Genomic DNA, 57671 nt, shown 5'->3' with positions numbered 1-57671 from the left:
GGCCACCGGAGCGTCCCGGCGGACGATCACCCGGTTCTCCACGTCCACGGTCAGATCGGGATACGCGGCCGCCATCCCGCGCAGCGCGTCCGCCACGACGGTCTCCGGGACGTTGATCAGCATCTTCATGGGTACCTCCTGGTGGGACTAGCACATGGGCCTCTGACAAGAGCAGGGCGTCAGGTATCCCTTGTTGATCGGTGGCGTTGCGGTCGGAACCCTGTTGTCGGCAGTATCGACCTTGCAGCAGTGAAGGTCACGTGGAGCGGAGCAGACGCCTGCGAATGCCGTCTGCCCAAGAACACTGGCCGGGGCGGACGATGCCCCGTGGGAGTGGCCCCCCGAGGAGCGGATGCGACTGCTCGCGTCGTGGGCTGCCGGCGAGTACTACGGGAAGGAGCCCTCCGCGCTTCCGGCCGAGGAGAAGCCGACTGCCCGGTGAGCCTTCGTGGCCCTGCGGACGACACTGAGGGAAGGAGCACGGGCATGGCGCTCGTCCTGGTGACCGGAGCCTCGACAGGACTGGGTCTCGCGACGGCGTCCGCCCTCGCCGACGCGGGACACGACGTAGTCCTCCACGCCCGCCACACCGAGCGCCTCGAGGAGCGCAGCGTTGTCGACCGGATGCGGGAGGTTCTCTTCGGCGACCTCTCGCACCCGGAGGAGACGATTCGGGTCGCAGAGAGTGCCAACGCGATCGGGCGCTTCGACGCGGTCATCCACAACGCAGGTGTTCTCCGCGGCCCGGATGTGCTGGCCGTCAACGTGGTGGCGCCGTACGCCCTCACGGCGACGATGACTCCGCCGAGGCGCTCGATCTATCTGAGCAGTTCGATGCACCTGTCGGGATCGACACGTCTCGAGCCCACGGATCTCCGCGACCGCCGCGGCACCTACGAGGACAGCAAGCTCTACGTCACGACGCTGGCGATGGCCCTCGCCGCGCGGTACCCGCAGGACATGGCGCACGCTGTCGATCCCGGCTGGGTACCGACCCGGATGGGAGGGCCCTCCGCGCCGGATGATCTGGAGGAGGGGCATCGCACCCAGGAGTGGCTCGCGACCGCCGACGAGCAGGAGATCATCCCGCGCTCGGGCGGCTACTGGCATCACGGCCGGACGCGTCGGCCTCACCCCGCGGCACATGACGCCCGGTTCCAGGAGGCACTCATCGGCATGCTCGAAGGGCATACCGGCCTCGTCCTTCCGTCCTGACCCGCCGGATGTACGGCGTCAAGGAGCAGGGCCCGGGCATCCATGCCCACAACCTGGCCCTGCGCGGCTTCGTGGCCCTCGCCTTCGAAACGCGACCCGGCTGCACCTGCTGTGGCTGCCCGACCAGAGAGTTGAACGTCGGCTTCGCGTCCACCTCGACATCCCCACCCACGTTGAGCTTCTCCGCGCCGAACTGGAGCGACTCAGCACCCTCAACGGTATCTCCTGGCTCGTCGCCGCGGATCGCGATGGGTGTGTGGGGACCGTGAGCAGCGGATCACCGAGGCGGACCGCCGGCCGTCGGTACACCCAACGCCCCGGCAGGGACGGGAATCCGGCGTCGGCCAGGCAGAGTGCCGTTCCGCATCGGCCGGGCCGTCCGGGGAACTCGAGTGCCCGGGGACGGAAACCGCCGATGGGCGGAGGAGGTGCCGTTGCCGTGGACGACTGGGAGACATGGGAGACGCACGACGAGGTGCGGCTGTCGCCGCGCGAACGGATCGCGTTGCTGCAGATCGAGAGCTCCCTCAGGCAGGACCGCAGGTTCGCGCGGCGCATGGGCGACACCCATCGGGAGGTGTGGCTGCCGGTCGCGGTGCTGCTGCTGGGCGTCGCCTCGGCGTTCGTGGCCGTCATGGGGGTGCGCACCTCGGATCCGGCACTGCTGTGGTGCTTCGCGCTGTTGTGGCCCATGACCCTCTTCCAGGCATTCCGCCTGCTGTGCCGAACGGTCCCCCGCCATGCCCGCTCCCGTTCGGGAGACGGCGTGCGGCCGTGGCTCTGAGAGTCCGGGGACGGGTCGGCGGCAGCCGACGGCCCTGGCGGCCCGTGGATGAGAGGGGGCGCCGAGGCCCGTCGGCCCGTCCCGGCCCGACCCGGGCGCCCCGTCCCTCAGCTCTCCTTCCCCCGCCCTGACAGTGCGTCGCGCATCCTGTCGACCAGGCCCGCTCCCGGAGCCAGCAGCTTGTTGGCCGGGGGAGTGTCCGGCGCCGAGGGGTGCGGACGGGTGGGAGCCATCTTCTTGGCACGGCGCACCTTGTTGCCGAGGTCCATCAGCGCGTCCGCCGAGCAGGCTGCCTCCAGCTTCGGGAAGAGGTTCTGCTCCTCGTCCAGCACATGGGACCGGATCTCGCTCATCAGCTGTGCCATGAGCGTGTCGAACCGGGAATCGTCCGCCTCCAGGCCCTCCAAGTCCTTCATGATCTGCTCGGCCCTGGCGTGGTCCTGGATCTCCTTGTCGGCCATGGCGTCCCCGCCGGTGATGTGCTCGCGCACCGCCGGGTACAGATAGGACTCCTCCGCGACCGAGTGCCGTACCAGCTCGATCGTCGCCTGGTCGGCGAGGTCCTTGCGGTCCTGGGAACCGGGCGGCAGCGCCGCGATACGGCCGAAGATCTCCTCCACCTCGCGGTGATCGGTCGTCAGCTCCTGGATGACGTTTCCGCCGTGACCCATGTCGTCACCTCCTGCGAGACATCGGCGGCCCATGAGCGGCCTGCCGTCGCCGCGCCGAGTGCCCCGGGTACGCCGCGCTACACCGCGCGTCCGCGCGGTATCAGCGCACCGAGTGCCGGGCCGCCGCCGGCCGGCCCGCCCCGGACAGCGCCCACCGCCACCAGTGGTCCAGCAACTCCTCGGTCAGCGCCCCGGCGTCCACCAGCGCCGGCCTGCCCACTGCCCGGGCCTGGGCGCGCACCTTGGCGCCGCCCGCGACCGGGTCCACGGCGATCACCGGGGTGCCGGTGCGCAGGGCCAGCACCAGGCCGTGCAGCCGGGTGGTGACGACGAGATCGCAGCGGGAGACCAGCGCCAGGAACTGCTCGGCCGTGGCGCACAGCCGCCAGTCGTCCGCGGCCAGGCGGGTGTCGGCCGGGAGGCGTGCGCAGTCCTTGCCGGCCAGCCAGCCGGTGAGCCGCGCGTTGACCTCCTCGTGCCGGCGGCGCGCGCCGTACTCGCCCTGCCCGTGGGAGAGCACCAACCCGGCCACGGGCGGCAGCGGGCCCGCCGGGGCCGTGGCCGCGAGGTCGCGGCGGGCCGGGGCCGCGGTGCCGTCCCGGGCGATGATCTCGTGGAAACCGGTGGCCGCGGGATCCGCCGGATCGACGACCGAGACGCCGGCGGCCAGTCGCCGACAGGTCCCGAACCTGGCATGCAGCGCGGCGACTTGGGGTCCGTGCACCGGGCCGCACACGAAGAGTAGAGTGTCGTACGCCTCCGGCCGGACCGCCTCCAGCGACAGCTCGCCGGGACGGAAGCCCGGGCTCCACGCGGTGTCGTGCCGGATGCCCGCCCGGGTCAGCTCGGCCGACGTGTGCCGCTGGGCGAGCACGTCCCCGGCCGTCGCCTCCCCGTCCCGGAAAACTGAACCAGCCGGTCAGCAGCACGCGCCCGGGAGACCGGCCGGGCTGCCGCAGAGCACCCAGCAGCGCCGCGGTGACCTCGTCGTACATGGCCGTGTCCAGCTCCCTCCGGGTGTCGCCGCCAGTCGTCTCCACCTGCTCCGACGTCGTTGGAGTCGCGCGAGTGCCCGGCCTTCAGGACAATAAGGATGCAACGTGTGAAACCAACTGGCAGGGGGACACAGTGCGAATGCCGTCCAGCAAGTGGCGGCCGACCAGGGCGGTCCTCCGGACCAGCGGGACCGAGCCCTGTCCTTGATCTCCCCAGCACTTTCCTCAGCGGGCCCGCACGTTCGGGCCCGCCGACGCGGTACGCGCCGAACGCCCAGGCAGGAGCGTTCCCGGGGCGCGACGACGTGACGAAGGAACAGCCCTCCATGACTGGTGACACACCGTTTTTCTGGCGGCGCGCCCTCGTGACCGGAGGCGCCGGTTTTCTCGGCTCCCATCTGTGCGAAAGGCTGCTGGATTCGGGGGTCGAAGTCGTCTGCGCCGACAATCTCGCCTGCGGGCGGCGTGCGAACGTCGCCGCTTTCGAGGACCGGCCCGGTTTCCGGTTCGTACAGGTCGACGTCTCGGCGCCGGACTGCGTGGAGCTGCTGCCGGGGCCGTACGACCTGGTGCTGCACTTCGCCTGCCCGGCCTCGCCGGCCGACTATCTGCGCCTGCCCCTGGAGACCCTGGACGTCGGCAGTCTCGGCACCCGCAACGCGCTCGCGATCGCCGAACGCGACGGGGCCCGCCTGCTGCTCGCGTCGACCTCCGAGGTGTACGGCGACCCGCTGGTGCATCCGCAGCACGAGGGCTACTGGGGCAATGTGAACCCCGTCGGCCCGCGCAGCGTGTACGACGAGTCCAAACGGTTCGCCGAGGCACTCGTCACCGCGCACGCCGGGACCAGGCGCACCAACGCCGGGATCGTGCGGCTGTTCAACACCTACGGGCCGCGGATGCGGGCCCACGACGGCCGCGCGGTGCCCACCTTCATCTGCCAGGCACTGGCCGGGGAGCCGGTCACCGTGACCGGCGACGGCAGCCAGACCCGCTCGCTGTGCTACGTGGAGGACACCGTCGACGGCGTCCTGCGGGTGGCCGCGAGCAGGTCCGTGCGGCCGGTGAACATCGGCGGCAGCGACGAGATCACCGTCGCCGACCTGGCCCGCCGGGTGGTCGCCCTGACCGGTTCCCGGTCACCGATCGCGTTCGTCGACCGGCCCGTCGACGACCCCGGCCGGCGCCGTCCCGACACCACCCTCGCGCGCGAACTGCTCGGCTGGTCACCCCAGATCCCCTGGGAGGAGGGGCTGAAGCAGACCATCGCCTACTTCGCCGGCCAGCAGCCGGAGGGCGAGCCGGCCTCAAGGCCCCTGGAGGGAGATTCGGCCTCCAGCCCGGCGGAGGAGCCGGCTTCCCCGCCACCGGTGGGTGAGCCCGTGCCGGAGCCGCCGATCGCTGAGCCTGCGACGGAACCGCCGCTGGGTGAGCCCGCGCCGGAGCCGCCGATCGCGGAGCCGGCAGGGAAGCCGCCGATCGCTGAGCCCGCGTCGAAGCCGTCGGTCGGGGAGCCGCCGCCGGAGCCGCCGGAGTCGCCGGGCGAGGCGTCGGCCCGGTGGCTCCCGGAAGGCACATCCGCGCCGCAGTCCTGACCCCCGACCGCCAGCGTCCTGGAGACAGCGCATGCACGTCCTCGGTATCAACGCACTCTTCCACGACCCCGCGGCCGCCCTGCTCACCGACGGCAGGGTCGTGGCGGCGGCGGAGGAGGAACGGTTCTCGCGCCGCAAACACGGCAAGCGGCCCGTTCCCTTCTCCGCGTGGGAACTGCCTGAGCAGTCCGCCCGCTGGTGCCTGGACCAGGCCGGCCTCACGCCGTCCGACCTGGACGCCGTCGCCTACTCCTACGACCCCTCGCTCGCCCGCCCCGCCGACCGGATGGGCCTCGACGACCCCTGGGACCACCTGCGCCAGGAGTACGCCCGCCAGGCCCCGAACTTCCTCGCCGAGACCCTGCCCGGGCTCGACCCGGCCAAGGTGCGGTTCGTCCCCCATCATGTGGCGCACGCCGCCTCCGCCGGGCCGGTCTCACCGTACCCGGACTGCGCCGTCCTCGTCCTCGACGGCCGCGGTGAGTGCGGCTCCCATCTGGCCGGCCGCTACACCAACCGCGAGCTGACCGTCCTCGGGACCCAGCAACTGCCGGACTCCCTCGGCCTGTTCTACGAGGACCTCACCCAGCACCTCGGCTTCCTGCGCAGCAGCGACGAGTTCAAGGTGATGGCGCTCGCCTCCTACGGCACCCCACGCTTCGCCGGCCGGCTGCGGGAGTACGTGCAGGCCGACGAGCAGGGCGGTTTCCGCGCCCGGCCCGTCCCCTGGGCCGAGCTCGTCGCGGCCCGCCCGGCAGGCGGCACCTGGAGTCAGGACCACGCCGACCTGGCCGCAAGTGCCCAACTCTGCCTCGAGGAGGCCATGCTCGCCCTGGCCCGGTGGCTGCGCGAGCGCACCGGTGAGGACGCGCTGGCCATGGCCGGCGGCGTGGCGCTGAACTGCGTCGCCAACACCCGGTTGTGGCGGGAGAGCGGCTTCGGGCACGTGTGGGTGCAACCCGCCGCCGGTGACGCCGGTACGGCCCTGGGCGCGGCCGCGCACGTCGCGGGCCAGAAGGACACGCTGGAGCCGATGCCGACCGCCGCCCTCGGCCGGGGCTGGAGCGACGCCGAGCTGCGGGAGTGGCTGGAGCGGGCCGCCGTACCGTACGAGAGGCCCGCCGACATCGCCGAGACCGCCGCCGAGGCGCTGGCCGCCGACGGGATCGTGGCCTGGTTCCAGGGCCGCAGCGAGTACGGGCCGCGCGCCCTCGGCCACCGCTCACTGCTCGCCCACCCCGGCAAGGCCGCCAACCTGGAGCGGCTCAACGCGGTCAAGGGCCGCGAGGAGTTCCGGCCGGTCGCGCCCATGGTGCTCGCGGAACGCGCGGCCGACGTCTTCGACGGGCCGCTGCCCAGCCCGCACATGCTCTTCGTGCACGACGTGGCCGCCGACTGGAAGGACCGCATCCCGGCCGTGGTCCACGTCGACGGCACTGCCCGCATCCAGACCGTCGACCGCGCCCAGGAACCCCTGGTCGCCCGGATGATCGACGGGTTCGAGCGGCGCACCGGGCTGCCGGTGGTCGTCAACACCAGCCTGAACACCGCCGGCCGGCCCATGGTCGACGACCCGCGCGACGCGCTGGAGTGCTTCGGCTCCGCACCCGTGGACCTGCTGGTGCTCGGTCCGTTCGCGATCCGCCGCGGGAAGGCGTTCGCATGACCGACGCGCCCGCCTACACCGTCGTCGTCCCGACGATCGGCCGCTCCTGCCTCGCCGAGTGCCTGCGCGCGCTCGGCGAGGCGGAGGGGCACCCGCCGCACGAAGTGATCGTCGTGGACGACCGGCCCGAGTGCGACGGCGACCTGCCGCTGGCGGCGGCAGGGCCGCTGCTCGACCGGATACGGACCCTGCGCACCGGCGGCAAGGGCCCGGCCGCCGCCCGCAACGCCGGCTGGCGCAGCGTCGGGACCCCCTGGACGGTCTTCCTCGACGACGATGTCCAGGTGTTCCCGGACTGGTCCCGGCTGCTCGCCCAGGACCTGCGCGAGGCGGGAGAGGACGTCGGCGGCATCCAGGGACGGCTGCATGTCCCCCTGCCCCTGGACCGCCGGCCCACCGACTGGGAACGAGGCACCAAGGGCCTGGAGAACGCCGCCTGGGCGACCGCCGACATGGCCTACCGCACCGAGGCGCTGGTCCGAGCAGGCGGTTTCGACGAACGCTTTCCGCGCGCCTTCCGCGAGGACGCCGACCTCGCCCTCAGGGTGCAGCGGGCCGGCTGGACGCTGCGGCGGGGCCGGCGGATCACCTGTCACCCGGTCCGTCCGGCCCACTGGTGGGCCTCGCTGCCCGCGCAGCGCGGCAACGCCGACGACGCGCTGATGAACCGGCTGCACGGCCGCGACTGGTGGGCCCGCGCCCAGGCACCGCGCGGCCGCCTGCCCCGCCACCTGGTGGTGACCGGTGCCGCTCTCGCCACGGCCGCCTTCGCCTTGGCCGGCCGCCGGCGCGCCGCGACCGTCTGCGCGGCCCTGTGGACGCTCGGCACGGCCGAGTTCGCCCTCGCCCGCATCCTGCCCGGCCCCCGCACCGCCCGGGAGATCGCCGGGATGCTCGGCACCAGCGTGCTCATCCCGCCCCTCGCCGTCCGGCACTGGCTGCGCGGAGTCGTCCGCCACCGGCACGCCGAACCCCTGGGAGGTGCCGGGTGAGCCCCTTCTCCGCCGTCCTGTTCGACCGCGACGGCACCCTTGTGGCGGACGTGCCCTACAACGGCGACCCCGACCGGGTCCGGCTCCTGCCCGCCGCTGCGGCGGCCGTCGACCTCGCGCGCTCCCACGGCCTGGTCGTCGGGGTGATCAGCAACCAGTCCGGCATCGGGCGCGGACTGCTCACCGCCGACGACGTACGCCGGGTCAACGAGCGCGCCGACGCCCTGCTGGGCGGCCTGGACACCTGGGTGTTCTGCCCGCACGCCCCGGACGCCGGCTGCGACTGCCGCAAGCCGCGCCCCGGTCTGGTCCTCGCCGCCGCCGCGCGGCTCGGTGTCCCGCCCGGCGCATGCCTCGTGATCGGCGACATCGCCGCCGATGTCCAGGCGGCACGGGCGGCGGGCGCCCACGGGGTGCTCGTACCCAACGCGGCCACCGCACCCGAGGAGGTGGCCCGCTTCGCGGCGCAGAGCGCCCCCGACCTGCTCACCGCGGTGCGCACGGCACTTGCGGCCGCAGCCGACCCGGACGGGACGCGCTCGGGCTCGCCGGAGGTTGCGGGAGCGATGTGCTCGGCTTCGCCGGAAGTTGCGGGCGCGGTGTGCTCGGCTTCGCCGCAGGCCACGGCCCCCGGCCGGGTACGGTCGCTGTCGCCGGACGCCAGGGCTGACGGCCGGATGGGGTCGTGTTGGCCGGACGCCAGGGCTGACGGTCGGATGGGGTCGTGTTGGCCGGACGCCAGGGCTGACGGTCGGATGGGGTCGTGTTGGCCGGACGCCAGGGTCGACGGTCGGATGGGGTCGTGTTGGCCGGACGCCAGGGTCGACGGCCGGATGTGGTCGTGTTGGCCGGACGCCAGGGTCGACGGCCGGATGTGGTCGTGTTGGCCGGACGCCAGGGCTGACGGCCGGATGTGGTCGTGTTCGCCGGACGCTACGGCCGCGAGCCGGATGGGGTCCTCCTCACCACAGGCGACGACCCCTGGCCGGATGGGGTCCTCCTCGCCGCAGGCGACGGCCCCTGGCCTGACGGCGTCATCCCCGGCCGACCCCGCAGTTCCCGGCCGGACCCTGTGGTCGTCGTCGCCGGACTCGGCGTCTCCTGCCGGGGAGCGCCCGTCCCGGCAGGGCGCGGCGGCTCCGGACCGGGTGTGGCCGTCCGATGGGGACACGGCGGTTCCGGGAAGGAGGCCGTCGCCATGAAGGCCCTCGTCGTCCGGCTCGACAGCTTCGGGGACGTGCTGCTCGCCGGTCCGGCGGTGCGTGCCGTCGCCGCCCACAGCGCGCACGTCACCATGCTGTGCGGTCCGCGCGGCGCGGACGCCGCCCACTTGCTGCCCGGCGTCGACGAGGTGCTGGTGTGGGAGGCGCCCTGGGAGGGTTTCGACCCGCCCGACGTGAGCCCGGACGATGTCGACACCCTGCTGGACAGGCTGCGCGCCGGGGCCTTCGACGCCGCGCTCGTCCTCACCTCCTTCCACCAGAGCCCCCTGCCCACCGCGCTGCTGCTGCGCCTCGCGGGCATCGGCCGGATCGGTGCCGACAGTGTCGACCACCCCGGACGGCTGCTCGACGTACGGCACCGGCGGCTGCCGGGCCGCCACGAGGTGGAGGCGGCCCTCGACACCGCCGCCGCCATGGGCTTCCGGCCGCCCCCAGGGGACGAGGGCCGGCTGCGCGTCCTGCCGCCCCCGGACACCAGCGGCCTGACCGGCAACGGCCCGTACGTCGTCCTGCACCCCGGTGCCAGCGCCCCCGCCCGCGCCTGGAACCCACGGCGCTGCGCGGACGCGGTGGCCCTGCTCACCGACGCCGGGCACCGGGTGGTCGTGACCGGCGGCCCGCACGAGCGGGTGCTCACCCGGTGCGTGAGCGGGGACGTGGGCGTCGACCTCGGCGGGCGGACCAGCCCGCGCACCCTCGCCGGGGTGCTGCGCATGGCCGACGTCGTCATCAGCGCCAACACCGGGCCCGCCCATCTCGCCGCCGCCGTCGGCACGCCGGTCGTGTCCCTGTTCGCACCGGTGGTCCCGGCCGAGCGCTGGGCACCGTACGGCGTCCCGGTCATCCTGCTCGGCGACCAGTCGGCGCCGTGCGCGAACACCAGGGCGCTGACCTGCCCGGTGTCCGGACACCCCTGCCTGGACGAGGTCACCGGGCAGGACGTGGTGCGCGCGGTGCACAAGCTCATCCAGGAGCGGCACACATGAACATCCTCGTCTGGCATGTGCACGGATCGTGGCTCACCGCCTTCGTGCAGGGCCCGCACACCTACCTGGTCCCGGTCACCGACGACCGCGGACCCGACGGGCTCGGCCGGGCCGTGACGTGGAACTGGCCCGGGACCGTCCAGGAGCGCACCCCGAAGGAGCTGTGGGACTGCGACATCGACCTGATGGTGCTGCAACGGCCGCACGAACTCGGCCTGGCCCTGCGCTGGACCGGCCGCCGGCCCGGCGTGGACGTGCCCGCCGTGTACGTCGAGCACAACAGCCCCGACGATTCCCCCGAGCGCCAACTGCACCCGCTGGCCGCGCAGTCGGCGATCCCCGTCGTGCACGTCACCCACTTCAACCGGCTGATGTGGGACAACGGACAGGCCCCCACCGAGGTCGTCGAGCACGGCATCATCGACCCCGGCCACCGCTGGACCGGCACCGAGCGGCGCGCGGCCGTCGTGGTCAACGACCCTGTGCGCAGGGGCCGTACGACCGGCACCGACCTGCTGCCCCGGTTCGCCCGGTCCGCGCCCCTGGACGTCTTCGGCATGCGCACCGAAGGACTCGCCGACCACCTGGGGCTGCCGCCCGAACGCTGCCGCACCCGAGATCTGCCCCAGCACGAACTGCACCGGGAGATGGCCCGCTGCCGGCTCTACCTCCACCCGGTGCGCTGGACCTCGCTCGGGCTGTCGCTGCTGGAGGCGATGTTCCTGGGCATGCCGGTGGTCGCCCTCGACACCACCGAGGTGCGCGAGGCGATACCCGAGGGCGCCGGGGTGGTCTCGAACCGCCTCGACGTACTGGAGGACGCCGTACGCGCCCTCCTCGCCGATTCCGGGCTCGCCCGCCGCACCGGCGCGGCGGCCCGGGCCGCGGTACAGGCCCGCTACGGAGAGCGGCGCTTCCTGGACGACTGGGAGCGCCTGATCAAGGAGGTCACCCGATGAGCCGCATTCCGCACACGGCCGGGCGCATCGCCATGGTCTCCGAGCATGCCAGCCCGCTGGCCGCGCTCGGCGGACCGGACGCCGGCGGCCAGAACGTGTACGTGGCACAGGTCGCCCGGCAGCTCGCCAGAAAGGGATACCGGGTCACGGTGTACACCCGGCGGGACGCGGCGGGCCTGCCGGACCGGGTGACGCTCATCGACGGGGTACAGGTGGTGCACGTGCCCGCCGGACCGCCCGTGCCCGTCCCCAAGGACGAACTCCTGCCGCACATGACCGAGTTCGGTTCCTTCCTGGCCCGGCAGTGGTCACTGAGCCCACCGGACGTGGTGCACTCCCACTTCTGGATGTCGGGCCTGGCGGCCCTCGCCGGCGCCCGGGAGCTCGGCATCCCGGTCGTGCAGACCTATCACGCGCTGGGCACGGTGAAGAAGCGCTACCAGGGCGCCGCCGACACCAGTCCGCCGCAGCGCCTCGCCATCGAGGAGGCCGTCGGCCACGAGTGCGCCCGTATCATCGCCACCTGCAGCGACGAGGTCGCCGAACTGAAGGCCATGGGCCTGAACGAGGACCGGATCAGCGTCGTGCCCTGCGGCGTCGACCCCGACCAGTTCGCGCCCGCCGCCCGCACCCGCCCGGCCGGCATGCGCAGGCGGCTGGTGTCCGTCGGCCGGCTGGTGCCCCGCAAGGGCTTCGACCGCGCCATCCGTGCCCTGGCCGGCATCCCGGACGCCGAGCTGATCGTCGCGGGCGGCCCCGAGGCCGACCTTCTCGGCAGCGACCCCGAGGCCCAGCGCCTGTGCACCATCGCCGGCGAGTACGGCGTCATCGACCGCGTCACCCTGCTCGGCGGGGTCAGCCCGGCCCGCATGCCCCGGCTGATCGCCGGCGCCGACCTCGTGCTGTCGCTGCCCCGCTACGAGCCGTTCGGCATCGTCCCGCTGGAGGCCATGTCCTGCGCCACGCCGGTCGTCGCCACCGCGGTCGGCGGCCAGCTCGACACGGTCGTGGACGGCACCACGGGCGTCCTGGTCCCGGCCGACGACGACCACGACCTCGGCGCCGTCGTGCGCGCGCTCCTCGACGACCCCGACCGGCTCGCCCGGTACGGAGCCGCCGGCCGGCAGCGGGTGCTGACCCACTACACCTGGGACCGGGTGGCGGACGGCGTGGCGGAGGTGTACGGCGCCGTCGCCTCGGTCCCCCGGCTCTCGGGGGTGGTGCGATGAGGACCGTCAGCGACACCACGCACTGCGACGACCTCGCCAAGGCCCTCGACGCGTTCCGCGACCACGGCTCCCTCATCGCACAGTGGGGCAACGAACTCGCCCGCCGCCTGGGCGCCGGGGCCCGGCTGCTCGTCGCGGGCAACGGCGGCAGCGCCGCCCAGGCGCAGCACCTGACCGCCGAACTCGTCGGCCGCTACCGCGACGACCGGCCGCCGTTCTCCGCGGTCGCCCTGCACGCCGACACGTCCGCCACGACCGCGATCGCCAACGACTACGGCGTCCAGGAGATCTTCGCCCGGCAGACCCTCGCCCACGGCCGTCCCGGAGACGTGCTCATGCTGCTGTCCACCAGCGGCGCGAGCGCCAACCTGCTGACCGCCGCCGACCGCGCCCGCCGCCTGGGCATGACGGTGTGGGCGCTGACCGGCCGGGCCCCCAACCCGCTGCAACTCGGCGCCGACGACGCGCTGTGCGTGGACGCGCCGGTGGCCGCCACCGTGCAGGAACTCCACCTGGTCGCCGTACACATGCTGTGCGAGGCCTTCGACCAGGCCGTCGAACGCGGGGCCGACCGGGCCGGCTGCGACGGGGTGGACGGCAGGCCGGGCGTCGTCGGCCGGCTCGTCAGCCGGGCCCGTACCGTCGGCCGGTCCACGCCCGGCGCGCCCGAGACTCACCGGAAGGGACACGCATGACGAGCGCCCGTACACCCCTGGTCGTCGTGGGCGACGCGCTGCTCGACCACGATCTGTGCGGCCGGGCCGAGCGCCTGGCACCGGACGCGCCCGTGCCGGTGGTGCACGGCACCCGGCGCAGCTCCCGCCCCGGCGGCGCGGCCCTCGCCGCCTGCCTCGCCGCCGCCGACGGGCGTCCGGTCACGCTCGTCACCGCGCTCGGCGACGACCCCGCCAGCGACACCCTGCGCGGGCTGCTGGCCGGCCGCGTGGACCTGATTGAGGTGCCGCTGGAGGGCGCTCTGAGCAGCAAGACCCGGGTCATGGCCGCAGACCGGCCGCTGCTCCGCCTGGACGACGGCGACGGACGCGCCCGCGCGGCGACGGGCGCCGCCGAGGACGCCGTCACCGGTGCCGCCGGCATCCTGGTCGCCGACTACGGCCGGGGCACCGCCGACGTCCTGCGCGACGCCCTCGGCCGGACGGCGGCCCCGCTGGTCTGGGACCCCCACGTACGCGGCCTGCCCCCGGTCCCGGGCGTCCGCCTGGCCACCCCCTCCGCACAGGAGGCTCGCGCCTTCGCCCGGCACCTGGACGCCGACGGCTCCGGCGACGAGGCCGGCCTGCGCACCGCCGCCCGGGACGCCCGCGCTCTCGTCCGGGCCTGGCAGGCGCAGGCCGTCGCCGTGACGCTCGGCGAGCGCGGCGCACTGCTCTCCCACGGCGAGACCCCGCTGCTCGTGCCGACCCCGGCCGCCGTGGCGGGTGACCCCTGCGGTGCCGGCGACCGGTTCGCAGCGGCGGCGGCCGGCGAACTCGCCGACGGCGCGCTCACCGAGGCCGCCGTACAGGCCGCCGTCCACGCCGCGACCCGGTACGTCGCCGAGGGCGGCGCCCGCGCGGTCGCCACCGAGGAGCGGCCGGACACACCCGAGCCCACCCCGGCGGGCGGCGACATCACCGGGGACGCCGTACGCCTGGCCGCCCGGGTCCGGACCGCGGGCGGCACCGTCGTCGCCGCGGGCGGCTGCTTCGACCTGCTGCACGCCGGGCACGTCGCCCTCCTCCAGGCCGCCCGCCGGGCCGGCGACTGCCTGATCGTGTGCGTGAACTCCGACGCCTCCGTGCGCCGCCGCAAGGGCGCCGGCCGCCCCCTGGTGCCGGCGGCCGACCGGGTTCGCGTGCTGCGCGCCCTGGAGTGCGTCGACGCGGTCGCCGTGTTCGACGAGGACACGCCCGAACGCATCCTCGGCGAACTCCGCCCGCACATCTGGGCCAAGGGCGGCGACTACGCCCGCACCGAACTGCCCGAACAGCCCCTGGTGGAGAGCTGGGGCGGCCAGGTCCTCCTGCTGCCCTACCTCGACGGCCGCTCCACCACAGTCCTGGCCCGCCGCGCGGCCCTGGCCCCGGCCTCCACAGGAGGACGCCCGCGGTGATCACCGAGAGCCCCGCCCACCCCGCCCGGCCCAGCACCCCGCGGGCCCGGCCCGCCGTGTTCGGGTGTGCCCCCGCCGACGCGACCCGGCAGCGCGGCCCGGACGCGTCCCTCGCCCGCCGCGTGGTACCCGCCCGCCATGCCGCCGCCGCTCCCGCACCCCTGGAGGACCCGCTCGGTGACCGCTCCGCCCCACCCCCCGACCATCCTGGTGCTGCGCGCGCTCGGCCTCGGTGACCTGCTGGCCGGCGTGCCCGCGCTGCGGGGCATCCGCCAGGCCTTCCCCGGTCACCGGATCCTGCTCGCCCAGCCCCCGGGCCTGACCGAGCCGGCCCTCGCCACCGGCGCGATCGACGCCGTGTTCCCGGCCGAGGCCCCCGGACGGGCCGTGCCGTCCCTCACGCACTGGACCGGCGCGCCGCCCGACCTGGCGATCGACCTGCACGGCAACGGCCCCGAGAGCCGCGACGCCCTCGCCGCCGTACAGCCGCGCCGGCTGCTCGCCCACGCCTGCCCGGACGGACCGCCGTGGCAGGCCCAGGCCCACGAACGGGACCGCTGGTGCGCCTTCCTGCGCGCCTACGGCATCCAGGCCGATCCCCTGGACCTGCGGCTGCCCCGCCCCGGGACCCGGTCCGTCGCGCCGGGCGCCGTGGTCGTGCACCCCGGCGCGGCCTCCGGCGCACGCCGCTGGCCGGGGGAGCGGTTCGCCGCCGTCGTACGGAGCCTGCGCGCGGCCGGACACCATGTGGTGCTCACGGGCGGCCCCGGCGAGGAGGCCCTGGTGCGTTCGGTCGCCGAGCGCAGCGGACAGCGCGCCGACGACATGCTCGTCGGCGGCCTTCCCTACCGGGAGCTGTCCGCGCTGGTGGCCGAGGCGTCCCTGGTGCTCAGCGGCGACACCGGCCTGGCGCATCTCGCGGTCGCCCACGGCACCCGCTCCGTCACTCTGTTCGGCCCCGTCTCCCCGCGCCTGTGGGGACCGCCCCCGAGCCCTGGCCACCTGGCTCTGTGGAAGCCGGGCCCGCCCGGCGATCCGCACGGCCGCACGCCCGACGCCCGGCTGCTGCGCATCCGCTCCACGGAGGTCGCCGCGGCCTGCCTGACACTGCTCCAACCGGCCCGCGGCGCGCGACAGGCCGGACCCGAGGCGGCGCATGTCCACTGAGTCCGCCACCGGCCTCACCCACCGGGACACCGCCGCCCGCGACCCGCGGATCACCGTCGCCGTCATCACCCGCGACCGGCGGGCCAGCCTGCTGCGCACCCTCGCGCTGCTGCGCCGGCTGCCCGAACGCCCCGCGTGATCGTCACCGACAACGCCTCGGCCGACGGCACCGCCGAAGCCGTCGTCCGCGACTTCCCCGAGACGACGTTGCTGGGCCCGTACCGCAACCTGGGAGCCGTCGGCCGCAACCTCGCCGTCCGGCACGTGCGCACGCCCTACGTCGCCTTCTGCGACGACGACACCTGGTGGGAGCCCGGCAGCCTGCGGCGCGCCGCCGGCCTGCTCGACGCCCGGCCCCGGCTCGCCGCCGTCACCGCGCGGAACGTGGTGGAACCGGGCGGCACGGAGGATCCCGTCGTACGGGAGCTGCGCGAGTCCCCGCTCGCCGGACCCGACTGGCTCCCCGGACCGGCCCTCGGCTCCTTCCTCGCCGGTGCCACCGTGCTGCGCACCGAGGCCTTCCGGTCCGGCGGCGGCTTCCACCCCGGCCTGTGGCTCGGCGGCGAGGAGGAGCTGCTCGCCTGCGACCTGCTGCGACAGGGCTGGTGGCTCGCCTACGCCGAGGACCTCACCGTCCACCACCAGGCCTCCCGGCTGCGCGACAGCACGGCCCGCCGTGACCTTGGGATCCGCAACACCCTGTGGTTCACCTGGCTGCGCCGCCCGCTGCTGCCGGCGCTGCGCCGCACCGGGTATCTGATGCGCACCGTGCCCTGGGACTTCGCCTCCGCGCGCGCCTTCGCCCGCCACCGCCGGGCTGCCGTGGGTGCTGCGCCAGCGCGACCCGGTGCCGCCCGACCTGGAACGCCGGCTGGCCGAGCTGGAGCGGGCCCGCCGAACCTCACCCGCCCGGCGGTATGTCGGCTGAACCGCCCCCGGTGCGACACGCCCGTGGAGAATCGTTGCGTCGGGCGTGGGGCGGGGGCACAGTGAACGTCCCGGTCAAGACGCGGCTGGCTGACTCCTTCCCGACCCAGGAAGCCCGATGCCCATGGATAAAGGTCAGCTGTCCCGTGCCCGGGTCCGCCCCGGCGGCCCGGCCCCGCTGCTCCTCCAGACCGTGCACGAACACCGGCCCGAGGCCGGCGCCGTCTGTGTCCTGAAGGCGCGGGGAACCGTGGACGCCACCAACGCCACGGAGTTCTCCGAGACGCTCGCCGAGCACATCGCCCAGGCCGACCGGATCGGCGAACACCCCGTGCTGGACATGACCGAGGTGTACCTCGCCTGCGCGGCCGCGGTGCGGGCCGTGGACCGGGCCACCGGGGTCCTGGCCTTCTCCGGACGCGCCCTGCCCGTCGTACAGCCCCGGCCGCATGTGCGGGAGGCGCTGCGCGCCGCGGGACTGCCGGGCGTCCGGGTGCACGCCACCATGGCGTCCGCCCTGAACTCCCTGGAGGCCCGCAGGCGGGCCGGCCCACGGCCCGGCGGCACCGGTTGGTGAGCGCACCGGCCCGACCCGTCCGGCGCGGTGGGGGCGGGGCCGGCGGCCGGGCCGTCACCGTGCACAGCGGTCAGGAAGAGGCCGCCCGAGTTCGTCGCGCCGTCCTGTCCGGGTGATGCCATGAGTCCCTCTTCCGAACCGTCCGCCGCCCCGGCACCGCTCGTCATCGAGTCGTGTGTCGTCGACGGGCTGCCCGCCGAGGCGGCGCTGCTGCTGCGCATGTCCGGCAGCCTGGACGCCGCGGGCGTCCAGGCCTGGTCGGCGGAGCTGCGCGGCCACCTCGAACAGGCGGACCGCGCGGGGCTGCGGCCCGTCCTGGACATGGCCCATGTGCAGCTCGGCGGCGCCGCCGTGCTGCACACGCTCAGCGAGGCGACCCGGTCGCGCGCCGGACGCCCGGACCTGATCATCGTCCGCGCACGGCCCGGGGTGCGTGAGGCCGTGCACCTCGCCCGCCTCGACGGCGTCCGGCTCTACGCCAGCCTCGACGAGGCGATGCGGGAGCTGGCCCGGGTCGGCTCCCGGGTGGAGGAGCTGCCCGCCTGGCGGTCGCAGATGGCGGATCCGCTGCGCCCGAGCTACGAGGATCTGCGCAAGGAGGTCCGTGCGCTGCGCGCCCGGGTGCGCACCGCCCCGGTCATCGGCATGGCACAGGGCGTGCTCATGGTCCGCTACGGCCTGCCGGACTCCGGTTCCGCCTTCCGGGCGCTGCGCGAGGCCTCGCAGCGGTTCAACGTGCCGTTGCGCGTCCTCGTCTCCGCCGTGGTCGTGGCCCGGCCGCCGGACGGCGAGGTGTGGTTCCCCGGCCGCCGCTCCCTGCCCGTGCCGCAGCTGCGGATCCTGGGCCGCGACGGCCGCGACCCCCGCTACCGGCGGCAGATGATCGACGCCGTGCTGCACGAGGCGCTGGCCATCGGCCGGGCGCCGGCCGGATACGTGCGGTTCGTGGACCCGGCCGTGAACGCGCTGATGCTGGAGACCCACCACGGCTGCGCAGAGACGTTTCTCGACCTGCTCGTGCGCGGCCGGGACGAGGGCACGGCCGACGCGCTCGCCCGGTTGCGCGGACGCCGGGTGAGCGTGCCCGACGTGGCCGGCGACGCCCTGCTCTCCGAGGAGGCCCGGCGCGTCCTGCTGAGCACGGGCACCGGCGCCCTGCAGAGCGTCCCGGTGCTGAACGCGACCGGGTCCTGCATCGGCGTGATCACCCTGCAGTGGCCCGACACCGGGCACCGGCCGACCGCCGCCCGGGCCGAGGCCCTCGGTCTGCTGGCCTCCGACACTGCGGCCTGGCTGAGCTGGTACCACCGCTCGGTGCTGCTCGACGCCCTCGAACACCTCCACCGGACGGTGACCGGCTCCGCCGCGCCCGCCGAGGACGGTGGGGGTGACCCGCGCCGTCCTGGGAACCCGGAGTCGGTAGGCACCACGCACCACCCGGAGGGAGCCCGGCGCATGTCCAATCCGCAGCAGCCCGAACAGCGGCGCAGTGACAAAGGGGGCGGCACGCCGCAGGACAGTGGCCAGATGAAGGCCCGGCAGGCAGCCGAGCGTGCCGCGGGCGGCCGCCCGCACGGCTCGGACAAGGGCGAGAAGGGCGGCGGCGAGGGCGGCGGCGTGCCTCCCGCGCAGCGGCCGGATCATCCCTGAGTTCCCGCGCCCCAAAGGGGCGCGGGCTGTCTGATGTGCGGCCACCGTCGCGCGGGCGCGATGAGCCGCCCGTCCGCGCCCCGGCATCCGGCAGCGCGCCCCGGGCTGTAATCCGCACCCGGCCCCCGCGCCGCAGGTATTACGCTCCAGGGCATGCGGATCTCCGTCTCTTCCGACATGGACGAACCCGTGGCCCGTTCACTCGTCGAAGACCTGCGGCGGCGCGGCCACGACGTGCGGACGCACGGCGCCCTGCGCCCCGGCGCCGACCCGCAGTGGGCGGCCTGCTCGGAGGCCGCCGCCCGGGACGTGGTCGAGGGTGCCGCCGAACAGGCGGTGGTGTGCTGCTGGACCGGCACGGGCGCGTCCATCGCGGCCAACAAGGTGCCCGGCGTGCGCGCGGCGCTGTGCACGGACGCCATCACGGCGGACGGCGCGCGCCGTTGGAACGACGCCAACGTCCTCGCACTGAGCCTGCGCCTGACCTCCGAACCGCTGCTGAAGGAGATCCTCGACGCCTGGTTCGCCGGCGAGCCCAGCCAGGACCCCGAGGACCGGCAGAACGTGGCCCGCGTCGGCCGCCTGGACGCCGCCGGAATGCCTAGGGGCGTACGGCGGACCGGCGCGGGCCGGGCCGGCCGGGTGTCGCGGTGTCAGTGGGCGCCGAGTCCGCCGCCGCCGAAGGAGCCGCTGGAACCCCGGCTCCAGCGCGGGCGCTCCTTCGACGCGCTCGGCTTCGAGTCCTGGTTCCTCAGGTCGTACGGGGTGAGAGGCCGGCCGCCCTTGGGGATCTCGGGGACCTCCTCGTAATCCCTGTTCTCCCGCACCTCGCGCACCGGGCCCTCCGGCGGCAGCTTGGGCTGTTCCTCGGGCCGTGGCCGAGGTGACTCGCGGTACTTGACGCGGGAGGTCATCCAGAAGCCGCCGGCGAGCAGCGCCAGGACGCCCACGGCCACGATGAACAGGACGAGGCTCATCAGGCCGCTCGCTGCGGCCAGCTGCATCGATGCGGTATCCATAGAACAGGCATACCCCGCCCAGAACCGGACGAACCGGACACCGTGTGTGACCGGTGGTGAACGGACGGCGACCTGGCTCCTGCCGGCGGCGCGTCCGGGCGCGCCCGGACGCCATCCGGCCCCGTGCGGTGGTTTGTGGCCCTGCACCCCGGCTACCCGCACGGTGTGACAACACCGACTTCGCAGCAGCTCTACCGGTTCCTGGAGGACCGATTCGCCTGTGCCCAGGCGTGCACCGAGTGCGCCCGGGCCTGTGCGGTGCGCGCGAGCCTGGTCGACCCGGACGGCACCGAGTGCCATGAGCGGGTGCGCAGGCTGGGCATCATGTGCGCCGAGGTGTGCGACGCGACGTGCCACGTACTGTGCGAGGAGAGCCGGCAGGACGAGGGCGAGATCCGGGTCCGGCTGGAGTGGTGCCGCTCGGTCTGCCTGGAGTGCGCCCGCGCCTTCGACAAGCAGCCCGGCGCCGAGGCGGCGGCGGCCACCTGCCGGTCCTGTGCCGACGCCTGCTCGGAGTTCCTGCACAGCCTCGAGTGACCCTCGGCGGAATTCCCCCGGGGCGCATCATTCCCTATTTCTGAAACACGTTCTACGGTGTGCGCCGTCAGGACCGCCCTTGGGGAGCCTGGAGGCGCCGTGCATCTCGACCACACGCCCGAGCAGCAGCGACTGCGCGCCGAGCTGCGCGCCTATTTCGCACAGCTGGTCCCGGACAACGCCTACGCCCGGTACGCCGACCCGGTCGCGCAGAAGCGGTTCTACCGCGACACCATCCGCCGGCTCGGCACCGACGGCCGGCTCGGCGTCGGCTGGCCCGAGGAGTACGGCGGGCGCGGCATGACGGCTATGGAGCAGTTCATCTTCTTCGACGAGGCCGCGCAGGCCGGCGTACCGCTGCCGCTGATGGCGCTGAACACGGTCGGCCCGACGCTCATGCGGTACGGCACCGAGGAGCAGAAGGCGTACTTCCTGCCGCGCATCCTCTCCGGCGAGATCGACTTCGCGATCGGCTACAGCGAACCGGACGCCGGCACCGACCTGGCCGCCCTGAAGACCCGGGCCGTACGGGACGGGGACGAGTACGTGGTCAACGGTCAGAAGATCTGGACGACGAACGGCGACACGGCGGACTGGGTGTGGCTGGCGGTGCGCACCGATCCCGCCGCCCCGCCGCACAAGGGCATCACCATGCTGCTGGTGCCGACCTCCGACCCGGGCTACTCCTGCACCGTCATCAACACGCTCGCCTCGCACGACACCACCGCGAGCTACTACGAGAACATCCGCGTCCCGGTCTCCCGCCGCGTCGGCGAGGAGAACCAGGGCTGGCGGCTGATCACCAACCAGCTCAACCACGAACGCGTCACCCTCGCCGCGCACGGCACCATGGCCATCCGCGCCCTGTACGACGTGCAGCGCTGGGCCATGGAGACCAAGCTCGCCGACGGCCGCCGGGTCGCCGACCTGCCCTGGGTGCGCCGCCTGCTGGCCCGCACCCACACCCGGCTCGACGCGATGAAGCTGCTCAACTGGCAGATGGTGAGCGCCGTCGAGAACGGCACGCTCACCCCGCAGGACGCCTCCGCCGTCAAGGTCTACGGCTCCGAGGCCCGCAGGGACGCCTACGCCTGGCTCCTGGAGATCGTCGCGGCCGTGGGCCCACTGAAGGAGGGCTCGGCGGGCGCCGTCCTGCACGGCGAGCTGGAGCGCGGCTACCGCTCCGCGGTCATCTTCACCTTCGGCGGCGGCAACAACGAGATCCAGCGCGAGATCATCTCCTGGATCGGCCTGGGGATGCCGAGGGTGCGTCGCTAGCCGGTCGGGGGCCATCCGTCGGTGCGGCAAGCTCGGCCAGGTGGTGCAGCGAGTTGGTGAGATGCTCGGGGCCGAACGGCGGGAACCGGATGCCGCGATCCCGGATGAACTGCGGCACCCCCGACCAGTCGTAGGTGAGCGTGACCTCGGTCTCGGACGGACCGAGCGGCGCCAGGTCGTAACGCCAGATCCAGCCGCCGAACTCCAGGTGACCGTCGCCCTTGTCCTGCCCTGTCAGCCAGCCGATGGCGCGCGGCGGGTCGAGCACCTCGACCTTGTTGACCACCTGGTAGTCACCGTCTGGACGGTCGGAGTGGTACATGTCCATCCGGAAAATCTGCCCCACCTCGGTCAGCGGTGCCCGGTCGACGGATTCCCGAACCCAGCCGGTGCCGTCGATCGCAGCATGGGTCGTCGGGTCCGCCAGCACCGCGAACACCCTCGCGGCGGGCACGGCGACCGTGCGGGTGACGCTCACATGCTCCTGGTCCATGGTGTGCACGCTCCTTGTCGTCGGGAGGGGGACGTTCCCGACATGCAGACGATGCGGCGAGGCGGAACTCATCGGTCGTGCGGGCGGTCGGTCCGGTCCTTCGGCGGCCGGACGTCGCCGCCGGCAGCCGGGTGGCCGCGCGAGACCGACGAGTACACTGTCGAGGCAATGATCCACATGGGCGACCCCGGGCTGTTCACGCCGAGCTCCGTGACCTGGCAGATGCACGGCGATCCGATGATGTGGGTTGCCGGAGTCCGCGCGCTCTATCTCCAGGCCCTGCACCCGCGCGCGGTGCGCGGCGTCATGCAGAACTCCGACTTCCGGCGCGACGCCTGGGGCCGGCTGATGCGCACCGCGAACTTCGTCGGTACGACCACCTACGGCACGACCGAGGCCGCCGAACGCGCCGGCGCCCGCGTCCGGAAGATCCACAGCATGCTGACGGCGACCGACCCGGAGACCGGAGAGCGGTACGGCGTCGACGAACCCGAGCTGCTGCTGTGGGTGCACTGCGCGGAGATCGACTCCTATCTGCACGTGCTGCGCCGCTCCGGCTTCCCGCTCACCGACGCCCAGGCCGACCGGTACATAGCCGAACACCGGGTCAGCGCCCGCCTGGTGGGCCTCGACCCGGCGACCGTACCGGCGAGCCGGACCCAACTCGCCGCGTACTTCGAGAAGGTACGGCCGGAGCTGGCGGCGGGACCCGAGGCACGCGAGGTGGACGACTTCCTGCTCCGGCCGCCGACGCATCCCCTTCTCGTCCCGGCGCGCGAGGTGCTGTGGCGGTGCGTGGCCCAACTGGCGTACGCCGCTCTGCCGCCGTACGCCCATGAGCTGTACGGCAGACCGGCCCCCGCACCCGCCGTCGTCACCCGCCGACTGCGGGCCACGGGCGCGCTGCTGCGGTGCGTTCCCGCACGTGTGCGCTGGCAACTGCCGCCCAAACACATCCTGCGGGCCATGGCGCGGCTCGGACCGGGGGCGCGTCCGGCACCGTACAAAGTCGGGCGATAGGCCGCCATACTGGACGGGCAGGGGGGTGTGGCGCGGATCGGGCCGACGTGGTGCGGCGCGGTGCCGGGCCCGGTCTCCTGGCGGCGGGGCGGACGGCGACGGGGGCGGCGGATCGCTATGGGGGAGAACAGGCTGGTTCAGGGCCGGTACCGGCTGCTCGATCTGATCGGGCGGGGCGGGATGGGCGAGGTGTGGCGGGCCCGGGACGAGTCCCTGGGCCGGCAGGTCGCCGTGAAGTGCCTCAAACCGCTCGGCCCCTACCACGATCCGTCTCTCGCGCGTGTCCTGCGCGAGCGCTTCCGCCGTGAGGCCCGGGTGGCCGCCGGCCTCTCGCATCGCGGGGTGACCGTCGTCCACGACTTCGGCGAGTCCGACGGTGTCCCGTATCTGGTGATGGAGCTGCTGGAGGGCCGCGATCTGAGCCGGCTGCTGCAGGACAACAAGGGCCATCCGCTGCCGGTGGCGGAGGTGGAAGACGTCGCCGCACAGGTCGCCGCCGCTCTCGCCTACACCCATCAACGGGGCGTCGTCCACCGGGACTTGAAACCGGCCAACGTTGTCCGGCTGGCCGACGGGACCGTGAAGATCTGCGACTTCGGCATCGCCCGCCTCGGTCACGACATCGGCTTCACCGCCCGGCTGACCGGCACCGGCGTCGCGCTGGGCACCCCGCACTACATGTCCCCGGAACAGATCGGCGGCGACGCGGTGGACCAGCGCAGCGACCTGTACTCGCTGGGCTGCGTGCTGTACGAAATCGCCACCGGTGCACCGCCGTTCGACCTGGAGGACGCCTGGGCGATCCTCATCGGCCACCGGGTCACCCCACCCCGGCCCCCACGCGAACACCGGCCGGAGCTTCCCGGCCACCTCGAGCGGATCATCCTCGACCTGCTGGCCAAACGGCCCGAGGAACGACCCTACGACGCGGGGGAGTTGGTCCGCCGCCTCCGGGACGGGCGCACAACGGGCGCCTTTCCTGAGGCCGTCGGGTCCGCGCTCCCGGACGCCGGGGGCAGGAGCCGGTCGCCGGCCTGGACTCACGGCATGACCACCGGCCCCAAGGCGCTCGGCACCGGCCTCGGCGCGCTGCCGCCGGTCTCGGGGGCGATGCTGTCGTGCCGGTGGGCTGCGGCACCCCAAAGGGGCGCGGCGGAGCGCAGCGCACGGCACCGCGAGGCCGTCCGGCTGGCCGGGCTCGGCCGGTGGGCCGAGGCGGGCGAGGCGCACCAGGCGGTGGCCGCCGAGCGGGCCGCGCTCCTCGGTCCCGACCACCCGGCGACCCTGGCCGCCCGTTACGAGGCGGCATTCGCCCTGGTCCGAGCCGGCCGGGTCGCCGAGGCGCTGGCCGCCTACACGGACCTCGCCGAGGCCAGAGCACGCGTCCTCGGCGCCGACCATCCCGACACCCTCGCCGCCCGCCAGGAGACGGCCTATGCGCTGGGCCGGCTGGGCCGCCACTTCGAGGCCCACCAGGTGTACACGGAGGTGCTGGCCGTCCGGGTCCGCGCCATGGGCTCCGACCACCCCGACACCCTGCGCTGCCGCCACAACCTCGCCTGCACCCTCGGCCGGCTCGGCCGTCTGGACGAGGCCTGCCGTACGGCCCTGGAGGTGGCCGCCGCCCGTGCCCGGGTGCTCGGTGCCGACCATCCCGACACCCTGGTCTCGCGCTGTGAAGTCGCCTACGCCCAGGGTCAGTCGGGGCGCTGGCAGGAGGCGCTCGGCATCTACCGCGAGGTCGCCGAGGCCAGAGCACGCGTCCTCGGCGCCGACCACCCCGACACCCTCGCCGCCCGCTACGAGACCGCCCTCAGCCTCGGCCGCCTCGGCCGCAGCGCGGACGCCCTGCGCGTGTACCGCGAGCTGATCGTGGACCGCACCCGCGTCCAGGGCCCCACCCACCCCGAGACCCTGCGCGCCCGGCACGGACTCGGGGTCAACCTCGGCCGGCTCGGCCGCTGGGAGGACGCCCTGACCGAGGCCCGCGACGTCTGTCTGCTCCGCGAGCAGGTCCTCGGGCCCGCCCACCCCGACACGCTCGTCAGCCGCCGCGAGATCGCGGTCGCGCTCGGCTGGCTGGGCCGCTGGGCGGAGGCCCTCACCGAGTACCGGCGGGTCGCCGAGACCCGCGAGCAGATCCTCGGCCCGGACCACCCCGGCACCCTCGCCGCGCGCGGCGACGAGGCGCACTGTCTGGAGCGGCTCGGCCGGGGGACCGAGGCCGGCGAGCTGTACCGCAGGGTCGCGGTGGTCCACCGGCGGCATGCGTCCGGCGGGGCCTGAGGGGACTCTCCTGCCGCACCCGTCCCCCGCCCGGGACGTACCTCTGGCCGCAATGGATCACCACGTGTTACGAAGAACCATGCCTGCCAACGAGCACACCCGCACATACGACGCCGTCATCGTCGGCGGAGGACACAACGGCCTGGTCGCCGCCGCCTACCTGGCCCGCGCCGGGCGTTCGGTGCTGGTGCTGGAGCGACTGGACCACACCGGCGGCGCCGCGATCTCCACCCGCCCGTTCGCCGGTGTCGACGCCCGGCTGTCGCGCTACTCCTACCTGGTCAGCCTGCTGCCGCAGAAGATCGTGAGCGATCTCGGACTCGACTTCGAGGTGCGCGCCCGCACCATCTCCTCGTACACCCCGGCCGAGCGGAACGGCCGGCCCACCGGACTCCTCGTCGGCGGCGGCGAACAGCGCACCCGCGAGGCCTTCGCCCGGCTGACCGGCGGCGAGCGTGAGTACCAGGCCTGGCAGCGCTTCTACGGGATGACCACGCGCGTCGCCGAGCGTGTCTTCCCGACCCTCACCGAGCCCCTGCCCACCCGCGACGAACTGCGCCGCCGCATCGACGACGAGACCGCCTGGCGGGCCCTGTTCGAGGAGCCGATCGGCGTCGCCGTCGAGGAGAACTTCACGGACGACCTGGTCCGGGGCGTGGTGCTCACCGACGCCCTGATCGGCACCTTCGCCGACGCCCACGACCCCTCCCTCGCCCAGAACCGCTGCTTCCTCTACCACGTCATCGGCGGCGGCACCGGCGCCTGGGACGTGCCCGTCGGCGGCATGGGCGCCCTCACCGACGCCCTGGCCGCCGCGGCCCGTTCGGCGGGCGCGGTTCTCGCGACCGGGCACGAGGTGGTCCGGATCGCCACCGACGGACACTCCGCCGAGGTCACCTACCGTACGGCCGACGGTGAGGGCGTCGCCGCCGCCCGGCACGTCCTGGTGAACGCCTCCCCGCAGGAACTGGCCGCCCTCACCGGCGACCCGTCACCCGAGCCCGCCGAGGGCGCCCAGCTCAAGGTCAACATGCTGCTCACCCGGCTGCCCAAGCTGCGCGACCCGGCCGTCGACCCGCGGGAGGCCTTCGCCGGCACCTTCCACATCGCCGAGGGCTACCGGCAGCTCGCCACCGCCCACGCCCAGGCCGCCGCCGGCGAACTCCCCGCCGTCCCGCCCTCCGAGATCTACTGCCACTCCCTGACCGACCCCACCATCCTCGGCCCCGACCTCGCCGAGCGCGGCTACCAGACCCTGACCCTGTTCGGCCTGCACACCCCGGCCCGCCTCTTCGACCGGGACAACGACGCCGTTCGCGAGGAGCTGCTGAAGTCCACCCTCGCCCAGCTCGACGCCCACCTCGCCGAACCCCTCACCGACTGCCTGGCCACCGACGCCGACGGCCGCCCCTGCATCGAGGCCAAGACCCCGCTCGACCTGGAGAGAGACCTCAGGCTGCCGGGCGGCAACATCTTCCATCGAGCCCTGTCCTGGCCCTACGCCCAGGAGAAGACCGGCCGTTGGGGAGTGGAGACCCGACACGCGAACGTCCTGCTGTGCGGTGCGGGCGCCGTGCGCGGGGGAGGGGTGAGCGGCGTGCCGGGGCACAACGCGGCGATGGCCGTACTGGAGGCCACCGCGTAACGCCCGTGACCCGCAAAATAATCTGACGGGACGTCAGAAAACCTCTTCCGTCGTCCGGCCGGCTGCGGCATCCTGCGCCCATGCAGACGGAGCTGAGCAGGAAACTGGGAGTCGAGCACGCCGTCTTCGGCTTCACGCCGTTCCCCGCCGTCGCCGCGGCCATCAGCCGGGCCGGCGGCTTCGGCGTGCTCGGCGCGGTCCGCTACACCGTCCCCGGCGACCTCGAACGCGACCTCGACTGGCTCGACGCGCACGCGGGCGGCCGGCCCTACGGGCTGGACGTGGTCATGCCCGCGAAGAAGGTCGAGGGCGTGACCGAAGCGGACGTCGAGGCGGTGATCCCGGAGGGGCACCGGCAGTTCGTGCGGGACACCCTCGCCAAGTACGGCGTGCCCGAGCTGGCCGAGGGCGAGGCGTCCGGATGGCGTATCACCGGCTGGATGGAGCAGGTCGCCCGCACCCAGCTCGACGTCGCCTTCGGCTATCCGATCAAGCTGCTCGCCAACGCCCTCGGCTCCCCGCCCGCCGACGTCGTCGCCCGCGCCCACGACCGGGGCGTCCAGGTCGCGGCGCTCGCGGGCAGCGCCCGGCACGCCCGCAAGCACCAGGAGGCGGGCATCGACATCGTCGTCGCCCAGGGCTACGAGGCCGGTGGCCACACCGGCGAGATCGCCACCATGGTGCTCACGCCCGAGATCGTGGAAGCCGTCGACCCGCTGCCCGTCCTCGCCGCAGGCGGCATCGGCAGCGGACCGCAGGTGGCGGCCGCACTCACACTCGGCGCGCAGGGTGTGTGGCTGGGCTCTATATGGCTGACCACCACAGAAGCGGACCTCCACTCGCCCGCCCTGACCAGCAAGCTGCTCGCCGCCGGGTCCGGCGACACCGTCCGCTCCCGCGCCCTCACGGGCAAGCCCGCACGCCAGCTCCGCACCGAGTGGACCGACGCCTGGGAAGACCCGGCCGGACCCGGCACCCTGCCCATGCCCCTGCAGGGCCTGCTGGTGGCCGAGGCGGTCTCCCGGATCCAGAAGTACGAGGTCGAACCGCTGCTGGGCACGCCGGTCGGGCAGATCGTCGGCCGGATGAGCAGCGAACGCAGCGTCCAGGCCGTCTTCGACGACCTCACCCGCGGCTTCGAGAAGGCCGTGGACCGCATCAACCGCATCGCCGGAAGGAGCGGCCGGTGACCAGCATGCCCCCCACCGGATTCTGGGCCCAAGCCGCGCAGAACCCCGGCCGCACGGTCCTCGTCGCCCCCGACGGCGCGGAGTGGACCGCCGGACGACTGCACGGCGCCGCCAACCGGCTCGTCCACGGGCTGCGCGCGGCCGGCCTGGAGCGCGGCGACGCCTTCGCCGTCGTCCTGCCGGGCGGCGTCGAGTTCGTCACCGCCTACCTGGCCGCCACCCAGGCGGGCCTCTATCTCGTCCCGGTCAACCACCACCTCGTCGGCCCCGAGATCGCCTGGATCGTCGCCGACTCCGGCGCAAAGGTGCTCATCGCCCACGAGCGGTTCGCCGCAGCCGCACGGTCCGCCGCCGACGAGGCGGGACTGCCCGCCACCCACCGGTACGCGGTCGGCGAGGTCGCCGGGTTCCGGCCGTACGGCCAACTCCTGGACGGGCAACCGGAGTCAGCCCCCGAGGGCCGGGAACTGGGCTGGGTCATGAACTACACCTCGGGTACGACCGGACGCCCGCGCGGCATCCGCCGCCCGCTGCCCGGCAAGGCACCGGAGGAGGCCTATCTGGGCGGCTTCCTCGGGATCTTCGGCATCAAGCCGTTCGACGACAACGTCCACCTCGTCTGCTCGCCGCTCTACCACACGGCCGTCCTGCAGTTCGCGGGCGCGTCCCTGCACATCGGCCACCGCCTGGTCCTGATGGACAAGTGGACCCCGGAGGAGATGCTCCGCCTCATCGACACCCACCGGTGCACGCACACCCATATGGTCCCGACCCAGTTCCATCGCCTGCTGGCCCTCCCGGACGAGGTGAAGGCCCGCTACGACGTCTCGTCCATGCGGCACGCCATCCACGGCGCGGCCCCCTGCCCGGACCACGTCAAGCGGGCCATGATCGACTGGTGGGGGCACTGTGTGGAGGAGTACTACGCGGCCAGCGAGGGCGGCGGCGCCTTCGCCACCGCGGAGGACTGGCTCAAGAAGCCGGGCACGGTCGGCAAGGCCTGGCCCATCAGCGAACTCGCGGTCTTCGACGACGACGGCAACCGGCTGCCGCCCGGCCAACTGGGCACGGTCTACATGAAGATGAGCACCGGCGGCTTCTCGTACCACAAGGACGAGGCCAAGACCCGCGAGAACCGCATCGGTGACTTCTTCACCGTCGGCGACCTCGGCTACCTGGACGAGGACGGCTATCTCTTCCTCCGTGACCGCAAGATCGACATGATCATCTCTGGTGGGGTCAACATCTACCCGGCCGAGATCGAGTCCGTCCTCCTCTCCCACCCCGCCGTCGCCGACGCCGCCGTCTTCGGCATCCCGCACGACGACTGGGGCGAGCAGGTCAAGGCGGTCGTCGAACCGGCCCCCGGTCATGAGCCGGACCCCGCCCTCGCCACCGCGATCCTGGACCACTGCGCCGCACAACTCGCCGGCTACAAACGGCCCAAGAGCGTCGACTTCATCGCCGAGATGCCCCGCGACCCCAACGGCAAGCTGTACAAGCGGCGGTTGCGGGACCCGTACTGGGAGGGGCGGACGCGGCCGGTGTGACCACTGTTCCGGACCGCCGGCCTCAGGTACGACTCTCCAGGAACCCGGCGAGGCCCGCGGCGTCGGTGCCGACCTTGCGGTACACGCTGGACAGCAACTGCCGCACGCCCTGCTCGGTGAGCCGCAGTTCCTCGGCGACCACCGCCACCGGATGTCCCTGGGCGGACAGTTCGGCGGTGCGGCGTTCCCGAGCGGTCAACGTGTCCGCCGGCGGATACCGCAGCGGCAGCGGACGCATTCCCGCCGCCGAGAGCTCTGCCCTGGCCCGGGCGGCCAGTGCCTCGGCCCCGCAGTGGACGGCGCCTTCCAGGCCTCGGTAGAGCCGATCAGCGGCCTCCTGCAGCCGCCCGTTGCGGGACAGCGCGGTGCCATGGCCGACCTGGGCGCGGGCGAGCTCATAGGCGGCGGGGGACTGCTCCAGGTGACCGACGGCCTCCGCGTACAGGCCGAGTGCCGCCGGACCACCGGTCACCTCGGCCAGCGTGTGCAGCGCCTGGCCGATGATGGAGGCGGCGCCGAACTTCCGGGCGCGCCGCACGGCGTCCTGGGCGTGGCCGACCGCCTGCTCCGGGGCGGTGGGGGCGAGCGCGGAGGCGAGGTGGAGCTGCCACGGGCACCAGGCCGGGTTCCGCCAGGCCCGCCCGTCCAGCCACTTCCCGACCGAGGACAACAGCACCGCCGCTTCGGCGTGCCGTCCCTCCGCCAGGAGCAGTTCCGCGTACACCGTGCGGGGATCGGGGTAGATGACGGCGTTCGGAGTCGTCTCACCGAAACGGTGCTCGTCGGCGAGTGCGCGCGCCTCGGTGACGCGCCCCCGGGCCAGCAGCGTCTGGATCAGGATGCCGACGGCGAACCACTGCGCGGGGACGGCCCCTGGCACTTTGTGGGCGATGCGCAGACCTTCCCGTGCGAGATCCTCGGCTTCGGCCAGGCAGCCGCGGTGGTGGCGGATGTAGCCGGCGAGGGTCTGGCCGAGGGCCAGATGGGAGCCGCGCCAGCCCTTGGCCACGCACTCGGCGATACCTTTGTTGAACAACTCCTCGGCCCGTCGCGGCTGGTCGCAGTACATGAACACAAGGGCGACCGAAACGGGTACCTCGAAACCGTGGTTCTCGTCGATCCAGCTCATGCCGTCGAGCAGTGCCTTCTCGGCATACGCGAGGGCGGTCTCCCGCGGTTCACCGCGCTTGACGGCGTCCCAGGCTCGCAGTCCCAGGATGTAGCGCTCCTCCAGACTGCGGCCGGGCAACTTCTCGGCCAGCCGTGCCAGTGTCCGGGAACGGGAGGGTGAGTCGGGGTCGTCGGTGCGGACCATGCTCCAGACGAACTGATCGGCCTGCATCCGCAGTTTGACGCGCGGATTCGTGGCCTTCCCGGCCTCTTTCGCGGCCACGGTCACGGCCTCGGCCAGCTGATCGGTGTGGGCCAGAGCCTGCGTCAGCCGAAAGACGACGGAGGCCCGCAGATCGGGGTCGATGTCGCGCTCCGCCAGCGCCTGGCGGAGATGCCGCACCGTGGCCGTGGGCTCCATCAGGAACGTGGCGCACGCGAGTTCGTGAAGGAGCGCGGCACGGTCCTCGGGGAGGGGCGGCTCCTGCAGCGCGCGGGCCAGCAGACGCCGGGCGGCCTCGGTCGCGCCGGCGCGGAGGTATTCGCGAGCGGCCTCGCGCAGACAGGCGACCGTTTCGGGATTGCCCTCGCAGGGGAGCTCCAGCATGTGCCGGGCGGCGGCGGTGGGGCCGTATCCCGCGGCCAGCACGCTCTGCGCGGCGGTGTTGTGCAGGCCCACCCGGAAGCCTGTGCGGATGGACCGGTAGATCGTCGTGGCGATCAGCGGGTGAACGAACTCCAGCTCCCCCTCGGGGCCGTGGCCGTCGGCGAGGATCCGGGCCGCGCGCAGCTTCTGGGTCGCCTCGGCGACGGCCTCGTCGCCGAGCACCGCGATGGTCGCGGCGAGCCGCGGTGAGAAGGGTGAACCCAGTACGGCCGCGGTGTGCGCGAAGCGGACGGTCGCCGTGTCCAGCCGTTCCAGACGCTCGATCAGCCCGGGCCCCTTGATCGCCGCGGCCAGCTCACGCATCGCGGGCAGGTCTTCCTCGGTGCCGCTCAGTTTGCGTTCGGCGAGCCCGATGGCGAGCTCCACCGCCTCGAAGGGGCTTCCGCCGGTGGCCGACCAGCATTCCTTGCAGAACCGGTCCTCGGCCGCATCCCCGACTTCGTTCCTGACGATCTGAGCCACGCCGCCGGCGGTGAGCAGCGCCAGGTCATGGGGGCGGTTCCCCCGGTGTCCGACCAGCGCGCGGAGTTCGCCGGCCTCGGACGGCAGTTCGTCGGGCCGGTAGGCCATCACGATCAGCAGCGGAAGGTCCTCGACCCGTGGGGCGAAGGAGGCGAGCCAGCTCAGGGACTCGGCGTCCGCCCAGTGCAGATCGTCGAGCAGCAGGACGACGGGCGCCTTCTTCACGGTGAGGCGCGTCATGACCCAGTCGAGGCCTTCGCGCACCCCGGTCGGGTCCGGCGCCGGGGCGGAGCCCCTCGCTTCGAGACCGAGCGCGGCGGCGACGATGTCGTACCAGCTCCCCAGGAACGAGCGGAGTTCCGCCCCCTCCATGGCGGCCAGCGACGGCTGCGCCAACTGGCGCACCACGCGGAACGCCGACCCCTGTTCCTTCTCTCCGCCCCTGCCCGACAGCACCGTGAATCCGTGTGCCGCCGCCCGGGCACGTGCTTCCGTGACGAGCGCCGTCTTGCCCAGCCCCGCCGGCCCGGTGAAGGCGAGCACTCCCCTGCGCCTCGCGCGCGGCACGCCGTCAGTGGTGCGCCGCAACTCCTGGAATGCGGCGTCGAGAGCCTGAAGTTCCCGTCGGCGCTCGATCAACATGCGTTGCTCCGTGATCGGTTGCCGCGGCTCCATCGCCATGTGCCGTACCGCCTTCTTTCGTTCGGCCCGGGGAAGCCGAGCGTACGCCTCGTGGCGGTGAGGCAGGCCTGATCGGATTCCATCAGGTGAATCAGCGGCTGGGGACGGGACAATGCCCGTTCTCTGGGTATGGGGTCTGAATGCACCCGCTCCCGCCGCGGTGCGAGAGGGCGACTACGGCTCGGCGGGTACCGACGTCACGTCCGCGTAGCGCGGCACGGTGCGTGACCAGTGGTAGCACCCACGGATCCAGCCGATCATGCCCTCCACATAGCCGACGCCTGCCGGGCTCAACTGCGGTTCTACCTCCGCGTAGAGCCTCTGGAACTCCTCGATCGTGCCGTTGATCCGCTGGATGGCCAGGAGGACGGCCGTCTGCAGAGAGCACCGGTGCTCGCGCTGGTAGGCAAGGGCCAGATTGATCATTTCGCCCGCGCGCTGTTCTTTCACCGAGGAGAAGAGGTCGGGTATCCACACCGCCGCATCGGCCGACAGGCGGCTCAGGCGCCGTACGACGGGATGGTGGAGTTCGGCAGGGGAAAGCTCATGTGGCTGGGCGGCCTCGCACAGTGGGTAGAACGGTTCCACGCCCGCGGTCAGCGACCGTACCGAGGTGCAGTCTCCGGTCCGCAGAAGGAAGGGGTGGGCCTGAGCCACTGCTTCGTACAACAGGCCGTGCACATATTCACGGCTCTTCCAGGCCCACCGCGCGGCCTGCGCGGGTGTGCACCGTTCCCGGACCTGCCGGTGGAGATCGGCCAGAGCCGCTCCGAGGGGAGTGCTGGGCGGCTGGTCGTCCCGCAGAATCGCGATGCTCTCGCACAGCATGGGCAGCAGCCTGCCCGGTGAGCGGCGACCCGTTTCCTCCGCACGGTCGTCGAAGACGAACTGGTAGGCAATCTGACAGGCCATGATCTGGAGGAGACCGGCATCCATGGTGGGGCTGTTGTAGGACGCGAGTTCGGCCGGACGAGTGCGGGCGATCATCGCCGCCACATCCGGTTCGTCGGTCAGTCCCCACGCCCTCAGCCATGCGTCGACGCCGGCTGCGGCCTCGGATTCATGGGGGTTGCGCTGAAAGGGGAAGGGCATGTGGAGGTGGCGGTCGATGAGGTCCCTGAGGGTGGAGACCGGCATTCCATCGGAAACACCGACCGTGCGTTCCTCATGCGTTGTCGACAACGTGGTCACCTGCCGTCCGGGAATCCGATGCGCGGGAACGGGCTTCACAGGCCAGCACCAGGGCACGTGGGCCCAGCGTGATCGCGGGGCGCGGTGGTCGCTCGACGTACTCGGGCACATGCCGCAGCCGCCACCGCCCGGCGATGGTCGCGAGCGCCAGGGTGGCCTCCACCATGGCGAACTCGTCGCCGAGGCATTTGCGGTTGCCCGCGGAGAACGGCATCAGCGCGCGGCGCTGAGCAGCGGTCGGCCGACCCGGTAACCAGCGGTCGGGGTCGAACCGCTCGGGGTCGGGGAACGACGAGGGGTCGTGGTGCAGGAGGTAGGGGCTGTACAGAACGGTGGCCCCCTCCGGCAGCCGGCATCCGGCGAGTTCCGTCTCCCTGGTGGCGACGCGGGTGAAGAGCCAGCCGGGGGACGAGTGGCGCAGCGTCTCGGAGACGACGCACCGGGTGTAGACGAGGCGCGGCAGGTCCTCGGGGCGGGGCCGTCGGCCTTGGGGGAGGACGGCGTCGAGCTCGGCGTGCAGCCGGCGCTCCGCCTCCGGATGGCGGGCCAGCAGGCTGAAGGCGTCGGCAAGGCACAGTGCCGGGGCCTCGACGCCCGTGAGCAGCAGCGTGATCAGGTGATCGTGGACCTCCTGATCGGTGATCGCAGTCGCTCCTGCGTCGCCGCGCGCGGCCGCCAGCAGAGTGCCCAGCACGTCGTCGAGGTCGGGACCGCGGTGGCGCTCCGCGATCGCCGCGGCGATGATCGCGTGCAGGCGGGAGAGCGCGTGCCGGTAGCGGCGGTTGGCGGGCGTGGGGAGGCGGAACAGGGCGTCGACCGGTACGACCGTGCGGACGAACAGGCCACGGACGACGTCCGTGAGACAGTCCCGCACCTCGGCGGTCGTCGTGTCGTCCAGTGAGTCGGAGAGCAGGACCCGGCTGATCACGCGGGTCGTGAGGGTCATCATCGCCTCGGTGACGGGAACCGTCCGGCCCACCGGCCACGCCTCGCACACCGCCTCGGCCTCCTCGGCAACGAGGTCGGTGTACTGGGCGACGCAGGAAGGGCGGAAGCCGGGTTGCAGCAGCCTGCGCTTGGCACGGTGCGCCGGCTGGCGGCAGGTGACGAGACCGTCGCCCATCAGTTTGCCGAGCCTGTCGTACAGCGGGCCACCCTTGTCGAAGGTGTACGGGTCCATCAGCATCTCGTGGGTCAGCTCGGGGTGGCACACCATCCAGGCGCGCTGGGGGCCCAGCCGTATCTCGACCAGATCCCCGTGCGCGGGCAAAGAATTCAGAAATGCCAGCGGTCGACGGTATAAGGCGATACCGTGGCCGAGGAGTGGGAATATGCCGGGAGCAGTACCTGTCCTCCAGGCGCGTTTCTGTTCAGGCACAGCACGGCTCATGGATGCCTCCAGCCCAACGTGAGACGTGAAATGTGTGAACTGCTGCGGACTAGGTTGTCCGAGACAGTCCTGCCCAGGCTCAGCACTGATCGGCTTTCTGAAGGCTTTCTCCAAAGGGGCGCACAGAGGCACGCGGAAGCAAAAGTGCATTCGGAATGCGCCTCCGGAGTCCTTGACCTGTCTCCGCGGCGGACCCAGGATCATGAGCCATGACGCAGGGACACGGCAGCACGGTCGACGGGGTGCTGCGCCGCAGCGCCCGGCGCACCCCGGCCCGCCGCGCGGTGGAGTACGGCGAGCGCCGCTGGACGTACGAGGAACTCGACGACGCCGTCTCCCGCGCGACCTCGGTGCTGCTCGCCGAGGGCCTCACACCCGGCGACCGGGTCGGCGCCTACGGCCACAACTCCGACGCCTACCTGATCGGCTTCCTGGCCTGCGCCCGTGCGGGCCTGGTCCATGTGCCGGTCAACCAGAACCTGACCGGGGACGACCTGGCGTACCTCGTCGGCCAGTCCGGCAGCACCCTCGTCCTCGCCGACCCGGACCTGGCCGACCGGCTCCCGGACGGCGTACGGGCGTTGCCGCTCCGGGACACCGAGGGCTCGCTGCTCGCCCGGCTGGCGGACGCACCGCCGTACGACGGGCCCGAACCGCGCACCGAGGACCTGGTGCAACTGCTGTACACCTCCGGTACGACCGCCCTGCCCAAGGGCGCGATGATGACCCACCGGGCTCTTGTGCACGAGTACCTGAGCGCGATCACCGCCCTGGACCTGAGCGCCGGTGACCGTCCGGTGCACGCGCTGCCGCTGTACCACTCGGCGCAGATGCACGTGTTCCTGCTGCCGTACCTCGCCGTCGGCGCGTCCAACATCATCCTGGACGCGCCCGACGGGGACCGGCTGCTCGACCTGGTCGAGGCGGGCCGTGTGGACAGCCTGTTCGCGCCGCCCACGGTGTGGATCGGCCTGGCGGGTCGGCCCGACTTCGCCACCCGCCGGCTCGACGGCCTGCGCAAGGCCTACTACGGCGCGTCGATCATGCCCGTCCCGGTGCTTCAGCGGCTGCGCGAGCGCCTGCCGCGGCTCGCCTTCTACAACTGCTTCGGGCAGAGCGAGATCGGCCCGCTGGCCACGGTCCTCGGCCCCGACGAGCACGAGGGCCGGCTGGACTCCTGCGGGCGGACCGTGCTGTTCGTGGACGCACGGGTCGTGGACGACCAGGGCGAGGACGTGCCCGACGGCACGCCCGGCGAGATCGTGTACCGCTCACCTCAGTTGTGCGAGGGCTACTGGGACAAGCCCGAGGAGACCGCCGAGGCCTTCCGGGACGGCTGGTTCCACTCCGGGGACCTCGCGGTGCGCGACGCCGACGGCTACTTCACGATCGTGGACCGGGTGAAGGACGTCATCAACTCCGGTGGCGTGCTGGTGGCTTCACGTCAGGTCGAGGACGCGCTGTACACCCACGAGGCGGTCGCCGAGGCCGCCGTGATCGGCCTGCCCGACGAGCGGTGGATCGAGGCCGTCACGGCGGTCGTCGTCCCGCGCGGCGAGGCCACGGAGGATCAGCTCATCGCCCATGTGAAGGAGAAGCTCGCACCCTTCAAGGCACCCAAACGAGTGCTGTTCGTGGACGAGTTGCCGCGCAACGCCAGCGGGAAGATCCTCAAGCGCGAACTGCGGGACCGCTTCAGCCGTTAGCCGAGGGCGTCGGCGGTCTTCGACGGCAGCAGGGCGTCGGCCGGCAACCGCCAGTACCCAAGCGCCGATTCGCCCGGGACCACGCCGATCACCTGCACGGCGACCTGATCGGCACCCGCCGCCACATGCCCGTGCGGCTTCCGTACGACCGGGTCCGGGCCGCCCGGCAACACCAGGTCGTCCACGAACCCGCGTCGAGACCCTACCCGGCGGTCTTGGGCCGCAGGTCCACGATCCGGCGGATCTTGCCGACCGAGCGCTCCAGGGACTCCGGCTCCACGATCTCCACGTCGACGGACACCCCGATGCCGTCCTTCACGGCCGCGCAGATGGAGAGTGCCGCCGCGTCCCTCACCTCCGGACCCGCGTCCGCACGGGCCTCGGCCCGGACGGTCAGCCGGTCCAGCCGGCCCTCCCGGGTCAGCCGGAGCTGGAAGTGGGGCGCCACGCCGGGCGTGCGCAGCACGATCTCCTCGATCTGGGTCGGGAAGAGGTTGACCCCGCGCAGGATCACCATGTCGTCACTGCGCCCGGTGATCTTCTCCATCCGCCGGAACACCCGGGCCGTGCCGGGCAGCAGCCGGGTGAGGTCCCGGGTGCGGTAGCGGATGATCGGCATGGCCTCCTTGGTCAGCGCGGTGAACACCAGCTCGCCCCGCTCGCCCTCCGGCAGCACCTCGCCCGTGATCGGGTCGACCACCTCCGGATAGAAGTGGTCCTCCCAGACCGTCAGCCCGTCCTTGGTCTCCACGCACTCCTGCGCCACGCCCGGGCCGATCACCTCCGACAGCCCGTAGATGTCCACGGCGTCGATCGCGAACCGCTCCTCGATCTCGCGCCGCATCTGCTCGGTCCAGGGCTCGGCCCCGAAGACGCCCACGCGCAGTGAGGTGCCACGCGGGTCCACGCCCTGCCGCTCGAACTCGTCCAGCAGGGTGAGCATGTAGGACGGGGTCACCATGATCACCGCGGGCTGCAGATCCTGGATCAGCTGCACCTGCCGCGCCGTCATGCCGCCGGAGGCCGGGACGACCGTACAGCCCAGGCGCTCGGCACCATAGTGGGCGCCCAGTCCACCGGTGAACAGCCCATAGCCGTAGGCCACATGCACGATGTCACCGGGCCGTCCCCCGGCCGCCCGGATCGACCGCGCCACCATGTCGGCCCACATGGAAAGGTCGTTGTCCGTGTAGCCCACCACCGTGGGGCGCCCGGTGGTGCCGCTGGAGGCATGCAGTCGGCGGATCCGCTCGCGCGGCACGGCGAACATGCCGTACGGGTAGTTCTCCCTGAGGTCCGCCTTGGTCGTGAACGGAAAACGAGCCAGATCGGCGAGCGAACGGCAGTCCTCGGGGCGGACGCCGGCCTTGTCGAAGGACTCGCGGTAGAACGGCACGTTGTCGTAGGCGTGTCGCAGCGAGGCGCGCAGCCGCTCCAGCTGGAGCTCCCGCAACTCCTCGGGCCCGAGCCGTTCGCCCGCGTCGAACGGGTTCGTCGCATCCGCCATCGAGTCGTCTCCCTCGCCGCACTCACATACCGGACGACCGATCATTCGGTCGATCCGTTCGGGGCCAGTAATTCAGGCCATGCGGCTCCAGACAAGAGGCCTGCGAAGATTTTCTGCGTGAGTGCCTGACTTCACCCGGGACGAACTGATCGAGATCGTCCGCAGGGCGCGAGCCGGACACGCGACCGGTGATCCCGACGCGGACCACTTGGCCGGGCTCTCGCCCCGGGTGGTAAAACGTTGCGCCGCATCGGGGCCGACCGACATGATCACGGCCATGCCGACCTTCACCGCACCCGACGGCACCCGGCTCGCCTACCACCTGCGGGGTGACGGCGAACCCCTCGTCGTCCTGCCCGGCGGCCCCATGCGTGCCTCCGCCTACCTCGAAGACCTCGGCGGGCTGGCCGCGCACCGCCGCCTGGCCCTGCTGGACCTACGAGGCACCGGGGACTCCGCGCTGCCGGCGGACCCGGCGACGTACCGCTGTGACCGCATGGTCCAGGACGTCGAGATATGGCGCGCACACATGGGTCTGGAGCACATGGATCTGCTCGCCCACTCGGCGGGCGCGGCCCTGGCCATGCTCTACGCGGCCCGCCACCCGGAGCGGATACGGCGACTGCTGCTGATCACGCCCAACCCCTCCGCCCTGGGCCTGCGGGCGACCCCCGAGGACCGGCTGGCCGCGGCCCGGCTGCGCGCGGACGAGCCGTGGTTCGCGGATGCGTTCCCCGCCTTCCGGGCCTGGCTGGCAGGCGAGGCGGAGTTCGACGACGTGTTCCTGCCGTTCTTCCACGGCCGCTGGGACGACGCCGCCCGGGCCCACACCGACGCCGAACCGGAGCAGACCAACGAGGAGGCGGGGGAGCGCTACTTCGCCGACGGTGCCTTCACACCCGATGCGACCCGGACCGCCCTCGCCGCGCTGACCGCGCCGGTCCTCGTGCTCGCCGGGGAACTCGACGGCGGCCCCCGTCCGGAGCTCGCTCGCCGTGCCGCCGAGGCCTTCCCGAACGCAGAGGTCGCCGTCCAGCCCGGCGCCGGTCACTACCCCTGGCTGGACGACCCGGAGTGGTTCCGGAAACGCACCCTGGCCTTCCTCGACGGGCCGGCCGGGCCGGGATCGCCCGACTAGCGTGCCCGGCATGGAGACCGCCGCGCCGCACACCAACGAGGCGAACGGCACCACCCTGGCCTGCCGGTCCTGGGGCCCGGCGGACGCCCCGCCCGTCGTGCTGCTGCACCGCAGGGGCGCGGACGGCGCGGACTGGACGCACATCGCCGAGCGGCTCGCGGCACCCCCGCGCCCGCGCCGGGTGCACGCCCCCGACCCGCGCGGCCGCGGACGCAGCGACTGGCCGGGGGACCACCGGGCCGAGGCGATGAGCGACGACGTCCTCGCCCTGCTGGCCGCCCTCGGCCTCGGCGGCACCGATGTCGTGGGCCATTCGCTGGGCGGCAGCGTCGCCCATCTGCCGGCCCAGCGCCATCCCGGTGTCGTACGGCGGCTGGTGCTGGAGGACGTCTGTGCGCCCGTGCCGCTCGACCCGCCCCCAGGATCAGGTCGCGCGGCTCGCCGGTCTGATCCCCGGCGCCTCGCTGGTGACCGTGGACGCGGGGCACCTGGTGCACGAGTCCCGTCCGGAGGAGTTCCTCGCCGTGGTGCGGGAGTTCGTCGACCGATGAGCACGGTCCATGAGCACGGTCCACCGGCCCTACCGTCGCAACCGGTGAGCACCGTCACCGGCGGGTTCAGCCCGGTTGCGGCCCGAACGCCTTCAGGAACCGGTCGCGGAAGCTGTCCATCCCCCAGACGGGAGCGTTCGCGGCGGGCTTCAGGCCCTCCGTCCAGCCCCAGCCGGAGATCCGGTCCAGCACCTTGGGGTCACGGGCGACCACGGTGACCGGCACCTCCCTGCGGGGGCTGTTCCCGGTGACGGTCGGCACGGGCTGGTGGTCGCCCAGGAAGACCACGACCGTGTTCTCGTTGCCGTAACGCCGCAGGAACCCGACGAGGCTGTTCAGCGAGTACTCGACGGAGGTCCGGTATTCGGTGCGCACGCTCTCCGGGCTCTTCCATACCTCCGCCTGGGACTTGCCCTCGCGCCTGATCTGCCGGAAGACCGAGCCGTCGCCCAGCTTCGCCCAGTCGACCATGCGGGGCAGCGGCGCCCACGGATAGTGGCTCGAGGTGAGGATGATCTCCGCCATGATCGGGCCCCGGCCCCGCTTGCCGAACTCCCGCCGCTGGAACGTCTGCAGGGTGAACTGGTCCGGCACCTGCGACCAGCCGAAGTCCGGGCCGTGGTAGTCGAGGTGATGGCCGTCGTAGATGTGGTCCAGGCCGAAGAACCGGCCCTCCGGCCAGGCCACCAGCACCCCCGGCACCACACCGACCGTGCGCCAGGCACCGGTCCTGCGGAACGCGCCGGTGAGGGTGGTGCGGTCGCTGGAGGTGAGGGTGCGGAACCGCTGCTGGTTGCTGATCCACAGGCCGGACAGGAAGGTCGAGTGGGCCAGCCAGCTGCCGCCACCGGTCACCGGCGAGCGCAGCCAGCCGCTGCGGGCCCGGAATCCGGCGGCCTTGAGGGCGTCGTCGCTCTCCTTGAGGACCGTGCCGATCCGCGGGGCCATCGCCGGGTCCTCGATCGCCGAACGGCCGTAGCTCTCGATGAACGTGAACAGCACGTCCTTGCCGCGCAGGCCGGTCAGCAACTGGTCGGGCGGCGTATGGGCGAAGGCGTCGTGAGCGGTCTGACGCCGGAAGAGACGGGCGTCCGCGAGGGAGACGCGGACCTGCTTGGCCCGTTCGCCGAGGAGGTCCGCGTCGAGCGTCGAGGCGACGGGCGCGCCGCCCCTCTGCAGACCGAGCACGACGCAGGTGATCCAGACCGTGCTCAGCACCAGGACGACGCGGACGGACCGGGCGCGGTGCCGGGCGAGCACGGTGCTGAGACGGACCGTGGCGCCCGCGGTCAGGACGAGGACGGCGACCGCGAGGAGCAGGGCGCCGGCGATGGCCACCAGTTCACCGGTGCGGCCGGAGGTATCCCGCAGATAGTCCGCCGCGTTGCCCAGCAGACCCCAGTCCAGCACCAGGTCGAAGGGGCGGTACAGCACCGAGTAGAAGCCGATGTCGAGGCACTTGAGGAGCGTGACCAGCCCGATCAGCACGCCGATGGCGGCCGCCGCGGCCCGCCGCGCCCGGGGCGGCAGCACGAGCAGCACGGCGGCGAGCAGGATCCCCTCGGCCGGCAGATGCTCGACGGCGGCCGGGGTGAAGCGGTCGGGCCGGTTCGGCAACAGCAGCGCCGCGAGCAGGACGGCGACGGAGAGGACGGCCGAGCCCACGGCCGCGTACCGCGCGATGCGGGCCCGCCTCCCGGGCGGCCCGGCCAGCGCGGCCAAGCCTCGCGCGAGGCGACTGTGCCCGCCGAGCAGGCCGGCCCGTGCGGCGAGGCTCCGTACGACACGCGCGCGTCTGCGGGGCCGGCCGGGTGCTGCGCCCAGCTTCGCCTCCCCGGCCGCCGTGGGATCCCCGGTTCCCGCCGGGCCGCTGTCCGTCTCGTCTGCGCCACCCGGCAGGTGGCTGGGCGTGTGGTGAGACACCCGGAGATCCTTCCGTGCGTGGCCCGGTGCCGGTGCCGGTGCGGGAGGCCGGAGCCGGCACCACTCGACCGACTGACAGTCACCCAAAGTAGCCGAGTGGGCGTCGATCGTGCGCACAGAGTAGTGCTACCGGGTGGTGAGGGCGGTGGGACACCCCGGGGCGTCAGTGCCGGTCGGCCGCCACCGCCACCTCCCGAGCCCACCGATAGTCGGCCTTCCCGCTCGGGCTGCGCTGGATGGAGTCGGTGATCACCAGCTGGCGGGGGATCTTGTAGCCGGCCAGCCGGGTACGGCAGTGGCTCTGGATGTCGGCCAGCGAGGGGTGCGAGGCTCCCGCGCGCAGCTGCACCACGGCGGCCACATGGTTGCCCCAGGTGGCGTCCGGGACCCCGGCGACCAGCGCGTCGTACACGTCCGGATGCGCCTTGAGCGCCTGCTCGACCTCCTCCGGATAGACCTTCTCGCCTCCGGTGTTGATGCACTGCGAGCCCCGGCCCAGCACGGTGACCACGCCGTCCTCGTCGACCGTCGCCATGTCGCCGAGCAGGACCCAGCGCTGCCCGTCCTTCGCGAAGAACGTCTCGGCGGTTTTCCGCGGGTCGTTGTAGTAGCCGAGCGGGACATGGCCGCACTGCGCGACCCGGCCGGTCTCGCCCGCGGCCACCGGCTCGCGGGTCGCCGGATCCACCACGCGGGTACGGGAGTTGACCCGCAGTCGGAAGCCGCGCTCGGGACCCGAGTCCTCCGTCGCCGTACCGTTGAAGCCGGACTCGGAGGAGCCGAAGTTGTTCAGCAGCATGGCGTTCGGCACCAGCTCCCGGAACTGCCGGCGCACCGTCTCCGACATGACGGCGCCCGACGAGGAGACGCTGAACAGGGCCGAACAGTCCGTGCCCTTCAGGGGTCCGCTCAGCGCGTCGATCAGCGGCCGGAGCATCGCGTCGCCGACCAGCGACATGCTGGTGACCCTCTCCTTCTCGACGGTCCGCAGCACCTCCTCCGGCACGAACTTGCGGTGCACGACGATGCGTTGGCCGAAGTTGAAGCCGATGAACGCCGTCAGTGTGGAGGTGCCGTGCATCAGCGGGGGAGTGGGGAAGAAGGTGATCCCGGCGCCCCCGGCGGCGACCCGCTCGGCCAGCTCCTCCGGTGTCTTCACCGGCTCCCCGGTCGGCGCCCCGCCGCCGAGCCCGGCGAAGAACAGGTCCTCCTGGCGCCACATGACGCCCTTGGGCATGCCGGTCGTGCCGCCGGTGTAGATGATGAACTGGTCGTCGGCGGAACGGGCCGGGAAGCCCCGGGCCGGCGACCCGGATGCCTCCGCGTCGCCGAACGGCACCGCCCCGGGCACCCCGGCCGTCTCCGGGCCCACCCGCAGCAGATGCCGCAGCATCGGCGCCCGCGGCAGCGCCGCCGCCACCCGGTCCGCGAACTCCGCGTCGAAGACCAGCGCGACCAGATCGGCATCCCGGTAGAGGTACACCAACTCCTCTTCGACATAACGGTAGTTGACGTTGACCGGGACGATCCGTGCCTTCAGGCAGGCCAGCACCGTCTGCAGGTACTCGACACCGTTGTACAGGTGGAGGCCGAGGTGTTCTCCGGGCCGTATCCCGCTGTCGATCAGGTGGTGGGCGATGCGGTTGGCGGCCGCGTCCAGCTCCGCGTAGGTCAGGCGGCGCTCCGCACCGGTGCCGGGGTGGTCGACGTACACGAGCGCCTCGCGGTCCGGGACCACGTCGACGACCGACTCGAACAGGTCGGCAAGGTTGTACTCCACCGCTCCTCCTGACCCCTGCAGTCCTGGTGAACAAAGGCGCATCGGCCGGTACGCCGGTCATCAGAGCAAAGCCCGCGACAACTGTGAAGGGCCCGCGCCCAAATAATCTGACTGTCTGTCAGAAAACCGTGGAAGCTCCCTTGAAGTGCCTCCCCGCCTACTGCAACCTGTTCTCGTTCTCACCGAGGGGAGAAGCCCATGGGCGGGACGGAACACCTCACCGTGCGGCGCGCGGGCGCCACACTGGTGCTCACGCTCAACAGGCCCGACGCCAGGAACGCGCTCTCGCTTCCCATGCTCGTCGGCCTGTACGACGGCTGGCTGGAGGCCGACGCGGACGACGAGATCCGCTCCATCGTCCTCACCGGGGCCGGCGGCTCCTTCTGCGCCGGCATGGACCTCAAGGCCCTGGCCGGGAAGGGGATGGCAGGGGAGCAGTATCGCGACCGGCTCAAGGCCGACCCCGACCTGCACTGGAAGGCGATGCTGCGCCACCATCGTCCGCGCAAACCGGTCATCGCCGCCGTCGAGGGGTACTGCGTGGCGGGCGGCACCGAGATCCTCCAGGGCACCGACATCCGGGTCGCGGGCCAGTCCGCGACCTTCGGCCTGTTCGAGGTCCGGCGCGGCCTGTTCCCGATCGGCGGCTCCACCGTCCGGCTGCAACGCCAGATCCCGCGCACCCACGCCCTGGAGATGCTGCTCACCGGACGGCCGTACAGCGCCCGGGAGGCCGCGGACATCGGACTGATCGGCCATGTCGTCCCCGACGGCTCCGCGCTCGACAGGGCCCTGGAGATCGCCGAGCAGATCAACGCTTGCGGCCCGCTCGCCGTCGAGGCCGTCAAGGCATCGGTGTACGAGACCGCCGAGATGACGGAGACCGACGCCCTCGCGGCCGAACTCGCGCGCGGCTGGCCGGTCTTCGACACCGCCGACGCCAAGGAAGGCGCCCGCGCCTTCGCGGAGAAACGGCCCCCCGTCTACAAGCGAGCCTGAACCGCCGAAGGAGTCCTCCAGGATGCCCGAAGTCCTCAAAGCCCCCCTCGTCGTCGAATTCCCCTTCACCCGCTCCCTCGGCCCCGTCCAGAGCGCCTTCCTCACCGGCCTGCGCGAACGCGTCGTCCTCGGCGTGAAAACGACCGACGGGCGCACGCTCGTCCCACCCGTCGAGTACGACCCCGTCACCGCCGAAGAGCTCCGCGACCTGGTGGAGGTCGCCCCCACGGGTACGGTCACCACCTGGGCGTGGAACCACGAGCCGCGCCGCGGTCAGCCCCTCGGCACCCCCTTCGCCTGGGTCCTGGTCCGGCTCGACGGCGCCGACACCGCCCTGCTGCACGCCCTCGACGCCCCCGGCCCCGAGGCCGTGCACACCGGAATGCGGGTCCACATCCGCTGGGCCGCGGAGCGCACCGGCGCCATCACCGACATCGCCTGCTTCGAGCCGTACGACGGAGAACCCCACCGACCCGATGGCCACACCGGAGAGTTCGAGGACCCGCTCACCGGGATCGTCGCCCCGGCCCGCCTGGACTACACCTACTCACCCGGCCGCGCCCAGTCCGCCTACATCAACGCCCTCTCGGAACAGCGGACCGTCGGCGAACGCTGCCCCTCCTGCCGCAAGGTGTACGTCCCCCCGAGGGGTGCGTGCCCCACATGTGGTGTGGCCACAGTGGAGCAGGTCGAAGTAGGTCCCCGCGGCACAGTCACCACCTACTGCATCGTCAACATCAAGGCGAAGAACCTCGACATCGAGGTGCCCTACGTCTACGCGCACATCGCCCTCGACGGTGCCGACCTCGCCCTGCACGCCCGGATCGGCGGCATCCGCTACGACCAGGTGCGCATGGGCCTGCGCGTGGAGCCCGTGTGGACCGAGGGCGCCCGCTACCCCGACCACTACCGGCCCACCGGCGAGCCCGACGCCGACTACGACACCTACAAGGAGCTGCTGTGACCCGGGAGATCGCGGTCGTCGCCTTCGCCCAGACCGACCACCGGCGCTCCACCGAGGAGTCCTCCGAGGTCGAGATGCTGATGCCGGTCCTGCACGAGGTGCTGGCACAGACCGGCCTGCGGACCGCCGACATCGGCTTCACCTGCTCCGGCTCCAGCGACTACCTCGCCGGCCGCGCCTTCTCCTTCACCCTCGCCCTCGACGGCGTCGGCGCCTGGCCGCCGATCTCCGAGTCGCACGTCGAGATGGACGGCGCCTGGGCGCTGTACGAGGCCTGGACCAAGCTGCTGACCGGCGACGCCGACACCGCGCTCGTCTACGCCTACGGCAAGTCCTCACCCGGCTCCCTGCGCGACGTCCTCACCCGCCAGCTCGACCCGTACTACCTCGCCCCCCTGTGGCCCGACTCCATAGCCCTGGCCGCCCTCCAGGCGCAGGCCCTCATGGACGCCGGCCACACCGACGAACCCGCGCTCGCCGCCGTCGGCGCCCGCAGCCGCGCCGACGCCACCGCCAACCCGCACGCCCAGCTCAAGGGGCCGGTGCCGCACGGCGACTACGTCGTACGGCCGCTGCGCACCGGGGACTGCCCGCCCGTCGGCGACGGAGCCGCCGCCGTGATCCTCGCGGCGGGGGAGCGGGCCCGTCAGCTGTGCGTGCGGCCCGCCTGGATCCGCGGCCTCGACCACCGCATCGAGGCCCACGGCCTGGGCGTCCGCGACCTCACCGACTCACCGTCCACCCGGCTTGCGGCTGAGCGGGCAGGTGCCTTCGAACGGCCCGTCGACACCGCCGAGTTGCATGCTCCGTTCACCGCCCAGGAGGTGATCCTGCGCAGGGCGCTCCGGCTCGGCGACGACGTGTGCGTCAACCCCTCCGGCGGTGCGCTGGCCGCCAACCCCGTCATGGCCGCCGGACTGATCCGCATCGGCGAGGCCGCCGCCCGCATCCACCGCGGCGCGTCCGACCGCGCCCTCGCCCACGCCACGTCCGGCCCCTGCCTGCAGCAGAACCTGGTCGCCGTACTCGAAGGGGATCGACGATGAGCAAGGAGCCCGTGGCCGTCGTAGGCATCGGCCAGACCAAGCACGTGGCCGCCCGCCGGGACGTCTCGATCGCCGGACTCGTCCGCGAGGCCGCCCAAAGGGCACTCGAAGACGCCGAGTTGACCTGGGCCGACATCGACGCCGTCGTGATCGGCAAGGCGCCCGACTTCTTCGAGGGCGTGATGATGCCCGAGCTGTACCTGGCCGACGCGCTCGGCGCCGTCGGCAAGCCCATGCTGCGGGTGCACACCGCAGGCTCCGTCGGCGGGTCCACCGCGCTCGTGGCCGCGAACCTGGTCGCCGCCCGCGTCCACGGCACCGTCCTCACCCTCGCCTTCGAGAAGCAGTCCGAGTCGAACGCCATGTGGGGCCTGTCCCTGCCGATCCCCTTCCAGCAGCCGCTGCTCGCCGGCGCCGGCGGCTTCTTCGCCCCCCATGTGCGCGCCTACATGCGGCGCAGCGGCGCCCCCGACACCATCGGATCCCTCGTCGCCTACAAGGACCGGCGCAACGCCCTGAAGAACCCCTACGCCCATCTGCACGAGCACGACATCACCCTGGAGAAGGTCCAGGCCTCACCCATGCTGTGGGACCCCATCCGCTACTCCGAGACCTGCCCCTCCTCCGACGGCGCCTGCGCGATGATCCTCACCGGCAGCACCGGAGCCGCCCGCGCGCCCCGCCCGCCCGCCTGGATGCTCGGCGGCGCCATGCGCAGCGAGCCGACCCTGTTCGCGGGCAAGGACTTCGTCTCCCCGCAGGCCGGCAAGGACTGCGCCGCCGACGTCTACCGGCAGGCCGGCATCGCCGACCCGCGCCGGGACATCGACGCCGTCGAGATGTACGTGCCGTTCTCCTGGTACGAGCCCATGTGGCTGGAGAACCTGGGCTTCGCGGAGGAGGGCGAGGGCTGGAAGCTCACCGAGTCCGGGGTGACCGAACTCGACGGCGACCTGCCCGTCAACATGTCGGGCGGAGTGCTCTCCACCAACCCCATCGGCGCCTCCGGCATGATCCGCTTCGCCGAGGCCGCCCTCCAGGTGCGCGGCCAGGCCGGAGAACACCAGGTCGACGGCGCCCGTAGGGTGCTCGGGCACGCCTACGGCGGCGGCTCGCAGTTCTTCTCCATGTGGCTCGTGGGAGCGCGGCCACCGGAGACCTGAAAGTCCTCCCCACGTGGCCTGTTGGGCATCGTGAGCGGTCGCTAGGCTGACCCGCGGACGACGAACCGGGAGGAGCACGGACGTGGCCGAGACCACCACCCAGCAGAAGCCGCTCGCGGGCTGGGACAAGCCGGAGCTGGACCTCAGCAAGGCCGAGTGGCAGTCCAGCAGCCGAGGTCTGGGCGATGTCCAGATCGCCTTTGTCGAGGGCTTCATCGCCATGCGCAACAGCGGCCGTCCGGAGAGCCCATCCCTGATCTTCACGCCGGCGGAATGGGGCGCCTTCGTCTCCGGAGCCCGGGAAGGCGAGTTCGACCTCACCTGAGCCGGCCCGGCGGCGAGACCGGCACCACCACCCGAACCCAACCCGCACCGCGCGTACACCGGCAGCCGAACCGGGGGTGTTCCGCGCGGATTTCCGGACACGCGACCACCAGGACCCCGCTGGGACCCACGCCTGCGCCAGGCTGGCCCCAGCAAGGGCAAGGTCGTGCTCCGAAAGGTGAGGGACGATGAGCACTGCGCCGGTCATCGCCGCGGTCGACGGCTCCGACGACAGCCTGCGCGCGCTGGAGTGGGCCCTCGACGCCGCCCGCCGCCGCGCCGCACCGCTGCGGGTGGTGCACGTGCGGCAGTACGCCGCCTGGGGCCAGGCCGATGTGCTGGTCGCCGCAGAGCCCGAGGCGGAGGGCGATCCGGTGCTGGACGACGTGCGCACCCGGCTCGCGGAGCGCGGCGCGGAGCCGGCCGTCGAGTACGTCGCGCTGGAGGGCGTACCGGGCGCCGTCCTGCCGGAACTCGGAGCGGACGCACAGCTGTTGGTCCTCGGCTCCCGGGGCCGCGGTGGCTTCACCAGCCTGCTGCTCGGCTCCAACGGGCTCGCCGCAGCCCGGGACGCCGAGTGCCCGGTGGTCGTCGTACCCCGGCCCGGCCGGCAGGTGCACGGCGACGGTCCGGCCGAGCCGGGGCCCCGGGTGGTCGTCGGCCTGCACGCCGACAGCCCCGACGAGGCCACCCTCGCCTTCGCCTTCACCGAGGCCGCCCTGCGCGGCGCCCGCCTGCAGGTGATCGCCGCCTACCCGTGGCCGGTGCAGACCTGGTCCGCCCCCGGTCAGCTGGTGCCGCCCCAGATCGACCAGGGCGCCGTCGAGACCGAGACCCGCGCCCTCGCCGAGGGCTTCCTCGCCCCGCACCGCGAGCGGCACCCCGAGGTCCGCGCCGACGCCGAGGCGCTGCCCGGTGACGCGGCCGGCCATCTCGTCGCCGCCTCCAAGGACGCCGAGCTGGTCGTCGTCGGCCGGCACCGGCGACGCCTGCTCGCACCGGCCCGCATGATGGGCTCGGTCACCCAGGCCGTCCTGCTGCACGCGGCAAGCCCGATCGCGGTGGTGCCCCCCGGACCGCCGGAGGAGTGAGCGCCGACGGGGGCGCGGCCGGATCGGCGTAGCAGACCGCACAGCGGCCCGCAATCGGTCGGCTGCCGACCGGCACGGACACGGCTGTGGTGGCCGGGCCCATGGTGGCGACCCACATGCCTTCGTACGGTTCCGCCACGCCCGGCGCCGTGCGCACAGCCCCGCGCACGAGCGGCCGGGACACGTGTCCCGCAAAGGAGCCGCCCATGCCACCGCCCCCGTTCGCAAGGGCAACCGGAGCGCCGCCCCGCGCCCGCGTCCTGCCCCGTTTCCTGACCCGTCTCCTCGCCGTGGTCGCCGTCGTCCTCGGCACCGCGCTCGCCGGTCCGCTGCCGGCCGCCCGGGCGGCCTCCGTGACGCTCACCCAGGTGAGCGACTTCGGATCCAACCCCGGAGCCCTCACCATGTACGTGTACCGGCCCGCGTCCCTGCCCGCGCACCCACCGGTCGTCGTGGCCCTGCACGGCTGCACCCAGAACGCACAGGTCTACGCCGACAACTCCGGCCTGCCCGGACTCGCCGACCGCGACGGCTTTCTGCTGGTGCTCGCGCAGACCGGCTCGGCCAACAACCCGAGCCAGTGCTTCAACTGGTTCCAGACCTCGGACAACCGGCGCGGACAGGGCGAGGCGCTCTCCATCCGGCAGATGGTGAGCCAGGCCGTGACCGCCTACGGCGCCGACCCCCAGCGGGTCTACGTCACGGGCCTGTCCGCCGGCGGCGCCATGACCGCCGTCATGCTCGCCACCTACCCCGACGTCTTCTCCGCCGGAGCGGTCGTCGCGGGCCTGCCCTACGACTGCACCCAGGACAACAGCCCGTACACCTGCATGAACCCGGGCGTCGACCTGAGCCCGGACGAATGGGCCCGGCGGGTGCGGGACGCCTATCCGTCGTACACCGGACCATGGCCGCGTACGGCCGTCTGGTACGGCGACCAGGACACCACGGTCGTCCCGCGCAACGCCACGGAACTGCGCGACCAGTGGACCGCCCTGCACGGAGTCTCCCAGACCCCGAGCCGCACCACGACCATCGGACCCGACGCCACCCGGCAGGACCAGTACCTGGCCGCCGACGGCACGGTCGCCGTCGAGGTCGACAAGGTTCCCGGCATCGGCCACGGCACCCCGGTCGACCCGGGCACCGGCACCCAGCAGTGCGGCAGCACCGGCGCGCCCTACTTCGCCGCCTCCATCTGCTCCAGCTACTGGATCGCCCGGTTCTTCGGCCTGGACACCTCCGATCCGGGCGGTGGCGGTGGCGGCACCGGCGGTGGCGGCAGCGAGGCCGCCTGCTGGACGGCGAGCAACTACGCCCAGGTGCAGGCCGGACGGGCCACCACCAGCGGCGGCTACACCTATGCCAAGGGATCCCAGCAGAACATGGGCCTCTACAACACGTTCGTCACCCACACCCTGAAGGAGTCACCCACGGGCTACTACACCATTGCCGACAGCGGCTGTCCCTGACATCGAGTCAGCCAGATCAGCCACGGTCGGTCATGGTGGCCAACAACGTTGCCGGGGCCGTCTTCATGGCGGCCCCACACATGTCCGGCGCGCCCACCCGCCCCTAGCCTCCAGCGCGTCCACCCACAGCCGGAGGAACCCGTATGCCGACCACACCACACAGACGGCCCACCCGCCGAGCCGTTCTCCCCGCACTCTCGCTCACCGCGGCCTGCCTGCTCCTGACCACCCCGGCCACCGCGGCACCCACCGGCACACCGGTCGGCCACTGCGCCGGCCGCACCCAGCTCCGGGTGCCCGGCGCCGCCCACCAGCAGGCCGACTGCCTGGACGAGCTGACCACCGCCGGCACCGTGGCCTCCGGCCACACCGACCCGGCCGACTACGCCGGACTCACCCCCAAGGACCTGCCCACGCCCAGCGGCGTGCCCGGCATCCAGATCGACGGCTACTTCCCGGACACCTCCACCACGAACACCGACCACGGCTGGCACCACGACTCCCAGTTCGTCATGCGCCTGCCCGACCACTGGAACGGCGGCCTGGTCGTCGCCGGGACGCCCGGCAACCGCGAGCAGTACGCGAACGACAAGGCCATCTCCGACTGGGTGCTCGCCCGCGGCTACGCCTACGCCGCCACCGACAAAGGCAACACCGGCACCGCCTTCTACCGCGACGGCAAGCGGCCCGGTGACGCCATCGCCGAATGGAACACCCGCCTCACCCAGCTCACCCGCGCGGCCCGCGCCGTGGTCGCCCAGCGCTACCACCGGCCCCCGGCCCGCACGATCGCCACCGGCCTGTCCAACGGCGGCTACCTCGTCCGCTGGCAACTGGAGAACCACCCCGAGCTGTACGACGGCGGAGTCGACTGGGAAGGCACCCTCTGGCGCACCGACGGCCCCAACCTGCTCACCTTCCTGCCGCAGGCCCTGCGCCACTACCCCGCGTACGCCGCCGGCGGCCCCGGCGCCGCCGAGGCCGAGGACGCGCTGCACCGGGCCGGCTTCCCGGCCGGCTCGGAGTTCCTGTGGCCGTACCACTACCGGGTCTACTGGGACCTCACCCAGCGCATCTACCGGGAGGAACTCGACCCCGGCTACGACGGCGCCACCGAGGCGGGCACCCCGTTCTGCGCCTCCGGCACACCGGGCTGCGACGCCGACTACGACTACGCGGCCCGGCCCGCGGCCGTCCACCGCGCCGTCGAGCGGATCGCCCTCACCGGACGCATCGGCAAACCGCTGATCACCGTCCAGGGCACCCTCGACGTGCTGCTGCCGATCAGCCAGGACTCCGACGTCTACGCGCGCATGGTCCACGCGGCCGGACGCGGCGCCCTGCTGCGCTACTACCGCATCGAGGACGGCACCCACACCGACTCCCTGGTCGACGCCTTCCCCGACCGACTCCGCCCGATGGTCCCCTGCCACCACTCGGCCTTCGAGGCCCTGGAGGCCTGGATCACCGGCACGGCCCTCCCGCCGGCCGACCACACGGTCCCGCGCCCACCCGACGCGACGGCGGCCACCCTGCTGACCAGCTGCCCACTGATGTGACGGGCTGCGGGGCGGCGGCCCCGAAGGGGCACACCGAGGGGCGCGGGGCGGTGTCTGACATGCGGCTCCGCCGCGGGGCGCGACCAGCCACGATGAGTCCCGCGGCCGAAAGACCACCGCAGCCATGGACGGCCCCTTCCCGGCGCGCCTCGCGGAGCCCACGTACCATGGCCGCATGTCGTTCCTCCGCCGCCGCAGCGCCACCCCCGCCGGACCCGATTTCGACGTGCTGGCCATGGACCCGGGCGACTGGCCGGGCAACCTCGGCGCGGGCCTGCTGCCCGCGCCCGACGGCACCTGCCAGGGTGTCTTCCTGCGCTACGACCTCTTCGGCGGCCGCGGTCCCGCCATGATCATCGGTAACCTCCCCGAGGGTTCCCCGGCCCGCGATGTCGCCGAGGGCGAGATCCCCTTCGAGGTGGGCCAGCTGCTGCTCGCGCTGGAGAACGACGAGGAGGTCACCGTCGTGGGCGTCGAGGACACCCCGGTCCTCCAGGGCGACAACCTCCTCATCGTGCGGCGGCTGAAGCTGTCCGAGTCCCGGATCTCCTGCGTCCAGTTCGACCGCAGCGACGGCGTCCTCGTCACCATCGCGGCCTGGGACCGCCCCATCACCGACGACCTGTACGCCCTGCTGAAGCCGCTCCCGGCGGAGCTGTTCCAGCAGGGCTGAGGCCGCGCGGCCGCGTCTAGCCGGCCGAGCCTTCCAGGGTCACGTCCGCGGCGCGGACGAATCCGACCCGGTGGCCGTACTGGATCTCGTAGTACAGGTCCTTGCCCACCACGACCCGGTGCGAGTCGGTGGTGAAGGTGACCGCGTAGTAGTACTCACCCGGCACCTCGTCACCGACCACGTACTTCTGCCCGGCCGGGATCGTGTACGGGAGCGGGACGACCGACTGCGCCGGGACACCCGCCGGGTACGCGTCCTTCTCCGGGTAGGCCCTGCCGTACACCGGAATGCTCGCCAGGCCGTCCTTCGGTGTGATCACGAGTCCCTTGGCGGGGACCGCCGTCGGAGCCTTGACCGGGTTCTGGAACCAGGCCTTCTGGCCCAGGTACCAGATCGCGGTCCAGTCGCCCCAGCGGTCCGCGACCGCGTACTGCTGACCGGTGGAGACCCGGGAGGACAGGTCGTTCACATCCTCGGTCGGGTCCTGCTTCAGCCCGATGTCCTTGATCAGCGGCGCGTTCACGTCGTGGTCCGAGTACAGCCGCACCTCGCTGGAGCCGTGCGCCGTGCACGCCTCGCCGCTGCTGGTGCAGCCCGTGTAGGCCGGCTGGTTCGCGGAGTAGTCCGGCAGGATGGTGACCAGCCCGTTCCGCTTGCCGCCCGCGCGCTTGAAGGGGTGGCCCAGCAGCTGGAAGTAGTGCCGCCAGTCCCAGTACGGACCCGGGTCCGTGTGCATGCCGGGAATCGTGGACGTGGTCGGGCCGGGCACGTTGTCGTGGCCGAGGATGTGCTGCCGGTCCAGCGGGATGCCGTACTTGGCGGCCAGGTACCTCACCAGCCGGGCCGAGGAGCGGTACATCGCCTCCGTGTACCAGGCGTCCGGGTTGGCGAGGAAACCTTCATGTTCGATGCCGACGGACTTGGCGTTGACGTACCAGTTGCCCGCGTGCCAGGCCACGTCCTTCGCCTTGACGTGCTGGGCGATCAGCCCGTCCGTGGAGCGGATCGTGTAGTTCCACGACACATAGGTCGGGTCCTGGATCAGGTTCAGCACCCCGTCCCACGCGCCCTCCGTGTCATGGATGACGATGTACTTGATGCTCTGCGACGCCGGACGGTCGCCGAGGTCGTGGTTGCCGTAGTCGTCGTTCCCGAACTGCGCGTACGGCGCCCAGACCGCCTCGCAGGACACCGACTTCGGGCACTCGACGCCGTCCGTAGGCAGTGTGCCCAGCCCGGTCCGCCCCAGCTGCGCGGTGTCCGCGGTCAGTCCGGGCTGTGCGGCGAGCGCGACGAGCTGGCCGTCGTCCGTGACGCGTTCCTCGCCGGTGTGCAGGACGTCGTACACGTCGTCGGCGTACGCGGCCGCGGTCGCCGTGTCGTCGGCGCCGGAGAAGCGGGCCACCGCGCCGTACCAGTCGGCCGGGTCGGCGCTCAGCGGCTCGCCCAGCTCCTTCTGCGCGGCGGCGAGCAGGGCGGCGCCGCCGGCCACGTTCGCCGCCGGGTCGGTGCGCAGCTCCTCGGCCGGCAGGCCGGTCAACTGCGCCGCCTTCGGCAGCGTCTTCAGGCGGGCCGGAAGCGCGGACTCGTCCGGCACCTTGATGTCCGGGTGCACGGCCGCGCGGGCGGCGTCGCCGCGGGCGTCCTCCGCGCCCTCGGCGTAGTGCTCCGTGGTGGCGATGGCGGCGCGTGCGTCCGTGAGGTGCATCGGACCGTAGCCGCCGGACACGCTGGGCGCGCCGGCGTGCCAGTCCCAGCGGGACTGGAGGTAGGAGACGGCCAGCAGGACGCTCTGCGGCACGTGGTACTCGCTCGCCGCGGTGGCGAACGCGTGCTGCAGCCGACCCGCGGAGGAGTCGGTGGGGCTCTGGGCGGGGGCCGCGCCGAGCAGCGGCAGCAGCAGGGCCGCCGAGGCCAGCGGGACGGCGGCCCGGCGCAGATGTCTGTGGCCGGGGGTGGACGTGGAATCGGTGGCGGAACCTCGCAATGCGGCCTCCTGTGACGGGTGGGCGTGGCGGGGCGTGCGGCGCCGAGCTGGGTCAGTGGTACCGGCTTGCCGACGATCCGTCAATCATGCCTTCGTCACGGCGATTTCCCACGTCACGGAGGTTTTCGGCGAGTTTCGCCGCGGCGGTGCGCGGGCCTGCGGGGCGTCACTGGCGTACACCAGTGGCCACTTGGGCCCGGACATACGAAGGTCCGCGGTGCGCCGTTGCTCTGGCGTACCGCGGAACCGTCGTCCCCGTCAGCGAGTACCGACCGCCGCTCGGACGGCCTTGCGGGCCATCTGGCAGTCGTCGTGCAGCCGCCTGAGCAGCAGCCGCTGTTCCTCGCCGGACGGCGCAGCACCCGGGTGGGCCGTGCCCGGTGCCGCCGGGGCCACCTCGTGCATCGAACGCTGCACGGCCGTCTCGTACGTGCGGATCTCCCGGGTCAGCACCAGCATCAGGTTGACCAGGAAGGCGTCCCGGGAGGCCGGGCCCGCCGCCTGGGCGATCTGGCTGATCTGCCGCCGGGCCGCCGGCGCGTCCCCGAGCACGAGCCACAGCGTCGCCAGGTCGTACCCCGGCAGGTACCAGCCCGCGTGCTCCCAGTCCACCAGCACTGGACCGGCCGGTGACAGCAGGATGTTCGACAGCAGGGCGTCGCCGTGGTTGAACTGGAGCATGCCGTGCCGACCCACCTCGTGGGCGATGCCGTGCAGCAGCTTCTGCAGGTCGCCGAGGTCCCGGTCGGTGAGCAGGCCCAGCTCGTGGTACCGGGAGATCCGGACGCCGTAGTCCAGCGGCATGTCGAAGGTGCCCGCCGCGGGCCGCCAGGCGTTCAGCCGGCAGATCGCGCCCAGCGCGGCCCGGATGTCCGGGCGGGGCGGCACCTCCACCGGATGGCGCTGCAGCGCCGCCACCCGGCCCGGCGCCCGCTCGATGACCAGGGTGCAGTTGTCCGGGTCCGCTGCGATCAGCCGGGGCACGCGGACCGGTGGCCGGTGCCGGACGAACGAGCGGTATGCGGCTATTTCGTGGCGGATCCGCTCGGCCCAGGCGGGCGAGTGGTCCAGCAGACACTTGGCCACGGCCGTGCCGCGCCCCGCCGTCCCGACGAGGAGGACGGACCGTCCGCTGCGCCGTAGCACCTGCACCGGGGTGAACTCCGGGCAGATCCGGTGCACCGATGCGATCGCTGTGCGCAGCTGCGCGCCCTGGGGGCCGGACAAGTCGAGTCTCCCGCTGAGCGGTTGGGTTCCGGCCTGGCCCGGCACCCGCCGGAGCCGGCCCGCGACCGGCACGGGGCCGCCCGGACGCGCCGCCGGGTCCAGATACGGCCCGCCACCCGCGGGGCGGGAGCGCAGCGGCCGGGGCGGGGCGGACACGGAGGACGATGCTGCGTACATGGGAGATACAGATCCCTTCGTGTGCCTGCGGTGCCTGCCTGTGGTGCGTGCTCGGGGCACATGCGCGAGTCCGGGGCCCGGGGGAGCCCGTACTCCGTTCGCATGCACGGTGAGCTTGCGCCTGCCCGGCCCGGCCGCCCGGGTGCACCCTGGGGAATGCACCCGTCAGCTCGGCGAGCCGAGCGGCGACCGGGTCGGGGTGGCGCGTTCCTACTCGACACCCGATGCCCAGTGGCACACCATCTGGCGGACCCTGGCGAACCCTGGCGAATAGTCGCCCGGCAACCTTCACCGGGCTACTGTCAACTCAGCCGAGAACCTGGGGGCTTGACGTGAGCGGACAACCCAACACCCGACTTGCGGACCTGTTCGGCCTGGCCGGCTGGTCCAAGGGCGAACTCGCGAGGCTGGTCAACAAGCAGGCGGCGGCCATGGGCCACCCCCAGCTGTCGACCGACACCTCCCGGGTCCGTCGGTGGATCGACACGGGAGAGATCCCGCGCGATCCGGTACCGCGGGTGCTGGCGGCCCTGTTCACCGAGCGTCTCGGCCGTGTCGTGACCATCGAGGACCTCGGTCTGGTACGGCACGGGCGTACGGGGAAACGGCAGGGCGACGGGATCGAGGAACATCCCGACGGCGTGCCGTGGGCGCCCGAACGTACCGCCGCGGTCCTCACCGAATTCACGGGAATGGACCTCATGCTCAACCGACGCGGCTTGGTGGGCGCGGGTGCCGCGCTCGCCGCGGGATCCGCACTCAGCAGCGCCATGTACGACTGGCTGCACACCGACCCGGCCCTGAAGGCCGACGCCCCCGTCCTCGACGACCCCCTGCACGCCGACCCCGCTGGGTTCGACCGCTATGAGGCCGCCCCCATCGGGTCGCAGGAGATCGAGGAACTGGAGCGCTCGGTCGAGGTGTTCCGCGCCTGGGACGCGGCCCGTGGCGGCGGGCTTCAGCGCAAGGCGGTCGTGGGCCAGCTCAACGAGGTGGGCGGCATGCTCGCCTACCACCATCCACCCCATCTCCAGCGGCGCCTGTGGGGCGTCGCCGCCAACCTCGCCGTTCTCGCGGGCTGGATGTCGCACGACGTCGGCCTGGAGCCCACGGCGC

The 57671-nt window shown here is 72.9% G+C and carries 46 protein-coding genes and 4 pseudogenes (2 of these 50 only partly in view); 36 read left to right on the top strand and 14 right to left on the bottom strand.

Going from position 1 to position 57671, the window contains the following annotated elements:
* Positions 1-129 carry the beginning of a dihydroxyacetone kinase subunit DhaK gene (dhaK, locus tag ACZ418_RS30540; RefSeq protein WP_468369317.1) on the bottom strand. Its footprint begins 864 nt before the window's first position, so 129 of the gene's 993 nt are visible here — the first part of the coding sequence; it begins with the start codon at positions 127-129; the stop codon falls past the left edge of the window.
* Positions 130-486: 357 nt separating this feature from the next.
* Between dhaK and ACZ418_RS30535 the strand changes: the two genes are divergently transcribed.
* Positions 487-1215 carry an SDR family NAD(P)-dependent oxidoreductase gene (locus ACZ418_RS30535; protein ID WP_468369314.1) on the top strand — a complete coding sequence of 243 codons (729 nt, stop codon included), beginning with the start codon at positions 487-489 and terminating at the stop codon, positions 1213-1215.
* Between the two features lie 439 nt (positions 1216-1654).
* Complete coding sequence (locus tag ACZ418_RS30530; protein ID WP_468369312.1) at positions 1655-1999, top strand: DUF3040 domain-containing protein; 345 nt, start codon at positions 1655-1657, stop codon at positions 1997-1999.
* A gap of 107 nt (positions 2000-2106) precedes the next feature.
* On the opposite strand, the gene ACZ418_RS30525 is transcribed toward ACZ418_RS30530, so the two are convergent.
* Together ACZ418_RS30525 and ACZ418_RS30520 are read right to left on the bottom strand one after the other, a co-directional pair.
* Positions 2107-2670 carry a hemerythrin domain-containing protein gene (locus ACZ418_RS30525; RefSeq protein ID WP_468369310.1) on the bottom strand — a complete coding sequence of 188 codons (564 nt, stop codon included), beginning with the start codon at positions 2668-2670 and terminating at the stop codon, positions 2107-2109.
* Positions 2671-2770: 100 nt separating this feature from the next.
* Positions 2771-3544, bottom strand: a complete 774-nt coding sequence (locus tag ACZ418_RS30520; RefSeq protein ID WP_468369307.1) for a polysaccharide pyruvyl transferase family protein — start codon at positions 3542-3544, stop codon at positions 2771-2773.
* 447 nt (positions 3545-3991) lie between these two features.
* On the opposite strand from ACZ418_RS30520, the pseudogene ACZ418_RS30515 reads away from it, so the two are divergent.
* The 14 genes and pseudogenes from ACZ418_RS30515 to ACZ418_RS30450 all read left to right on the top strand — a co-directional run.
* Positions 3992-4945, top strand: a pseudogene (locus ACZ418_RS30515) (NAD-dependent epimerase/dehydratase family protein); the annotation flags it as partial.
* Positions 4946-5291: 346 nt separating this feature from the next.
* Entirely contained in the window at positions 5292-6926 is a 1635-nt protein-coding gene (locus tag ACZ418_RS30510) for a carbamoyltransferase family protein (protein WP_468369304.1), read from the top strand.
* A complete protein-coding gene (locus ACZ418_RS30505; protein WP_468369301.1) occupies positions 6923-7918 on the top strand; it encodes a glycosyltransferase family 2 protein in 996 nt (331 codons plus the stop codon). Before ACZ418_RS30510 ends, ACZ418_RS30505 begins: the two co-directional genes overlap by 4 nt.
* Entirely contained in the window at positions 7915-9120 is a 1206-nt protein-coding gene (locus ACZ418_RS30500) for a D-glycero-alpha-D-manno-heptose-1,7-bisphosphate 7-phosphatase (protein WP_468369299.1), read from the top strand. Before ACZ418_RS30505 ends, ACZ418_RS30500 begins: the two co-directional genes overlap by 4 nt.
* Positions 9117-10127, top strand: coding sequence for a glycosyltransferase family 9 protein (locus tag ACZ418_RS30495; RefSeq protein WP_468369296.1), 1011 nt, complete (start codon positions 9117-9119; stop codon positions 10125-10127). Before ACZ418_RS30500 ends, ACZ418_RS30495 begins: the two co-directional genes overlap by 4 nt.
* Positions 10124-11086 carry a glycosyltransferase gene (locus ACZ418_RS30490; RefSeq protein WP_468369293.1) on the top strand — a complete coding sequence of 321 codons (963 nt, stop codon included), beginning with the start codon at positions 10124-10126 and terminating at the stop codon, positions 11084-11086. The genes ACZ418_RS30495 and ACZ418_RS30490 overlap by 4 nt, the downstream gene beginning before the upstream one ends.
* Positions 11083-12315, top strand: coding sequence for a glycosyltransferase (locus ACZ418_RS30485; protein ID WP_468369290.1), 1233 nt, complete (start codon positions 11083-11085; stop codon positions 12313-12315). The genes ACZ418_RS30490 and ACZ418_RS30485 overlap by 4 nt, the downstream gene beginning before the upstream one ends.
* Positions 12312-13010 carry a D-sedoheptulose-7-phosphate isomerase gene (locus ACZ418_RS30480; RefSeq protein WP_468369288.1) on the top strand — a complete coding sequence of 233 codons (699 nt, stop codon included), beginning with the start codon at positions 12312-12314 and terminating at the stop codon, positions 13008-13010. Before ACZ418_RS30485 ends, ACZ418_RS30480 begins: the two co-directional genes overlap by 4 nt.
* Positions 13007-14428 (top strand): PfkB family carbohydrate kinase, encoded by a 1422-nt coding sequence (locus tag ACZ418_RS30475; protein ID WP_468369286.1) that lies wholly within the window; start codon positions 13007-13009, stop codon positions 14426-14428. The genes ACZ418_RS30480 and ACZ418_RS30475 overlap by 4 nt, the downstream gene beginning before the upstream one ends.
* A gap of 138 nt (positions 14429-14566) precedes the next feature.
* On the top strand, positions 14567-15595 hold the full coding sequence (locus ACZ418_RS30470; RefSeq protein ID WP_468369283.1) for a glycosyltransferase family 9 protein: 1029 nt from the start codon (positions 14567-14569) through the stop codon (positions 15593-15595).
* A pseudogene (locus ACZ418_RS30465) lies at positions 15585-16523 on the top strand (glycosyltransferase family 2 protein). The gene ACZ418_RS30470 and the pseudogene ACZ418_RS30465 overlap by 11 nt, the downstream one beginning before the upstream one ends.
* A gap of 117 nt (positions 16524-16640) precedes the next feature.
* Entirely contained in the window at positions 16641-17099 is a 459-nt protein-coding gene (locus ACZ418_RS30460) for an STAS domain-containing protein (RefSeq protein WP_468369280.1), read from the top strand.
* 120 nt (positions 17100-17219) lie between these two features.
* A complete protein-coding gene (locus ACZ418_RS30455) occupies positions 17220-18749 on the top strand; it encodes an ANTAR domain-containing protein (RefSeq protein WP_468369278.1) in 1530 nt (509 codons plus the stop codon).
* A 153-nt stretch (positions 18750-18902) separates the two neighbouring features.
* Positions 18903-19343, top strand: a pseudogene (locus tag ACZ418_RS30450) (RpiB/LacA/LacB family sugar-phosphate isomerase); the annotation flags it as partial.
* A gap of 59 nt (positions 19344-19402) precedes the next feature.
* Here ACZ418_RS30450 and ACZ418_RS30445 read toward each other — a convergent pair.
* Positions 19403-19753, bottom strand: coding sequence for a DUF6479 family protein (locus ACZ418_RS30445; protein WP_468369626.1), 351 nt, complete (start codon positions 19751-19753; stop codon positions 19403-19405).
* Between the two features lie 180 nt (positions 19754-19933).
* Between ACZ418_RS30445 and ACZ418_RS30440 the strand changes: the two genes are divergently transcribed.
* Both ACZ418_RS30440 and ACZ418_RS30435 read left to right on the top strand, forming a co-directional pair.
* Entirely contained in the window at positions 19934-20305 is a 372-nt protein-coding gene (locus ACZ418_RS30440) for a four-helix bundle copper-binding protein (RefSeq protein WP_468369275.1), read from the top strand.
* A 99-nt stretch (positions 20306-20404) separates the two neighbouring features.
* Complete coding sequence (locus ACZ418_RS30435; RefSeq protein ID WP_468369272.1) at positions 20405-21583, top strand: acyl-CoA dehydrogenase family protein; 1179 nt, start codon at positions 20405-20407, stop codon at positions 21581-21583.
* Here the strand turns inward: ACZ418_RS30435 and ACZ418_RS30430 are convergent.
* Entirely contained in the window at positions 21540-22076 is a 537-nt protein-coding gene (locus tag ACZ418_RS30430) for an SRPBCC family protein (RefSeq protein ID WP_468369270.1), read from the bottom strand. The two genes, ACZ418_RS30435 and ACZ418_RS30430, sit on opposite strands and share 44 nt — an antisense overlap.
* A 177-nt stretch (positions 22077-22253) precedes the next feature.
* Here ACZ418_RS30430 and ACZ418_RS30425 point away from each other — a divergent pair, with 177 nt between their 5' ends.
* The 5 genes from ACZ418_RS30425 to ACZ418_RS30405 all read left to right on the top strand — a co-directional run bounded on the left by ACZ418_RS30425 (position 22254) and on the right by ACZ418_RS30405 (position 29767).
* Positions 22254-23096: an oxygenase MpaB family protein gene (locus ACZ418_RS30425; RefSeq protein ID WP_468369624.1), complete on the top strand. Its 843-nt coding sequence runs from the start codon at positions 22254-22256 to the stop codon at positions 23094-23096.
* A gap of 117 nt (positions 23097-23213) precedes the next feature.
* Positions 23214-25382 (top strand): serine/threonine-protein kinase, encoded by a 2169-nt coding sequence (locus ACZ418_RS30420; protein WP_468369267.1) that lies wholly within the window; start codon positions 23214-23216, stop codon positions 25380-25382.
* A 79-nt stretch (positions 25383-25461) separates the two neighbouring features.
* Positions 25462-27027, top strand: a complete 1566-nt coding sequence (locus tag ACZ418_RS30415; protein WP_468369264.1) for a phytoene desaturase family protein — start codon at positions 25462-25464, stop codon at positions 27025-27027.
* 80 nt (positions 27028-27107) lie between these two features.
* Entirely contained in the window at positions 27108-28217 is a 1110-nt protein-coding gene (locus ACZ418_RS30410) for an NAD(P)H-dependent flavin oxidoreductase (RefSeq protein ID WP_468369261.1), read from the top strand.
* Positions 28214-29767, top strand: coding sequence for an acyl-CoA synthetase (locus tag ACZ418_RS30405; protein WP_468369258.1), 1554 nt, complete (start codon positions 28214-28216; stop codon positions 29765-29767). The genes ACZ418_RS30410 and ACZ418_RS30405 overlap by 4 nt, the downstream gene beginning before the upstream one ends.
* Before the next feature lie 22 nt (positions 29768-29789).
* Here ACZ418_RS30405 and ACZ418_RS30400 read toward each other — a convergent pair whose 3' ends face one another.
* The 3 genes from ACZ418_RS30400 to ACZ418_RS30390 all read right to left on the bottom strand — a co-directional run bounded on the left by ACZ418_RS30400 (position 29790) and on the right by ACZ418_RS30390 (position 35148).
* The gene (locus ACZ418_RS30400) at positions 29790-32648 is read right to left on the bottom strand and encodes an ATP-binding protein (RefSeq protein ID WP_468369256.1); all 2859 of its coding nucleotides are present in this window, start codon (positions 32646-32648) and stop codon (positions 29790-29792) included.
* Positions 32649-32861: 213 nt separating this feature from the next.
* The gene (locus tag ACZ418_RS30395) at positions 32862-33878 is read right to left on the bottom strand and encodes a (-)-alpha-amorphene synthase (protein WP_468369253.1); all 1017 of its coding nucleotides are present in this window, start codon (positions 33876-33878) and stop codon (positions 32862-32864) included.
* Positions 33853-35148 carry a cytochrome P450 gene (locus tag ACZ418_RS30390; RefSeq protein WP_468369250.1) on the bottom strand — a complete coding sequence of 432 codons (1296 nt, stop codon included), beginning with the start codon at positions 35146-35148 and terminating at the stop codon, positions 33853-33855. Before ACZ418_RS30390 ends, ACZ418_RS30395 begins: the two co-directional genes overlap by 26 nt.
* Positions 35149-35477: 329 nt before the next feature.
* On the opposite strand from ACZ418_RS30390, the gene ACZ418_RS30385 reads away from it, so the two are divergent.
* The gene (locus ACZ418_RS30385; protein WP_468369247.1) at positions 35478-36974 is read left to right on the top strand and encodes an acyl-CoA synthetase; all 1497 of its coding nucleotides are present in this window, start codon (positions 35478-35480) and stop codon (positions 36972-36974) included.
* Here the strand turns inward: ACZ418_RS30385 and ACZ418_RS30380 are convergent.
* Together ACZ418_RS30380 and paaK are read right to left on the bottom strand one after the other, a co-directional pair.
* Entirely contained in the window at positions 36971-37159 is a 189-nt protein-coding gene (locus tag ACZ418_RS30380; RefSeq protein WP_468369244.1) for a hypothetical protein, read from the bottom strand. The two genes, ACZ418_RS30385 and ACZ418_RS30380, sit on opposite strands and share 4 nt — an antisense overlap.
* 17 nt (positions 37160-37176) lie before the next feature.
* Positions 37177-38481: a phenylacetate--CoA ligase PaaK gene (paaK, locus tag ACZ418_RS30375; RefSeq protein ID WP_468369241.1), complete on the bottom strand. Its 1305-nt coding sequence runs from the start codon at positions 38479-38481 to the stop codon at positions 37177-37179.
* 277 nt (positions 38482-38758) lie between these two features.
* On the opposite strand from paaK, the gene ACZ418_RS30370 reads away from it, so the two are divergent.
* Both ACZ418_RS30370 and ACZ418_RS30365 read left to right on the top strand, forming a co-directional pair.
* On the top strand, positions 38759-39619 hold the full coding sequence (locus ACZ418_RS30370; RefSeq protein ID WP_468369621.1) for an alpha/beta fold hydrolase: 861 nt from the start codon (positions 38759-38761) through the stop codon (positions 39617-39619).
* 10 nt (positions 39620-39629) lie between these two features.
* Positions 39630-40163: pseudogene (locus ACZ418_RS30365) on the top strand (alpha/beta fold hydrolase); the annotation flags it as partial.
* Positions 40164-40236: 73 nt separating this feature from the next.
* On the opposite strand, the gene ACZ418_RS30360 reads toward ACZ418_RS30365, so the two are convergent.
* Both ACZ418_RS30360 and ACZ418_RS30355 read right to left on the bottom strand, forming a co-directional pair.
* Positions 40237-42093 (bottom strand): alkaline phosphatase family protein, encoded by a 1857-nt coding sequence (locus ACZ418_RS30360; RefSeq protein WP_468369238.1) that lies wholly within the window; start codon positions 42091-42093, stop codon positions 40237-40239.
* Positions 42094-42256: 163 nt separating this feature from the next.
* Positions 42257-43873 (bottom strand): acyl-CoA synthetase, encoded by a 1617-nt coding sequence (locus tag ACZ418_RS30355; RefSeq protein WP_468369236.1) that lies wholly within the window; start codon positions 43871-43873, stop codon positions 42257-42259.
* A 198-nt stretch (positions 43874-44071) separates the two neighbouring features.
* Between ACZ418_RS30355 and ACZ418_RS30350 the strand changes: the two genes are divergently transcribed.
* The 9 genes from ACZ418_RS30350 (at position 44072) to ACZ418_RS30310 (ending at position 53164) form a co-directional block, all read left to right on the top strand.
* Positions 44072-44872, top strand: coding sequence for a crotonase/enoyl-CoA hydratase family protein (locus tag ACZ418_RS30350; RefSeq protein WP_468369233.1), 801 nt, complete (start codon positions 44072-44074; stop codon positions 44870-44872).
* 22 nt (positions 44873-44894) lie between these two features.
* Entirely contained in the window at positions 44895-45836 is a 942-nt protein-coding gene (locus ACZ418_RS30345; RefSeq protein ID WP_468369230.1) for a Zn-ribbon domain-containing OB-fold protein, read from the top strand.
* Positions 45833-46882: a thiolase domain-containing protein gene (locus ACZ418_RS30340; protein WP_468369227.1), complete on the top strand. Its 1050-nt coding sequence runs from the start codon at positions 45833-45835 to the stop codon at positions 46880-46882. Before ACZ418_RS30345 ends, ACZ418_RS30340 begins: the two co-directional genes overlap by 4 nt.
* Positions 46879-48045: a thiolase domain-containing protein gene (locus tag ACZ418_RS30335; RefSeq protein ID WP_468369224.1), complete on the top strand. Its 1167-nt coding sequence runs from the start codon at positions 46879-46881 to the stop codon at positions 48043-48045. Before ACZ418_RS30340 ends, ACZ418_RS30335 begins: the two co-directional genes overlap by 4 nt.
* An 82-nt stretch (positions 48046-48127) precedes the next feature.
* Complete coding sequence (locus ACZ418_RS30330) at positions 48128-48370, top strand: DUF397 domain-containing protein (protein WP_385317695.1); 243 nt, start codon at positions 48128-48130, stop codon at positions 48368-48370.
* 187 nt (positions 48371-48557) lie between these two features.
* Positions 48558-49460: a universal stress protein gene (locus tag ACZ418_RS30325; RefSeq protein ID WP_468369221.1), complete on the top strand. Its 903-nt coding sequence runs from the start codon at positions 48558-48560 to the stop codon at positions 49458-49460.
* 206 nt (positions 49461-49666) lie between these two features.
* Positions 49667-50932 carry an extracellular catalytic domain type 1 short-chain-length polyhydroxyalkanoate depolymerase gene (locus tag ACZ418_RS30320; protein ID WP_468369219.1) on the top strand — a complete coding sequence of 422 codons (1266 nt, stop codon included), beginning with the start codon at positions 49667-49669 and terminating at the stop codon, positions 50930-50932.
* A gap of 143 nt (positions 50933-51075) precedes the next feature.
* Positions 51076-52491 carry a 3-hydroxybutyrate oligomer hydrolase family protein gene (locus ACZ418_RS30315; RefSeq protein ID WP_468369216.1) on the top strand — a complete coding sequence of 472 codons (1416 nt, stop codon included), beginning with the start codon at positions 51076-51078 and terminating at the stop codon, positions 52489-52491.
* A 175-nt stretch (positions 52492-52666) separates the two neighbouring features.
* Positions 52667-53164, top strand: a complete 498-nt coding sequence (locus ACZ418_RS30310; protein ID WP_014670824.1) for a glycosyltransferase family protein — start codon at positions 52667-52669, stop codon at positions 53162-53164.
* A 16-nt stretch (positions 53165-53180) separates the two neighbouring features.
* Here ACZ418_RS30310 and ACZ418_RS30305 read toward each other — a convergent pair whose 3' ends face one another.
* Complete coding sequence (locus ACZ418_RS30305) at positions 53181-55151, bottom strand: N-acetylmuramoyl-L-alanine amidase (RefSeq protein ID WP_468369213.1); 1971 nt, start codon at positions 55149-55151, stop codon at positions 53181-53183.
* Positions 55152-55409: 258 nt separating this feature from the next.
* Complete coding sequence (locus ACZ418_RS30300; RefSeq protein ID WP_468369211.1) at positions 55410-56555, bottom strand: aminoglycoside phosphotransferase family protein; 1146 nt, start codon at positions 56553-56555, stop codon at positions 55410-55412.
* A gap of 332 nt (positions 56556-56887) precedes the next feature.
* Here ACZ418_RS30300 and ACZ418_RS30295 point away from each other — a divergent pair, with 332 nt between their 5' ends.
* Positions 56888-57671 carry the 5' portion of a DNA-binding protein NsdB gene (locus ACZ418_RS30295; RefSeq protein ID WP_468369209.1) on the top strand. 710 nt of this gene lie beyond the right edge of the window, so the window shows 784 of its 1494 coding nt (coding positions 1-784); the start codon lies at positions 56888-56890; the stop codon falls past the right edge of the window.

The sequence above is a fragment of the Streptomyces sp. NPDC030820 genome (assembly GCF_055572075.1).
Note: the sequence above shows the minus strand (reverse complement) of the source record. Positions and strands in the feature narration are given on the sequence as shown.

What these genes read in the sequence shown, in the direction of transcription:
- ACZ418_RS30310 (WP_014670824.1), top strand. Translation starts at nt 52,667, where the DNA reads ATGTCGTTCCTCCGCCGCCGCAGCGCCACCCCCGCCGGACCCGATTTC.
- ACZ418_RS30420 (WP_468369267.1), top strand. Translation starts at nt 23,214, where the DNA reads ATGGGGGAGAACAGGCTGGTTCAGGGCCGGTACCGGCTGCTCGATCTG.
- paaK (WP_468369241.1), bottom strand. Translation starts at nt 38,481, where the DNA reads ATGGCGGATGCGACGAACCCGTTCGACGCGGGCGAACGGCTCGGGCCC.
- ACZ418_RS30445 (WP_468369626.1), bottom strand. Translation starts at nt 19,753, where the DNA reads ATGCAGCTGGCCGCAGCGAGCGGCCTGATGAGCCTCGTCCTGTTCATC.
- ACZ418_RS30345 (WP_468369230.1), top strand. Translation starts at nt 44,895, where the DNA reads ATGCCCGAAGTCCTCAAAGCCCCCCTCGTCGTCGAATTCCCCTTCACC.
- ACZ418_RS30535 (WP_468369314.1), top strand. Translation starts at nt 487, where the DNA reads ATGGCGCTCGTCCTGGTGACCGGAGCCTCGACAGGACTGGGTCTCGCG.
- ACZ418_RS30370 (WP_468369621.1), top strand. Translation starts at nt 38,759, where the DNA reads ATGCCGACCTTCACCGCACCCGACGGCACCCGGCTCGCCTACCACCTG.
- ACZ418_RS30410 (WP_468369261.1), top strand. Translation starts at nt 27,108, where the DNA reads ATGCAGACGGAGCTGAGCAGGAAACTGGGAGTCGAGCACGCCGTCTTC.
- ACZ418_RS30510 (WP_468369304.1), top strand. Translation starts at nt 5,292, where the DNA reads ATGCACGTCCTCGGTATCAACGCACTCTTCCACGACCCCGCGGCCGCC.
- ACZ418_RS30505 (WP_468369301.1), top strand. Translation starts at nt 6,923, where the DNA reads ATGACCGACGCGCCCGCCTACACCGTCGTCGTCCCGACGATCGGCCGC.
- ACZ418_RS30425 (WP_468369624.1), top strand. Translation starts at nt 22,254, where the DNA reads ATGGGCGACCCCGGGCTGTTCACGCCGAGCTCCGTGACCTGGCAGATG.
- ACZ418_RS30525 (WP_468369310.1), bottom strand. Translation starts at nt 2,670, where the DNA reads ATGGGTCACGGCGGAAACGTCATCCAGGAGCTGACGACCGATCACCGC.
- ACZ418_RS30480 (WP_468369288.1), top strand. Translation starts at nt 12,312, where the DNA reads ATGAGGACCGTCAGCGACACCACGCACTGCGACGACCTCGCCAAGGCC.
- ACZ418_RS30460 (WP_468369280.1), top strand. Translation starts at nt 16,641, where the DNA reads ATGCCCATGGATAAAGGTCAGCTGTCCCGTGCCCGGGTCCGCCCCGGC.
- ACZ418_RS30315 (WP_468369216.1), top strand. Translation starts at nt 51,076, where the DNA reads ATGCCGACCACACCACACAGACGGCCCACCCGCCGAGCCGTTCTCCCC.
- ACZ418_RS30385 (WP_468369247.1), top strand. Translation starts at nt 35,478, where the DNA reads ATGACGCAGGGACACGGCAGCACGGTCGACGGGGTGCTGCGCCGCAGC.
- ACZ418_RS30485 (WP_468369290.1), top strand. Translation starts at nt 11,083, where the DNA reads ATGAGCCGCATTCCGCACACGGCCGGGCGCATCGCCATGGTCTCCGAG.
- ACZ418_RS30490 (WP_468369293.1), top strand. Translation starts at nt 10,124, where the DNA reads ATGAACATCCTCGTCTGGCATGTGCACGGATCGTGGCTCACCGCCTTC.
- ACZ418_RS30415 (WP_468369264.1), top strand. Translation starts at nt 25,462, where the DNA reads ATGCCTGCCAACGAGCACACCCGCACATACGACGCCGTCATCGTCGGC.
- ACZ418_RS30350 (WP_468369233.1), top strand. Translation starts at nt 44,072, where the DNA reads ATGGGCGGGACGGAACACCTCACCGTGCGGCGCGCGGGCGCCACACTG.
- ACZ418_RS30475 (WP_468369286.1), top strand. Translation starts at nt 13,007, where the DNA reads ATGACGAGCGCCCGTACACCCCTGGTCGTCGTGGGCGACGCGCTGCTC.
- ACZ418_RS30325 (WP_468369221.1), top strand. Translation starts at nt 48,558, where the DNA reads ATGAGCACTGCGCCGGTCATCGCCGCGGTCGACGGCTCCGACGACAGC.
- ACZ418_RS30320 (WP_468369219.1), top strand. Translation starts at nt 49,667, where the DNA reads ATGCCACCGCCCCCGTTCGCAAGGGCAACCGGAGCGCCGCCCCGCGCC.
- ACZ418_RS30300 (WP_468369211.1), bottom strand. Translation starts at nt 56,555, where the DNA reads ATGTACGCAGCATCGTCCTCCGTGTCCGCCCCGCCCCGGCCGCTGCGC.
- ACZ418_RS30455 (WP_468369278.1), top strand. Translation starts at nt 17,220, where the DNA reads ATGAGTCCCTCTTCCGAACCGTCCGCCGCCCCGGCACCGCTCGTCATC.
- ACZ418_RS30400 (WP_468369256.1), bottom strand. Translation starts at nt 32,648, where the DNA reads ATGTTGATCGAGCGCCGACGGGAACTTCAGGCTCTCGACGCCGCATTC.
- ACZ418_RS30470 (WP_468369283.1), top strand. Translation starts at nt 14,567, where the DNA reads ATGCCGCCGCCGCTCCCGCACCCCTGGAGGACCCGCTCGGTGACCGCT.
- ACZ418_RS30495 (WP_468369296.1), top strand. Translation starts at nt 9,117, where the DNA reads ATGAAGGCCCTCGTCGTCCGGCTCGACAGCTTCGGGGACGTGCTGCTC.
- ACZ418_RS30335 (WP_468369224.1), top strand. Translation starts at nt 46,879, where the DNA reads ATGAGCAAGGAGCCCGTGGCCGTCGTAGGCATCGGCCAGACCAAGCAC.
- ACZ418_RS30430 (WP_468369270.1), bottom strand. Translation starts at nt 22,076, where the DNA reads ATGGACCAGGAGCATGTGAGCGTCACCCGCACGGTCGCCGTGCCCGCC.